General features: G+C 69.7%; 49 protein-coding genes, 1 tRNA gene and 4 pseudogenes (2 of these 54 cut by a window edge). 29 read left to right on the forward strand and 25 right to left on the reverse strand.

What is annotated here, in order from left to right; all coding sequences use genetic code 11:
* From ACFYO0_RS23745 to ACFYO0_RS23755, 3 genes are all read left to right on the forward strand, one after another.
* On the forward strand, positions 1–463 hold the 3' end of the coding sequence (locus ACFYO0_RS23745; RefSeq protein WP_388679269.1) for a dolichyl-phosphate-mannose--protein mannosyltransferase. The gene continues 1,277 nt to the left of window position 1, outside the view; 463 of the gene's 1,740 nt are visible here — the last part of the coding sequence; the start codon falls outside the window, past its left edge; it ends in the stop codon at positions 461–463.
* Between the two features lie 162 nt (positions 464–625).
* A complete protein-coding gene (locus tag ACFYO0_RS23750; RefSeq protein WP_388679272.1) occupies positions 626–2,245 on the forward strand; it encodes a penicillin-binding transpeptidase domain-containing protein in 1,620 nt (539 codons plus the stop codon).
* A 93-nt stretch (positions 2,246–2,338) separates the two neighbouring features.
* Complete coding sequence (locus ACFYO0_RS23755; RefSeq protein ID WP_388679274.1) at positions 2,339–4,033, forward strand: penicillin-binding transpeptidase domain-containing protein; 1,695 nt, start codon at positions 2,339–2,341, stop codon at positions 4,031–4,033.
* Positions 4,034–4,198: 165 nt separating this feature from the next.
* Here ACFYO0_RS23755 and ACFYO0_RS23760 read toward each other — a convergent pair whose 3' ends face one another.
* Positions 4,199–4,549, reverse strand: a complete 351-nt coding sequence (locus ACFYO0_RS23760; RefSeq protein ID WP_388679277.1) for an SsgA family sporulation/cell division regulator — start codon at positions 4,547–4,549, stop codon at positions 4,199–4,201.
* Between the two features lie 193 nt (positions 4,550–4,742).
* Between ACFYO0_RS23760 and ACFYO0_RS23765 the strand changes: the two genes are divergently transcribed.
* From ACFYO0_RS23765 to ACFYO0_RS23790, 6 genes are all read left to right on the forward strand, one after another.
* Positions 4,743–5,792 carry an energy-coupling factor ABC transporter permease gene (locus tag ACFYO0_RS23765; protein WP_388679280.1) on the forward strand — a complete coding sequence of 350 codons (1,050 nt, stop codon included), beginning with the start codon at positions 4,743–4,745 and terminating at the stop codon, positions 5,790–5,792.
* A gap of 1 nt (position 5,793) precedes the next feature.
* Entirely contained in the window at positions 5,794–6,555 is a 762-nt protein-coding gene (cbiQ, locus tag ACFYO0_RS23770) for a cobalt ECF transporter T component CbiQ (protein WP_388679282.1), read from the forward strand.
* Positions 6,543–7,301 (forward strand): energy-coupling factor ABC transporter ATP-binding protein, encoded by a 759-nt coding sequence (locus ACFYO0_RS23775; RefSeq protein WP_388679285.1) that lies wholly within the window; start codon positions 6,543–6,545, stop codon positions 7,299–7,301. Before cbiQ ends, ACFYO0_RS23775 begins: the two co-directional genes overlap by 13 nt.
* Positions 7,298–7,753, forward strand: a complete 456-nt coding sequence (locus ACFYO0_RS23780; protein ID WP_388679287.1) for a MarR family winged helix-turn-helix transcriptional regulator — start codon at positions 7,298–7,300, stop codon at positions 7,751–7,753. The genes ACFYO0_RS23775 and ACFYO0_RS23780 overlap by 4 nt, the downstream gene beginning before the upstream one ends.
* A gap of 106 nt (positions 7,754–7,859) precedes the next feature.
* Positions 7,860–8,309, forward strand: a complete 450-nt coding sequence (locus ACFYO0_RS23785) for an organic hydroperoxide resistance protein (RefSeq protein ID WP_388679289.1) — start codon at positions 7,860–7,862, stop codon at positions 8,307–8,309.
* A gap of 64 nt (positions 8,310–8,373) precedes the next feature.
* Positions 8,374–9,540: a serine hydrolase domain-containing protein gene (locus tag ACFYO0_RS23790; protein WP_388679291.1), complete on the forward strand. Its 1,167-nt coding sequence runs from the start codon at positions 8,374–8,376 to the stop codon at positions 9,538–9,540.
* 15 nt (positions 9,541–9,555) lie between these two features.
* Here the strand turns inward: ACFYO0_RS23790 and ACFYO0_RS23795 are convergent.
* Positions 9,556–9,671, reverse strand: a pseudogene (locus tag ACFYO0_RS23795) (EamA family transporter); the annotation flags it as partial.
* A 298-nt stretch (positions 9,672–9,969) separates the two neighbouring features.
* Between ACFYO0_RS23795 and ACFYO0_RS23800 the strand changes: the two are divergent.
* The 4 genes from ACFYO0_RS23800 (at position 9,970) to ACFYO0_RS23815 (ending at position 13,094) form a co-directional block, all read left to right on the forward strand.
* On the forward strand, positions 9,970–10,605 hold the full coding sequence (locus ACFYO0_RS23800; protein WP_388679294.1) for a TMEM175 family protein: 636 nt from the start codon (positions 9,970–9,972) through the stop codon (positions 10,603–10,605).
* Positions 10,606–10,795: 190 nt separating this feature from the next.
* A complete protein-coding gene (locus ACFYO0_RS23805) occupies positions 10,796–11,401 on the forward strand; it encodes a dihydrofolate reductase family protein (RefSeq protein ID WP_388679297.1) in 606 nt (201 codons plus the stop codon).
* Between the two features lie 119 nt (positions 11,402–11,520).
* The gene (locus ACFYO0_RS23810; protein ID WP_388679300.1) at positions 11,521–12,282 is read left to right on the forward strand and encodes a maleylpyruvate isomerase family mycothiol-dependent enzyme; all 762 of its coding nucleotides are present in this window, start codon (positions 11,521–11,523) and stop codon (positions 12,280–12,282) included.
* A 323-nt stretch (positions 12,283–12,605) separates the two neighbouring features.
* Positions 12,606–13,094 carry a nucleoside deaminase gene (locus ACFYO0_RS23815; RefSeq protein WP_388679303.1) on the forward strand — a complete coding sequence of 163 codons (489 nt, stop codon included), beginning with the start codon at positions 12,606–12,608 and terminating at the stop codon, positions 13,092–13,094.
* A 104-nt stretch (positions 13,095–13,198) separates the two neighbouring features.
* Here ACFYO0_RS23815 and ACFYO0_RS23820 read toward each other — a convergent pair.
* The 4 genes and pseudogenes from ACFYO0_RS23820 to ACFYO0_RS23835 form a co-directional block, all read right to left on the reverse strand.
* Positions 13,199–13,381 (reverse strand): annotated as a pseudogene (locus ACFYO0_RS23820) (EamA family transporter); the annotation flags it as partial.
* Positions 13,378–13,914 (reverse strand): YbaK/EbsC family protein, encoded by a 537-nt coding sequence (locus ACFYO0_RS23825; protein ID WP_388679305.1) that lies wholly within the window; start codon positions 13,912–13,914, stop codon positions 13,378–13,380. The gene ACFYO0_RS23825 and the pseudogene ACFYO0_RS23820, both read right to left, overlap by 4 nt.
* Before the next feature lie 442 nt (positions 13,915–14,356).
* The gene (locus ACFYO0_RS23830; RefSeq protein ID WP_388679308.1) at positions 14,357–16,576 is read right to left on the reverse strand and encodes an MMPL family transporter; all 2,220 of its coding nucleotides are present in this window, start codon (positions 16,574–16,576) and stop codon (positions 14,357–14,359) included.
* 112 nt (positions 16,577–16,688) lie between these two features.
* Positions 16,689–17,279 carry a TetR/AcrR family transcriptional regulator gene (locus ACFYO0_RS23835; RefSeq protein ID WP_388679310.1) on the reverse strand — a complete coding sequence of 197 codons (591 nt, stop codon included), beginning with the start codon at positions 17,277–17,279 and terminating at the stop codon, positions 16,689–16,691.
* A 221-nt stretch (positions 17,280–17,500) separates the two neighbouring features.
* Here ACFYO0_RS23835 and ACFYO0_RS23840 point away from each other — a divergent pair, with 221 nt between their 5' ends.
* Complete coding sequence (locus ACFYO0_RS23840; protein ID WP_388679313.1) at positions 17,501–20,845, forward strand: S41 family peptidase; 3,345 nt, start codon at positions 17,501–17,503, stop codon at positions 20,843–20,845.
* A gap of 76 nt (positions 20,846–20,921) precedes the next feature.
* Here ACFYO0_RS23840 and ACFYO0_RS23845 read toward each other — a convergent pair whose 3' ends face one another.
* The 4 genes from ACFYO0_RS23845 to ACFYO0_RS23860 all read right to left on the reverse strand — a co-directional run bounded on the left by ACFYO0_RS23845 (position 20,922) and on the right by ACFYO0_RS23860 (position 24,652).
* A complete protein-coding gene (locus tag ACFYO0_RS23845) occupies positions 20,922–21,194 on the reverse strand; it encodes a hypothetical protein (protein ID WP_388679316.1) in 273 nt (90 codons plus the stop codon).
* A gap of 79 nt (positions 21,195–21,273) precedes the next feature.
* Positions 21,274–22,167 carry an SDR family oxidoreductase gene (locus ACFYO0_RS23850; protein ID WP_388679319.1) on the reverse strand — a complete coding sequence of 298 codons (894 nt, stop codon included), beginning with the start codon at positions 22,165–22,167 and terminating at the stop codon, positions 21,274–21,276.
* Positions 22,164–23,096 carry an alpha/beta fold hydrolase gene (locus ACFYO0_RS23855; protein WP_388679322.1) on the reverse strand — a complete coding sequence of 311 codons (933 nt, stop codon included), beginning with the start codon at positions 23,094–23,096 and terminating at the stop codon, positions 22,164–22,166. Before ACFYO0_RS23855 ends, ACFYO0_RS23850 begins: the two co-directional genes overlap by 4 nt.
* Positions 23,093–24,652, reverse strand: coding sequence for a flavin-containing monooxygenase (locus tag ACFYO0_RS23860; protein ID WP_388679324.1), 1,560 nt, complete (start codon positions 24,650–24,652; stop codon positions 23,093–23,095). Before ACFYO0_RS23860 ends, ACFYO0_RS23855 begins: the two co-directional genes overlap by 4 nt.
* 196 nt (positions 24,653–24,848) lie before the next feature.
* Here ACFYO0_RS23860 and ACFYO0_RS23865 point away from each other — a divergent pair, with 196 nt between their 5' ends.
* Entirely contained in the window at positions 24,849–25,529 is a 681-nt protein-coding gene (locus ACFYO0_RS23865; protein ID WP_388679496.1) for a MerR family transcriptional regulator, read from the forward strand.
* On the opposite strand, the gene ACFYO0_RS23870 is transcribed toward ACFYO0_RS23865, so the two are convergent.
* Both ACFYO0_RS23870 and ACFYO0_RS23875 read right to left on the reverse strand, forming a co-directional pair.
* The gene (locus tag ACFYO0_RS23870; RefSeq protein WP_388679326.1) at positions 25,526–26,329 is read right to left on the reverse strand and encodes an exodeoxyribonuclease III; all 804 of its coding nucleotides are present in this window, start codon (positions 26,327–26,329) and stop codon (positions 25,526–25,528) included. The genes ACFYO0_RS23865 and ACFYO0_RS23870 overlap by 4 nt on opposite strands.
* A 117-nt stretch (positions 26,330–26,446) precedes the next feature.
* A complete protein-coding gene (locus ACFYO0_RS23875) occupies positions 26,447–26,977 on the reverse strand; it encodes a hypothetical protein (protein WP_388679498.1) in 531 nt (176 codons plus the stop codon).
* Between the two features lie 451 nt (positions 26,978–27,428).
* Here ACFYO0_RS23875 and ACFYO0_RS23880 point away from each other — a divergent pair, with 451 nt between their 5' ends.
* A complete protein-coding gene (locus ACFYO0_RS23880) occupies positions 27,429–28,499 on the forward strand; it encodes a class I SAM-dependent methyltransferase (protein WP_388679328.1) in 1,071 nt (356 codons plus the stop codon).
* A 78-nt stretch (positions 28,500–28,577) separates the two neighbouring features.
* Positions 28,578–29,054 (forward strand): GNAT family N-acetyltransferase, encoded by a 477-nt coding sequence (locus ACFYO0_RS23885; RefSeq protein WP_388679330.1) that lies wholly within the window; start codon positions 28,578–28,580, stop codon positions 29,052–29,054.
* Between the two features lie 30 nt (positions 29,055–29,084).
* Here the strand turns inward: ACFYO0_RS23885 and ACFYO0_RS23890 are convergent.
* Positions 29,085–29,745, reverse strand: a pseudogene (locus ACFYO0_RS23890) (response regulator).
* Positions 29,718–30,981 (reverse strand): annotated as a pseudogene (locus ACFYO0_RS23895) (sensor histidine kinase). Before ACFYO0_RS23895 ends, ACFYO0_RS23890 begins: the two co-directional pseudogenes overlap by 28 nt.
* A gap of 214 nt (positions 30,982–31,195) precedes the next feature.
* Here ACFYO0_RS23895 and ACFYO0_RS23900 point away from each other — a divergent pair.
* Positions 31,196–33,655: an FtsX-like permease family protein gene (locus ACFYO0_RS23900; protein WP_388679333.1), complete on the forward strand. Its 2,460-nt coding sequence runs from the start codon at positions 31,196–31,198 to the stop codon at positions 33,653–33,655.
* A 631-nt stretch (positions 33,656–34,286) separates the two neighbouring features.
* On the opposite strand, the gene ACFYO0_RS23905 is transcribed toward ACFYO0_RS23900, so the two are convergent.
* Together ACFYO0_RS23905 and ACFYO0_RS23910 are read right to left on the reverse strand one after the other, a co-directional pair.
* The gene (locus tag ACFYO0_RS23905) at positions 34,287–34,508 is read right to left on the reverse strand and encodes a hypothetical protein (protein WP_388679335.1); all 222 of its coding nucleotides are present in this window, start codon (positions 34,506–34,508) and stop codon (positions 34,287–34,289) included.
* Positions 34,509–34,849: 341 nt separating this feature from the next.
* On the reverse strand, positions 34,850–35,752 hold the full coding sequence (locus ACFYO0_RS23910) for a TIGR03619 family F420-dependent LLM class oxidoreductase (RefSeq protein WP_388679338.1): 903 nt from the start codon (positions 35,750–35,752) through the stop codon (positions 34,850–34,852).
* 379 nt (positions 35,753–36,131) lie between these two features.
* Here ACFYO0_RS23910 and ACFYO0_RS23915 point away from each other — a divergent pair, with 379 nt between their 5' ends.
* Positions 36,132–36,545 (forward strand): cupin domain-containing protein, encoded by a 414-nt coding sequence (locus tag ACFYO0_RS23915; RefSeq protein ID WP_388679341.1) that lies wholly within the window; start codon positions 36,132–36,134, stop codon positions 36,543–36,545.
* 188 nt (positions 36,546–36,733) lie between these two features.
* On the opposite strand, the gene ACFYO0_RS23920 is transcribed toward ACFYO0_RS23915, so the two are convergent.
* Positions 36,734–37,387, reverse strand: coding sequence for a TetR/AcrR family transcriptional regulator (locus ACFYO0_RS23920; RefSeq protein ID WP_388679344.1), 654 nt, complete (start codon positions 37,385–37,387; stop codon positions 36,734–36,736).
* A gap of 154 nt (positions 37,388–37,541) precedes the next feature.
* Between ACFYO0_RS23920 and abc-f the strand changes: the two genes are divergently transcribed.
* The 4 genes from abc-f to ACFYO0_RS23940 all read left to right on the forward strand — a co-directional run bounded on the left by abc-f (position 37,542) and on the right by ACFYO0_RS23940 (position 41,876).
* On the forward strand, positions 37,542–39,161 hold the full coding sequence (gene abc-f, locus ACFYO0_RS23925; RefSeq protein ID WP_388679347.1) for a ribosomal protection-like ABC-F family protein: 1,620 nt from the start codon (positions 37,542–37,544) through the stop codon (positions 39,159–39,161).
* Between the two features lie 49 nt (positions 39,162–39,210).
* Positions 39,211–39,864 carry a CatB-related O-acetyltransferase gene (locus ACFYO0_RS23930; protein WP_388679350.1) on the forward strand — a complete coding sequence of 218 codons (654 nt, stop codon included), beginning with the start codon at positions 39,211–39,213 and terminating at the stop codon, positions 39,862–39,864.
* 61 nt (positions 39,865–39,925) lie between these two features.
* Complete coding sequence (locus ACFYO0_RS23935; RefSeq protein WP_388679353.1) at positions 39,926–41,122, forward strand: macrolide family glycosyltransferase; 1,197 nt, start codon at positions 39,926–39,928, stop codon at positions 41,120–41,122.
* Between the two features lie 265 nt (positions 41,123–41,387).
* On the forward strand, positions 41,388–41,876 hold the full coding sequence (locus ACFYO0_RS23940) for a hypothetical protein (RefSeq protein WP_388679356.1): 489 nt from the start codon (positions 41,388–41,390) through the stop codon (positions 41,874–41,876).
* Between the two features lie 161 nt (positions 41,877–42,037).
* On the opposite strand, the gene ACFYO0_RS23945 is transcribed toward ACFYO0_RS23940, so the two are convergent.
* The 7 genes from ACFYO0_RS23945 to galU form a co-directional block, all read right to left on the reverse strand.
* Positions 42,038–42,111: transfer RNA gene (locus ACFYO0_RS23945), tRNA-Ala, on the reverse strand.
* 97 nt (positions 42,112–42,208) lie between these two features.
* The gene (gene glpR / locus ACFYO0_RS23950) at positions 42,209–43,579 is read right to left on the reverse strand and encodes a gephyrin-like molybdotransferase receptor GlpR (RefSeq protein WP_388679359.1); all 1,371 of its coding nucleotides are present in this window, start codon (positions 43,577–43,579) and stop codon (positions 42,209–42,211) included.
* A 197-nt stretch (positions 43,580–43,776) separates the two neighbouring features.
* The gene (locus ACFYO0_RS23955) at positions 43,777–44,406 is read right to left on the reverse strand and encodes a GNAT family N-acetyltransferase (RefSeq protein WP_388679362.1); all 630 of its coding nucleotides are present in this window, start codon (positions 44,404–44,406) and stop codon (positions 43,777–43,779) included.
* 26 nt (positions 44,407–44,432) lie between these two features.
* Complete coding sequence (locus ACFYO0_RS23960; protein ID WP_386354113.1) at positions 44,433–44,936, reverse strand: molybdenum cofactor biosynthesis protein B; 504 nt, start codon at positions 44,934–44,936, stop codon at positions 44,433–44,435.
* Positions 44,933–45,412, reverse strand: a complete 480-nt coding sequence (gene moaC, locus ACFYO0_RS23965) for a cyclic pyranopterin monophosphate synthase MoaC (RefSeq protein WP_386354115.1) — start codon at positions 45,410–45,412, stop codon at positions 44,933–44,935. The genes ACFYO0_RS23960 and moaC overlap by 4 nt, the downstream gene beginning before the upstream one ends.
* Before the next feature lie 54 nt (positions 45,413–45,466).
* A complete protein-coding gene (glp, locus tag ACFYO0_RS23970; protein ID WP_388679367.1) occupies positions 45,467–46,789 on the reverse strand; it encodes a gephyrin-like molybdotransferase Glp in 1,323 nt (440 codons plus the stop codon).
* 5 nt (positions 46,790–46,794) lie between these two features.
* Complete coding sequence (galU, locus tag ACFYO0_RS23975) at positions 46,795–47,697, reverse strand: UTP--glucose-1-phosphate uridylyltransferase GalU (protein ID WP_388679370.1); 903 nt, start codon at positions 47,695–47,697, stop codon at positions 46,795–46,797.
* Between the two features lie 154 nt (positions 47,698–47,851).
* Between galU and ACFYO0_RS23980 the strand changes: the two genes are divergently transcribed.
* The gene (locus ACFYO0_RS23980) at positions 47,852–48,415 is read left to right on the forward strand and encodes a 5-formyltetrahydrofolate cyclo-ligase (RefSeq protein WP_388679372.1); all 564 of its coding nucleotides are present in this window, start codon (positions 47,852–47,854) and stop codon (positions 48,413–48,415) included.
* Positions 48,416–48,514: 99 nt separating this feature from the next.
* Here the strand turns inward: ACFYO0_RS23980 and ACFYO0_RS23985 are convergent, their stop codons facing one another.
* Entirely contained in the window at positions 48,515–51,265 is a 2,751-nt protein-coding gene (locus ACFYO0_RS23985) for a penicillin acylase family protein (protein WP_388679375.1), read from the reverse strand.
* Positions 51,266–51,476: 211 nt separating this feature from the next.
* On the opposite strand from ACFYO0_RS23985, the gene ACFYO0_RS23990 reads away from it, so the two are divergent.
* The 5 genes from ACFYO0_RS23990 to ACFYO0_RS24010 all read left to right on the forward strand — a co-directional run.
* Positions 51,477–52,982: a potassium/proton antiporter gene (locus ACFYO0_RS23990; protein ID WP_388679499.1), complete on the forward strand. Its 1,506-nt coding sequence runs from the start codon at positions 51,477–51,479 to the stop codon at positions 52,980–52,982.
* Between the two features lie 225 nt (positions 52,983–53,207).
* Positions 53,208–54,497: an MFS transporter gene (locus ACFYO0_RS23995; RefSeq protein WP_388679378.1), complete on the forward strand. Its 1,290-nt coding sequence runs from the start codon at positions 53,208–53,210 to the stop codon at positions 54,495–54,497.
* Between the two features lie 68 nt (positions 54,498–54,565).
* Positions 54,566–54,886: an FmdB family zinc ribbon protein gene (locus ACFYO0_RS24000; RefSeq protein WP_388679380.1), complete on the forward strand. Its 321-nt coding sequence runs from the start codon at positions 54,566–54,568 to the stop codon at positions 54,884–54,886.
* A 75-nt stretch (positions 54,887–54,961) separates the two neighbouring features.
* Entirely contained in the window at positions 54,962–55,804 is an 843-nt protein-coding gene (locus ACFYO0_RS24005) for an S-methyl-5'-thioadenosine phosphorylase (protein WP_388679382.1), read from the forward strand.
* 252 nt (positions 55,805–56,056) lie between these two features.
* On the forward strand, positions 56,057–56,344 hold the 5' portion of the coding sequence (locus tag ACFYO0_RS24010) for a hypothetical protein (protein ID WP_388679385.1). The gene runs 276 nt beyond the window's last position; the window shows 288 of its 564 coding nt (coding positions 1–288); the start codon lies at positions 56,057–56,059; the stop codon falls past the right edge of the window.

Genomic DNA, 56,344 nt, shown 5'->3' on the forward strand with positions numbered 1-56,344 from the left:
GTCCCCGAAGCCCGGCAAGGACGGCTGCCCCGTCGACGCGGGCGAGAAGTGCGCCCGCGAGGTACTCGCCCTCGGCACGCCCCTGCTGTGGTGGGCCGCGGGCTTCGCGATCCTCTATGTGCTGTGGCGCTGGTTCTTCCGCCGCGACTGGCGCGCGGGCGCGATCGCCTGCGGTATCGCGGCCGGCTATCTGCCCTGGTTCATGTATCAGGAGCGCACGATCTTCTTCTTCTACGCGATCGTCTTCCTGCCCTTCCTCTGCCTGGCCCTGGCGATGATGATCGGCGCGATCCTGGGCCCGCCAGGTTCGACCGAACGCCGCCGCGTGGCGGGCGCGGCGACGGCGGGCGTCCTGGTCCTGCTGATCGCGTGGAACTTCATTTATTTCTGGCCGATCTACACCGGCCAGGCCATCCCGATAGACACCTGGCGTTCACGGATGTGGCTGGATACCTGGGTGTGAGGGCGGTCTGAGAGCGGGGTCGAGAACCGGCCAGCTGCCGGTCACCCCCGGCTTAACAATCCGGGAACTCCAGCCACACCGGTCCCACCTCCCGCATACAGTGCGATAGATGAGCATCTTTCTGGACGCGTTCAGAAAGGCCATGGGGAGGGGGATCGCGCGATGCGCAAGGGGGCAAAGGCCGCCATCGTGGGCGGTGTGTTCGCGGTGATGGTCGGGGGAGCCGGGTACGGCGCGTTCAACATCGTGTCGGCAATCACCGGAGGCAGCACGGCCGGGGGCGACACCGTGAAGACCGGACCGCCGTCGAGTGACGAGGTCAAGGAGACCAGCGGGGAGTTCTTCGCGGCCTGGGAGAAGGGCCAGGCGGCCAAGGCCGCCGGGCACACGAACAACGCGGGCGTGGCCCAGCCGCTGCTCGCCGGCTACCGCACCGAGGCGCGTCTGACCGGCGTCAAGATCACGCCGGGTACGCCGTCGGGCCAGACGGTGCCGTTCTCGGTCTCGGCCACGGTGTCGTACGAGGGGAAAAGCAAGCCCCTTTCGTACAAGAGCGAGCTGACCGTCGTACGCGGGGACACCACCGGACGGGCGCTGGTCGACTGGAAGCCGACCGTCCTGCACCCCGATCTGGACGAGGGCGACACCCTGGTCACGGGCGAGGCGGCCAGCCCGCCGATCGAGGCGGTGGACCGGAACGACACCGCGCTGTCCAAGGAGAAGTACCCCTCGCTCGGGCCGATCCTGGACCAGCTGCGGGAGAAGTACGGCGACACCGCGGGCGGCACCCCGGGCGTCGAGCTGGCGGTCAGGAGCGCGGACGAGAACGCGGGCGACAAGACGCTGCTCACGCTCGCGGAGGGCAAGCCGGGCAAGCTGCGCACCACGCTCAGCGCGGGCGTGCAGGCCGCTGCGGAGAAGGCGGTCAAGGAGTATTCGGAGTCGTCGGTGGTCGCGGTGAAGCCGAGCACCGGCGAGGTGCTGGCCGTCGCCAACCACCGGACCGACGAGTTCAACGCGGCGTTCCTGGGCAAGCTGGCGCCGGGCTCCACCATGAAGATCCTCTCCGCGGCGACGCTGATCGACAACGGCGTCACGAACGCGACCGGACCCGCGCCCTGCCCGGCGGAAGCGACCTGGCAGAGCCGGACGTTCAAGAACATCGAGGGCATGACCCCCAACGAGAACGCGACCCTCTCGGAGAGCTTCGCGCGCTCCTGCAACACGGCGTTCGTGAAGTACGCGGACGAGGTGAAGGCCGACTCGCTCACGAAGGAGGCCCAGGAGCGCTTCGGTCTCGGCCGGGACGACTGGAAGACCGGCATCGCGTCCTTCGACGGCTCCGTCCCGGCCTCCGGCGGCCCCGACACGGCGGCCAACATGCTCGGCCAGGGCCAGGTCCAGATGAACCCGCTCAACATTGCCTCAGTCACCGCGACCGCGATGACGGGCACGTTCCGGCAGCCGGTGATCGTGCCGCAGAGCCTCGACGACCGTGAACTGGCCACCGCGAAGGGCCTGGACGCGGGTACGGTCGCGCAGCTTCGCGAGATGATGAACCGCACCGCGGTCAGCGGCACCGCGGCCAAGGCGATGAAGGACCTCGGCGGCCGCATCGGTGCGAAGACCGGTTCGGCGGAGGTCGACGGGCAGGAAACGTCCAACAGCTGGTTCACCGGCTACCGCGACGACATCGCGGCGGCGGCCATGACCCAGGAGGGCGGCCGGGGCGGCGACGCGGCGGGCCCGATTGTCGCAGCCGTGCTACGAGCGTCCGGCTGAGGTCCCGTCTGTCACACCGGGACCCTAGGCTGTTGGCTTCGTTCCCTAAGTGGAACGTGGGAACACCGAGGCAACAGCGGAGGAACGGGAGCCGTGGGGAACAGGGGACGCGCCAACGAGCGCGGCAGGACGAAGCCCGCCGTCATCGGCGGGATGATCGCCGTGGTCGTCGGTGGGGCGGGGTTCGGCGTCTACACCGTGTACGGCGGTGGGGCGGCGGCCGACGACAGCGCGTCGACGGCCGCCGAACGCAAGCCGGCCGTGAAGACCGGCCCGCTGTCGGCGACCGAGGTCAAGTCGGCGGCCACAACGTTCCTCACGGCCTGGCAGAGCGGTGACGTCACGAAGGCCGCCGCCACCACGAACGACACGGCGGCGGCCCGCACGCTGCTCACCGGGTACGGCAAAGAGGCGCGCATCGAGGACGTGACGCTCACGCCCGGCACCAGATCCGGCGCGAAGATGCCGTTCTCCGTGAAGGGCACCGTCTCCTACAACGGCCGGACCAAGGCCCTCTCGTACGACTCCCAGCTCACCGTCGTCCGCCGGGCCGAGGACGGAAAGCCGCTGGTCGACTGGCAGTCCTCCGTCGTCCACCCGGATCTGGAGGACGGCGACCGACTGGTCACCGGGGAGGCCGGGACACCGCCGGTCAAGGCGCTCGACCGGGACGGCGGGGAGCTGACCGCGGCCAAGTACCCCTCCCTGGGGACGGTCCTTGACGGCCTGCGCGAGAAGTACGGCAAGAAGGCCGGCGGCAAGGCGGGCATCGAGCTGCGGGTGATCCGCAAGGGCTCCTCCGGCGATTCCGCCAAGGCGACCGAGAACGACGAGGGAACCCCCGACAAGACGCTGCTGGAACTGAGCAAGGGGACGCCCGGCACGGTCCGTACGACCCTCAACCCGAGCCTCCAGGCGACCGCCGAGGAGCAGGTGGCCAAGAAGCCCAAGGCGTCGTTGGTCATGACGAAGGCGTCGACGGGCGAGATCCTGGCCGTCGCGAACTCCGGCCGCGGTTTCAACACCGCCTTCCAGGGCTCCCTGGCACCCGGTTCCACGATGAAGATCATCTCGGCGTCGCTGCTCATCGACAAGGGGCTGGCGTCGATCGACAAGCAGCACCCGTGCCCCAAGTTCTCCACGTACGGCGGCTGGAAGTTCCAGAACGACGACAAGTTCGAGATCAAGGGCGGCACGTTCAAGGCGAGTTTCGCGCGTTCCTGCAACACGGCCTTCATCAGCCAGGCAAAGGAGCTGAGCGACGACGATCTGACGAAGCAGGCCCAGGAGGTCTTCGGGCTCGGCAAGAACGACTGGTCGATCGGGGTGTCCAGCTTCGACGGCGCGGTGCCGGTGCAGTCCGACGCCCAGATGGCGGCCTCGCTGATCGGCCAGGGCGGGGTCCGGATGAACCCGCTGAACATGGCGTCGGTCGTCGCGACGGCGAAGACGGGCACCTTCCGCCAGCCCTACCTGGTGTCTCCGGACGTCGACGACCGTACGTTGGCGAAGGCGCCCCGTTCGCTGTCCTCCTCCACGCGGGCCCAGTTGCAGGAGCTGCTGCAGTACACGGCGGCGGCGGGAACGGCGGCCGAGGCGATGGCCGGCCTCGGCCCGGACTCCGGCGCGAAGACCGGCTCCGCGGAGGTCGACGGCCAGAAGAAGCCCAACGGCTGGTTCACGGCATGGAAGGGCGACCTGGCCGCGGCGGGGGTCGTGCAGCAGGGCGGGCATGGTGGCGAAGCCGCTGGGCCGCTCGTGGCGGCGATGTTGAAGGCGGGGAGCTAGGCGCTCAGGCGCTCCGCTGGAAAGCACAGTTCGACGCTGCGGGTCCGTCGTGGCTGGTCGCGCCCACGCGGCGGAGCCGCATATCGACACAGTCCCGCGCCCCTGAAGGAAGGCCAGCGGTCTCCTTCAGGGGCGCGGTTTCGCACCGGCCTTCGGCCGGTCCGCTCAGCTCCTGCGAGCCACCGGCGCCCCCGCCATGTACGTACGCCGCAAGAAGCGGATCAAGGCCTTCACATCGAACTGCACCACCGCCACCCCCTCCGGCGAGTGGAACTCCACCACGGTCTGGACGCGGCCGCACGGCCATATGCGTATGTCACCGGACGCGGTCGGAGTGCGCAGCCCCCGTTCGAGGAGGTCGCGGGCGACAACCCATTCGTGCTGTCCGGGAAGGGTGACGTGCACCTCGGGCGGCTCGGCCTCGGGGTCGTAGCGGAGGGCTACCGGGACGGCGGGCGTTTCCTGCGCCGAGTCCGTGACGATGTGGGCGCGCGCGTACTGCTCGACGGCGGACATCGGTCGCTCCTTCGCTGGGGGTCCAGAGGCCCCTGTGAGAACCCTTTGTGTGGATTTCTATCCAATGTCGCATACTTTCCGAATTGCGCTCCTGAGCTATTGATGGACATCTCGCTCTTGCAAGCTGTTCGCAACAAGGCACTATCATCAAACGGTTAGCCAGCCGGCCGGACCCCGGAAGCGGAGCCCATCCATGCACGTGCCCGACGGATTCATCAACGCCCCCGTCTCCCTGGCCACCGGAGTCGTCGCCGCCGGAGCCGTGGCCGTCAGCCTGCGCGGCGCCCGGCGCGAACTCGACGAGCGGACCGCCCCGCTCGCGGGCCTGGTCGCCGCGTTCATCTTCGCCGTGCAGATGCTGAACTTCCCGGTCGCCGCAGGCACCAGCGGCCACCTCCTCGGCGGCGCGCTGGCCGCGATACTCGTGGGCCCCTACACCGGGGTCCTCTGCGTCTCGGTCGTCCTCCTCATGCAGGGCATCCTCTTCGCGGACGGCGGCCTCACCGCGCTCGGCGTGAACATCACGATCATGGCGGTGGTCACGACGGTCGTGGGGTACGCCGTGTTCCGCGGCCTCGTAAGACTCCTGCCCAGGAAGCGCCGCTCCATTACCGTCTCCGCGTTCATCGCCGCCGTCCTCTCCGTGCCGGCCTCCGCCGCGGCCTTCACGCTCGTCTACGCGATCGGCGGCACCACGGACGTACCCATCGGGCAGGTCCTGACCGCGATGGTCGGCGTCCACGTCCTCATCGGCATCGGCGAGGCCACGATCACCGCGCTCACGGTCGGCGCCGTCATCGCCGTACGACCGGACCTCGTGTACGGCGCCCGCGGACTGACCGCCCCGCTGAAGCTCCGCGTGAACGGCGAACTGGTCGACGCCCCGGCCGCCAAGCCCGCCCCGGTCGCCGCCCGGTCTCCCCGCAAGGTCTGGCTCGCCGGCCTCGCCGCCTCCCTCGTCCTCGCCGGCTTCGTCAGCTTCTACGCCTCCGCCAGCCCCGACGGCCTGGAGAAGGTCGCAGCCGACAAGGGCATCGACGCCAAGACCGAGGACCACGCCGCCGCCGACTCCCCGCTGGCCGACTACGGCATCGAGGGCATCACCGACTCCCGTGTCTCCGGCGGCCTCGCGGGCGTGATCGGCGTGGGCGTCACGGTGGTCGCGGGCACGGGCGTCTTCTGGGCCGTACGCAAGCGCCGTACGTCCGAGACCTCGCCCTCGTCAGTTCCCGAGAACGTCTGACATGGGCGCAGGCCACGCGCACAAGCTCTACCGGCACGGGCACTCACCCGTGCACGCCCTGCCGCCGCACACCAAGCTCGCGGCCGTCTTCGCCTTCGTGCTCGTCGTCGTGTCGACGCCGCGCGAGGCGATGTGGGCCTTCGCGCTGTACGCCGTGCTGCTCGCGACCGTCGCCCACGCGGCCCGCGTACCGGCCGGCTTCCTGCTGAAGCGGCTCCTGATCGAGGTGCCGTTCGTGACCTTCGCGGTACTGATGCCCTTCGTGGCGCAGGGCGAGCGCGTGGACGTCCTCGGGATGTCCCTGAGCGTGAACGGCTTGTGGGGCGCGTGGAACGTACTGGCCAAGGGCACCCTCGGCGTCGCCGCCTCCGTACTGCTCGCCTCGACCACCGAACTGCGCGAACTCCTCCTGGGATTGCAGCGGTTGAAGCTGCCCCCGCTTCTCGTCCAGATCGCCTCCTTCATGATCCGGTACGGCGACGTCATCGCGGACGAGATGCGGCGCATGCGCATCGCCCGCGAGTCGCGCGGCTTCGAGGCCCGGGGCGTACGGTCCTGGGGCGTCCTCGCCAAGTCGGCGGGCGCGCTGTTCATCCGGTCGTACGAGCGCGGGGAGCGAGTGCATCTCGCCATGGTGAGCCGGGGTTACGCCGGTTCCATGCCGGTCATCGACGAAGTGACCGCGTCCCGGGCGCAGTGGTCGTACGCCCTTGCCCTGCCCTTCGCCGCCCTCATCGTCTGCGTGTTGGGATGGACTCTGTGACTGCCTCTTTGGAAGTGGCCGGACTGGCCTTCGCGTACCCCGACGGCCACCAGGCGCTGTTCGGCGTCGACTTCACCATCGCGCGCCGTGAACGCGTGGCGCTGCTCGGGCCGAACGGCGCCGGGAAGACCACGCTCGTGCTGCACCTCAACGGCATCCTGACCGGCGGCACCGGCACCGTGACGGTCGCCGGGCTGCCCGTCGGCAAGGAGCACATGGCCGAGATCCGGCGGAAGGTCGGCATCGTCTTCCAGGACCCGGACGACCAGCTGTTCATGCCGACCGTGCGCGAGGACGTGGCCTTCGGACCCGCGGCGGCCGGGCTGAAGGGCCCGGAGCTGGAGGCGCGGGTCCGTACGGCGCTGGAGCGGGTCGGCATGGAGGCCTTCGCGGACCGCCCCCCGCACCACCTATCCTTCGGCCAACGGCGCCGGGTGGCGGTCGCGACCGTTCTCGCGATGGAGCCGGAGATCCTCGTACTCGACGAGCCGTCGTCCAACCTCGACCCCGCCTCGCGGCGCGAACTCGCCGACATCCTGCGCTCGTTGGACGTCACCGTCCTCATGGTCACCCACGACCTGCCGTACGCCCTCGAGCTGTGCCCCCGCTCCCTGATCCTCAGCGATGGCGCGATCGCCGCGGACGGGAAGACGGGCGAACTGCTCTCGGACGAGGAGCTGATGCGGCAGCATCGCCTGGAGCTGCCCTTCGGCTTCGATCCGCGCTCCGTAACAATGGGCGCGTGACGAACGACGAGGGCTCGCTCTCCCTGGACGACCAGTTGTGCTTCGCGCTGTACTCCGCCCACCGCGCGGTGACGGCCGCGTACCGCCCGCTGCTCGACGAACTCGGCCTCACCTACCCCCAGTACCTCGTCCTGCTGGTCCTGTGGGAGCGCGGCGAGACGCCGGTCAAGGAGCTGGCGGCCGCCCTGCGGCTCGACTACGGCACCGTGTCCCCGCTCCTGAAGCGGCTGGAGGCGGCGGGCCTGGTCCGGCGTGAGCGGTCGGCGCGGGACGAGCGGTCGGTGCTCGTCGCGGCCACGGGACGCGGGGAGGGGCTGAAGGAGCGCGCGCAGTGCGTACCGGGCGCACTGCTCAGGGCGACGGGGCTCGGCGGGCCGGAGGTCGCGCGGTTGCGCGAGGAGTTGCGGCGGCTGGCGGAGAAGGCGGAGGCCGCGGCGGACCGTACCGGCTGATCTCGCGTTACCCACGGTTTCTACCCCCTGGTAACAAGGGGCCGGCTACCGCCAAGTACCTTGTGCACGATGTATTTGTGCGCAGGCGTTCCGGGGGAGGCCAACCATGACCGAAGGCACCGCTGTTGTCGACACCCGTCCAACAAAGATCATGTACGTCGCCGAGGCCACCGCGCACGGCGGTCGTGAGGGCTACGTCACCAGCCAGGACGGCCAGATCGAGCTGAAAGTCGCGATGCCGCCCGCGCTCGGCGGCGACGGCAACGGCACGAATCCGGAGCAGCTGTTCGCGGCCGGGTTCAGCGCCTGCTTCCACAACGCGCTGGTCCTCGTCGGCCGCCGGGCCGGCTTCGACCTCACCGGCTCCACGGTCGCCGCCAAGGTCGGCATCGGGCCGAACAAGCAGCGGGGCTACGGACTCGCGGTCGCCCTCAGCGTCTCGCTGCCCGTCCTCGACCCGGACATCGCGTCGAAGCTGGTGGACGCGGCGCACGAGGTCTGCCCGTACTCGAACGCGACGCGGGGCAATATCGAGGTCACGATCCTGCTGGGCTAGGAATCGCGGGTGATGGGCGGTTGTTGCCCCCCACTGTCGGCTGTTTCTGGACGGGAGTACGGGCGTGGACGTGAACGGCACGGTGGCGGAGGGGTTCGAGCCGGTCGGGGATGCGTTCGTACGCAACTTCACGGCGCTCGGGGAGCGGGGCGCGGCGGTGGTCGTGTACCGGGACGGGCGCAAGGTCGTCGACCTGTGGGGCGGGCTGCGGGACGTGGCGGATTCCTCCGTCTGCTGGGAGCGCGGGACCGCTCAGATCGTGCGCTCGGCGACGAAGGGGGTCGCCGCGGCCGTACTCCTTCTCCTGCATCAGCGCGGGCAGTTGGACCTGGACGCGCCGGTGGCGGAGTACTGGCCCGAGTTCAAGGCCGCGGGCAAGGAGCGGGTGCTGGTGCGGCAGGTGCTGTCGCACCAGGCCGGAGTGCCGGTGCTGGACCAGCCGTTGACTCCGGCTCAGGCGCTGGATCCGCTGCGGGGCGCCGAGGCCGTGGCGCGGCAGGCCCCGGTGTGGGAGCCGGGCACCGACCACGGCTATCACGCGCTGACGTACGGCTGGCTGACCGGTGAACTGGTGCGGCGGGTGACGGGCCGGGGAATCGGGGAGTGGACCGCCGCCGAGATCGCCGCCCCGCTGGGCCTGGACCTCTGGATCGGTCTGCCGGACGGAGAGGCGGGCCGCGTGGGCCGGGTCGGCCGGCTCGAGACACCTGCGAACGCCGGAGGCATGCGTACGCGCCCCAAGCGCACGGTCTCCGAGGCATACGAGGACCCCGCCTCCCTCACCCGGCGGGCCTTCGCCGCGATCACCCCGTTCCCCGACCAGAACGACCCGGCGTACCGCGCGGCGGCGCTCCCCGCGACGAACGGCATCGCGACGGCGGACGGCCTGGCCCGCTTCTACGCCGCGCTGATCGGCGAGGTGGACGGCGTACCAAGCCTGTTCACGTCGCAGACGCTGGCAGCGGCCCGCACGGAGGAATCCACGGGCCCCGACCGAATCCTGGTGATCAACACCCGCTTCGGCCTCGGCTACATGCTCCACGGCTCGGCCTCACCCTTCCTGTCCCCCGGCTCCTTCGGCCACCCGGGCCGAGGCGGCGCCCTCGGCTTCGCCGACCCCGAGTCGGGCATCGCGCTCGGCTATGTGACGAACGGCTTCCGCAAGACGGTTACGGCGGATCCGCGGGCGCAGGCGCTGGTGCGGGCGGTGAGGGCCTCGCAGTCGTCGTAGCCGACCCGGCCAGGCTCACCCTGCGTGCAGCATCAGCCCGATACCCACGACGAGGAGGCCGCCGCCGCAACCCTCGGCGCCCCGAACCGCTCCTTGAAGAACACCGCGCCGATGGCCGCATCGACGGTGATCGGCCCCATCTACCACGCGGTGCTGAAGATCCCGAAGCGGGCACCAGGCCGAGCGGTGTGTCAGCCGCGGGTGGACCCGATCCCACGCCTGGGCTTCGGCCTTGCCGTAGTTGCCAACAAGTCACTTCAGGAGAGCCGCGCCGAATGCCACTCCAGTCCCGAGCTGGATTCCGGAGACCTGGACATTGGGTGCCGACTCTCCACGCCGTCGACCAGCTACGAAGTCCGGCGGGCGGCTCAATACGCTCAAGGGATCAATCGGAGCATTCAAGGATATTTGACCCTAGGGTGGGGGGCTATGACCGGCCACCAGCGAGTGCGGGACGACGAAGGGAGCGCCGTCCGACTCCTCGCGCTGTCGGATGGCGTGTTCGCCATCGCGATGACGCTGCTCGCGCTGGACATCACGCTGCCCTCCGGGCTGGACCCCGCCCGTTTCGAGCAAGCCCTGGGGGATGTGATGCCCAACGTGTGGGCGTATGCCCTCAGCTTTGTGGTCATCGCAGCGTTCTGGCGGGGGCACCACCAGATCTTCCGGTACGCGCGGGCGGTGGACGGGACGGTCACCAAGCTCGGGCTGCTGAGCCTGGGGCTGATCGCCATGATGCCCTTTCCCACCACTTTGCTTGCCGAGTACGGGGACCTGTCGCGGTCGGTCGCCGTGTACTCCGGCGCCGTCGCGGCCATGGGGGCCACACAACTCGCGCTGATGGTCGCCATGTGGAAGCGCCCTTGGCTGGGTAGTGCGGCATTGCCCGATCCTGTCGCGCGCAACGATGTGGCCGATCTGGCGTCGACGGTGCTGGTCTTCGCCGTCGCCGTGCCGCTCGCCTTCATCTCTCCGACGGGCGCGAAGCTGTGGTGGGCGGTGCTGATCCCCGTCAAGTTCGTGACGGGCAGGCGGGGCAAGCGCCTGCGCGCGGCCGCTGCATGAGTAGAGCTTGACTGAGCTCTCCCAGTGCATAGCGCAATCATGTAGGGCTCCCGGCCCTCCGAAGCAGTGCCGCTCCGCCGACCTGATCGGCTGCAGCGTCATGGGTTTTCTCGTTACTCCACAGCGCGGCCGATGAGTTTGTGGCTCCCGGCCGGTCCAAGCTCGTGACACCCAAGGAAAGGACACTGCCATGTCGGAGCTTCTCGTCGACTTCATCACCTCCCTCGACGGCCACGCATCGGGAGAGGGATGGCCCGGGTTCTGGGGCCTCGAGGGCCCGGAGTACCTCGCATGGCTCGGCGAGCAACCCGAGGCCACCTACCTGATGGGAGCGAACACCTACCGCCTGATGTCGGGCTTCGCCTCAGGCGAGGTCCCGAAGGGCCAAGACGAGTTCAGGCCCGAAGAAGAGGCGTCCGTCGACGAGCTCACGCAAGCGTCCAAGGTGGTGTTCTCCTCCTCACTCGAGGAGCCACTGACGTGGGCCAACTCCACGCTCGTCCGCGACGACGCCGTCGAGGCGGTCCGCGCCATGAAGTCGAGTGGCTCGGGGCTCCTCAGCACGATCGGCAGCCTCAGCCTGTGCCGGTCCCTGCTACGAGCCGGACTCGTCGACCGCTTCCGGGTCGTGATGTTCCCGGTGATCACCGGGGCCACGGGCCAAGAACGCATCTACGACGGCTATCCGGACGTTGCCCTCGAGATGATCGAGCACCGCACCTTCGACGGCCGCATCCAGCTGGTCGAGTACAAGCCCCGCGTGCTCGAGCACCCGCCGCTCGGCGTCCCTGCGTGACGTCGCCCCGTCCGCCGGTCTGGACGGCCGCCAGGCCGGCGCCGGCGGCTTCGGGTCACTGGGCCCTCACACGCGCTCTTCACTCCCCACATTCCCCACACGCGCCAGGACGCTACGAAGTGGAGGAAAGAGCCTCCCTGGCCGATTTCAGAGATCCTCATCAGCTGCACCAGTTCTGTTCGGATAGCTTGATCGGCATGGATCAGGGGCGGGTGGTTGAAGCGTTTCGTCTCGAGGCCGGGCAACTCGCGCGGGCGATGGCCGGTGTCTCGGCGGACGAGTGGCGTCTGCCGACGCGGTGTACACCGTGGACGGTGAGCGACTTGCTGGCTCATGTCCGGGTGGTGATTGCCTGGCTGCCGGGCATGCTGGCCGCACCGGCGCCAACCCATGCCGAGGTCTCGGCAGTTGAGTACTACCGGCCCGACGACCGTTTCGCTCCGGACACCAACGCGGCTCGGATCGCTCTGGCCCAAGACCATGCGGCCGAACAGCTCAGCAGTGCCGCGCTCGCCGACGACTTCGACACCACTTGGCAACAGGTGGACCGACTGTGCCGGGCCGAGCCCGAAGGGCGTGTGGTTCGCACCCGGCACGGCGATCCGATGTTCCTGTCGGAGTTCCTGCTGACGCGCGTGGTCGAGGTCGCCGTGCATGGCCTTGACCTGGCGGACGCCCTGGGGCGCGAGCCCTGGCTGACTTCCGAGGCCGCAGATCTGGTGCAAGACCTTCTGCTCGGTCCGGATGGGGCAGCGGCACTGGAGGAGCTGGGATGGGGTCAGCTTCGCTTCCTGCGCAAGGCGACGGGGCGCGAGCCGATCACCAGGGAGGAAGCATCGGACGTCAGCCGCCTGGGCATCCGATGGCTCACGCTGGGTTGAGCGTATCCAATACAACGGGAGTAAAGTCGGCCAGGTCACCCAACTCACGAAGGACGTATTGAGGCACCAGTAGGCCGCCTTCACCTTGCAGCAGCTCCATCGTGCAGTACCGCCCCCGCCTCATCAACGGCATCGCCAAGACCCGCCTCGACCTCCAACCGCCGTACCCCCAGCCATTAGAGGTCTCTGGCGGCCTTCGGAGTCAGTCCGAGCCTAGTTCGCTCCCAGAGCGCCGGTGATGCCCACGCCGGTGCACCTTCCCGGTCGCCACAGACGGACATATGCTGCGCCCGAAGATCGTGATGTGAGGAGGACCGTACGCCATGGCGACGGACGCCCAACTGCCGTACCTGCGCCGCTGTGTGGAGCTGGCAGCCGAGGCGCTGGCGAAAGGGGACGAGCCGTTCGGTTCGGTGCTGGTAGGCGCGGACGGCTCGGTGCTCGCTGAGGGTCACAACGAGGTGGCCTCCGGAGACCACACCCGGCACCCTGAGTTCGAGCTGGCCCGCTGGTCCGCCGCACACCTGACGCCCGAGCAGCGGAAGGCCGCGACCGTCTACACCTCCGGCGAACACTGCCCGATGTGCGCGGCTGCGCACGCCTGGGTTGGTCTCGGCCGCATCGTGTACGTGGCCTCTTCCGAGCAGCTCGCCACATGGCTTGGCGAGTTGGGGGTTCCGGCACCTCCAGTGCGCCCGCTGTCAGTCAACGAGGTCGCTCCCGGCGTGGTCGTTGAGGGGCCGGTCCCGGAACTGGTGACGGAGGTCCGCGACCTGCACCGCAGATTCCACGGCGCGAGGCAGCGCGACTAGCTCTGGGAACCCCAGGACGAGCACCAAGGCCACCCATGACCTGTGGGCGCATGCCCGACGCGGCCAAGCCGCCCATATCGGCTGGTTGCGCGCTCAGATCGCCTCCATCGAGGCGCGGCCGGCCCGGCCGCTGGGCGCCAAGGCACCATGACGAGCCCGATCAGCGTCCCGCCGCCGGCGATCAGTGTGAACCCGACGAGCTTGTCGGTGATCTGGTGCGCGATCGCGTTCCAGCTCGCGTGGGTGACGGCGCCGAGCAGGACGGCTGACGCGACGAGTGGAGTCACTCCGACTGCTCACGTACGTCCACCAGTGCGGCGCCCGCGTGCGCGATGAGGGTCTTCGGGTCCATGGGGAAGACGGTGTACGGAGTGCCCGCGGCGGCCCACACGATGTCGTGGTCGAGCAGCGAACGGTCCGCCAGGACACGGGTCTTGGTGCGGTGCCCGAAGGGCGGTACGCCCCCGATCGCGTACCCCGTCGTCTCCCGCACGAGATCCGCCCTGGCTCGCGTGACCTTCTCGGCGCCGAGTTCCCTCCGGACCAGCTCCAGGTCCACGCGGGACGCCCCGTCCATGAGCACGAGGACCGGCACCCCGTCCGCCGCGAAGATCAACGACTTGCAGATCTGACTCAACTCGCACCCGACCGCCGCGGCGGCCTCGGCGGCGGTACGGGTCGCGTCCGGAAAGCGGCGGATCTGCTGTGGCAGGTCATCGAGTCCCAGCTCACGCAGGGCCTCGGCGAAACGGGGATGCGCGGCGTTCTGTTCTTCAGCGGCGGTCATGCACGGCACGCTAGCGGCGCACGTACGGGGCATGCGACCGAGTTCTCCGCTTGGGGTGCGCGCCGGGCACTTCCCGCGTCAGCAGCGCGAGGCCGGTCGCCCACAAGGATGACAACCGCCAACTCGGCGGGATTTTCGACTGGTTGACGGGCATATGCTCGCCGCAAACAACCGCACACATGCGACGGCCCCCGTCCAGGACTGCAACCCCGATCGAGGGCCTGACCACCAGGAAGCAGGAGCCTTCCCGATGGATGCGCAGAACCCTAACGCGCCCTTGTGCGCCCAGGCGCGTCCGTGCACCACGCCGTCCCGGCCCGTTCCAAGGCAGTAGCGCTGCAGAACGGGTATCAAGCGAGTGGTCGGCAGACGGACCACGGCTCACGACGCGCAAGCGACAGGGCGCCCCACCAACGCGTGGGGCGCCCTGTCCGTTCAGGCGAGGCTTCAGACCCGTAGCCTCAGCGCCGTAATCTCAGACCCGTACCAACTCCCGTTCCTCGTCCGGGTCCTTCGGACCGTCGGCGTCGTGGGCGCGGAGCCCCTCGCCCTCGACGTCGACGTTCGGGAGCGCGCGGTCCAGCCACTTCGGGAGCCACCAGGCCTTCTTGCCGAGCAGGGCGAGCACCGCCGGGACGACGGCCATGCGGACCACGAACGCGTCGAAGAAGACGGCGATCGCGAGGCCGAAGCCGATCATCTTGATCATCGACTCGCTGGAGCTGATGAAGCCGCCGAAGACGGCCATCATGATGACCGCGGCGGCGGCCACGACCCGGGCACTGTGCCGGAAGCCGGTCACGATGGCCTGGCTCGGCGACTCGCCGTGGACGTGCGCCTCCCGCATGCGGGTCACGAGGAACACCTCGTAGTCCATCGCGAGACCGAAGACCACGCCCACCATGAAGATCGGCATCATGGACATGATCGGACCGGTCTCCTCGACGCCGATCAGGCCGCCGAGCCAGCCCCACTGGAAGACCGCGACCACTGCACCGAGCGCGGCGAGCACGCTGAGCAGGAAGCCGAGGGCCGCCTTCAGCGGGACCAGGATGGAGCGGAAGACCACGATCAGGAGCAGGAAGGCGAGGCCGACCACCAGGGCCAGATACGGGACCAGCGCGTCGGTGAGCTTCTGCGAGAAGTCGATGTTCATCGCGGTGGTGCCGGTGACCAGGACCCTCGCGTCCGTGTCGGCCTCGACGTCGGTGCCCTGGTCACGGATGGCGTGCACCAGGTCCTCGGTCTGTACCGAGGACGGCTTGGAGTCCGGGATCACGGTGATCGTCGCTGTGTCGCCGGCTTTGTTGAACGCCGCCGGGGTCACCGTGGCGACGTCCTTGAGACCCTTGATCCCGTCGGTGACCGTGGTGGCCGCCGCCTTGGGGTCGTCGCTGTCCTTGGCGTCGACCACGATCATCAGGGGGCCGTTGAAGCCGGGGCCGAAGCCCTCGGACAGCAGGTCGTACGCCCGGCGCTGCGTGGTGGACGTCGGCTGCGAGCCGTCGTCGGGCAGGCCCAGCTCCAGCTGGGTGGCCGGGACGGCGATGGCACCCAGGCCGACCACGCCGAGCAGCAGCACGGCGACCGGACGGCGGATGACGAAGCTCGCCCAGCGGGTGCCCATTCCGGGCTTGGCCTGCGCCTCGGACTTCTCGACGCCACGCCGCTTGCGCTTCTCGCCCGTCGGCCGGACCTTCTTGCCCGCGTACCCGAGCAGCGCCGGGATCATGGTCAGCGCGATGAGGACGGCCACCACGACCGTGCCCGCAGCCGCGAGGCCCATCTTGGTCAGCATCGGGACGCCGACGACCGACAGGCCCGCCAGGGCGATCACGACCGTGAGACCCGCGAAGACCACCGCCGAGCCGGCGGTGCCGGTGGCCCGGCCTGCCGCCTCCTCGCGGTCACGGCCGTCGGCCAGCTCGCCCCGGTAGCGGGAGACGATGAACAGCGCGTAGTCGATACCGACCGCGAGGCCGATCATCAACGCGAGTGTGGAGGTGGTGTCGCCGAGGTCGAGCGCGTTGGCGAGGGCGGTGATGGTGGAGACGCCGATACCGACGCCGATGATCGCGGTCAGCAGCGGCAGTCCGGCCGCGACCAGCGAGCCCAGGGTGAGGACGAGGACGACGGCGGCGATGGCGAGACCGATGACCTCTCCGATCGCCCCCGGCTCGGCCGCGGCCTGCAGGGCGTCACCTCCGACGTCGACGGTCAGCCCGGTGGCCTGCGCCTCGTCCGCGGCCGCCTCGAGGGCGTCCCGGGTCGAGTCCTTCAGCTCCATGCCGGGGGCGTCGTACCTCACCGACGTGTAGGCGACCGTGCCGTCCTTGCTCACGGCGTTCGTCGTGAACGGGTCGGTGACGGAGACGACTTCGGAACCGTCGCCCAGTTCCTTGACGGTCTTCTCGACGGTCGCCTTGTTGTCGGCGTCCGTCATCTTCTGGCCCTCGGGCGCCTTGAAGACGATGCGCCCGGTCCCTCCGTCGGCGCTGGCGCCGGGGAAACGCTGCTCCAGCAGGTCGAAGGCCTTCTGCGCCTCGGTGCCGGGGATGGAGAAGGAGGTGGCGCCCGGCGCGGGCGCGGAGGCGGCGCCGACACCCGCGAGCGTCAGCAGCGCCACCCATATCAGGGCGACGAAGTGCCGTCGCCGGAAGGCGAGCCGGCCGAGTTTGTAGAGGAACGTGGCCACGAGGGAGTACTCCCGGTCAGGTCGTGGGGTGGTACAGGGCAGGGGAGATCAGCCCGACGACGTGAGCGGTCGCGTCAGGTGCAAATGGGTGACTCTGGAAGGTGGTTGAGGGTCAGACGCCGAGAGCGGGGAGGACCACGGCGTCGAAGTACGAAATGAGGTACGCCTGGGTCGGCGGCAGTTCGTCGATCATGTTCCGGGCGATGAAGGCGCCGAGCAACATGTGCAGCACGTAGTCCATCGCGGGGTTGTCCGCATGGATCTCACCCCGGTCGACGGCACGCTGCAACACCTTGCGAATCTCTGCCACCTCGGGCTCGATGAGCCATTCCCGGAACGCCTTGAGGAGTTCCGGGTTGCTGTGGACCGCCATGACCAGGCTCCGCATCAGCGCGGTGTCCTGCTCCATGGAGCAGTCGTCCTCACGCAGCGCCATGGCATGGAAGTCGCCCCGCAGGGACCCGGTGTCGATATCGGCCGGGTCGATCCGCTTGTGATGCCGGAGCGCCTTGACCACCAGCTCGGGCTTGCCGCCCCACTGGCGGTAGAGCGTCGCCTTGCTGGACCGGGTGCGGGCGGCCACGGCGTCCATGGTCAGGGCGTCGTAGCCGACTTCCCGGAGCAGGTCGAGCACGGCCCCGTACAGCTCGGCCTCACGCTCGGGCGTGATCCGACTGCGGCGCACCGTCGCGGCTTCAGTCATCGCACTCACCTCTCCTGCTCCAACGCTCGGAGCGCCAGGCTACAGACCCACGCATGCGCGCCTGCGGACCACACTGCCGAACGAAACGGTTTCGTACACCCATGAAGATACCTCGAGAGCCTGCGAAACGAAACCGTTTCGTACGTGTCCTGAATCACGCACCCGCCCGTCAACTTTCGCCACGAGTTGCCGGTCCCCCTCCCCCGTCAAAGCATGGGTAGGTGAGCGACAGGCAGGAAAACCCGACCGGACCGGACGCCCCCGGCTATCTGCGCTTCCCGCACCTCAGCGGCGACCGGCTCTGCTTCGTGGCCGAGGACGACCTCTGGGTGGCCCCCCTGGACCGCCCCGGCCGGGCCTGGCGGCTCACGGTCGACCGTACGAAGGTCGGGCACCCACGCTTCTCACCCGACGGCCGACACATCGCGTACACGACCTGGCGCAGCCTCGACCCGGAGATCCACCTCGCCCCGGTCGACGGCGGACCCGCCCGGCGGCTCACCTACTGGGGCAACCCCGACACCCGCGTCTGCGGCTGGACCCCCGACGGCGACATCCTCGCCGTCGCCTCGCACGGCGAGCCCTTCGCCCACTTCACCTGGGCCTACAAGCTCCCGGTGGGCGGCGCCCCCGGCGGCAAGCTCCCCTGGGGCCCGGTCTCGCACATCGCGGTCGCCGACGTCGCCGGCGAGCACAAGACGCTGCTGCTCACCGGCACGCCCCCGCACGAGCCCGCCTCCTGGAAGCGCTACCGGGGCGGCGCCACCGGACGCCTCTGGCTGCACGGGCAGCGCATCCTCGACGACCTCGACGGGCATCTGGACGCGCCCATGTTCGTCGGCGACCGTATCGCCTTCCTCTCCGACCACGAGGGCGTCGGCAACCTCTACTCCTGCCTGCACGACGGCTCCGACCTGCGCCGCCACACCGACCACGACGCCTTCTACGCCCGCCATGCATCCTGCGACGGCACCCGCGTCGTCTACCAGTGCGCGGGCGAGCTGTGGATCGTCGACGACCTGTCCGCCGGCTCTGGACCCCGCCGCCTCGATGTGAGCCTGGGCGGGCCGCGTGCCGGGCGCCGCCCGTACCAGGTGCCGGCCGGTCTGCACGTCGACGGGATCTCCGTGGACGAGACGGGCCGGGCCAGTGCCGTCGTCGTACGCGGCAGCCTGTACTGGCTCACGCACCGCGACGGCCCGGCGCGCACCATCACGGACACTCCGGGCGTACGCGTACGGCTGCCGGAGATGCTCGGCTCGAGCGGGAGGCTGGCGTATGCGACGGACGCGGAGGGCGAGGACGCCGTCGAGATCGCGCACCTGCCCGGCGCGACCGGCGCCCGCGCCCCGCGGCGGCTCGCCTCCGGCCGGCTGGGCCGCGTACTGGAACTCGTCTCGGATCCGCAGGGGGAACGGCTCGCGATCGCGTCCCACGACGGGCGACTGCTCCTCATCGACACGGCCGAGGAGCCCGAAGGCGGCGAGGTCACCGAGCTGATCCAGTCCGTCAACGGGCCCGTGCGCGACCTCGCCTTCTCCCCCGACGGCGCCTGGCTGACCTGGTCGCACCCGGGCATCGGACGGTCCCTGCGGCAGATCAAGATCGCGCGGATCGAGGGGCCGGGAACACACACGATCGTCGATGTGACGGGTGGCCGCTTCGAGGACGAGGGGCCGGTCTTCACGCGGGACGGCCGCTTCCTCGCGTTCCTGTCCTGGCGCGGCTTCGACCCGGTGTACGACGTGCACACCGGCGACCTGTCCTTCCCGCTGGGCTGCCGCCCGTATCTGGTCCCCCTGTCGTCCGCGACACCCTCCCCCTTCGCGCTGACCCCCGAGGGACGCCCGGCCGCGGGCGGCCTGGACGTGATCGCAGACGACACCGACGACACCGGCGACGGTGCCGCGGTCACCGTCGAGACCGAAGGCCTGGCGAACCGCGTCACGCCCTTCCCGGTGCCCGCCTCCAAGTACTCGGCGCTGTACCCGGTCGCGGGCGGCGGACTGGTCTGGCTGCGCTGGCCGATCTCCGGCGCGCTCGGCGAGACCTTCGTCAACCCGGACGACACCTCGGGGCGGCCCACGCTGGAGTACTTCAACATCAGCAAGGCGAAGAAGTCCGAACTCGTCGACCACCTCGACTGGTTCGCGGTCAGCGGCGACGGCTCGCGACTCGTCGTCGTCGACGAGGGCGATCTGCGGGCCGTCCCCTCCACCGAGTCCGGCGACCTCGAAACGACCGTGTGGATCGACTCGCGCCGCATCCTGCACCACGTCGACCCGGCCGCCGAGTGGCGGCAGTCGTACGAGGAGGCGGGCCGCCTGATCCGCGCGTACTTCTGGGAGCCGAAGATGTGCGGCATCGACTGGGACGCGGTCCTCGACCAGTACCGGCCGCTGGTCGAACGGGTCGCCTCCCCCGACGAGTTCGCGGATCTGCTGCGCGAGGTCCTGGGCGAGCTGGGCACATCCCATGCGTACGTCACTCCCGCGCGCCGTAACGAAGGACCGCCGCACTACCAGCGCGCACAAGGCCTGCTGGGCGCCAACTTCGTACGTAAGGACGGCAGTTGGACGGTCAGGCGGATTCTGCCCGGCGAGTCGTCCGACTCCAGGGCGCGTTCACCGCTGGCCGGTACGGGCATCCGCGAGGGCGCCGTGCTCACCCACGTCGACGGACGACCGGTCGATCCGGTCGCCGGGCCGTATCCGCTGCTCGCGGGGGCGGGCGGCACAACGGTGGAGCTGACCTTCTCCCAACCCGTCGCCCACCACCACCCTTCTGAGGAAGGCCCTTCGGGCCCCTCTGATTTGGACGGCGAGGGCCATGCGCGCCGGGTCGCGGTCGTGCCGTTGATCGACGAGCGGCCCCTGCGCTACCAGGACTGGGTGGCCAAACGCCGGGATGTCGTACGGGAGTTGAGCCACGGCAAGTGCGGGTATCTGCACATCCCGGACATGGGCGGCTCGGGCTGGGCCCAGTTCAACCGCGATCTGCGCATGGAGATGTCCCGGCCCGCCCTGATCGTCGACGTGCGCGGCAACGCCGGCGGCCACATCAGCGAGCTGGTCGTCGAGAAACTCACCCGCACGATCCTGGGCTGGGACGTTACGCGGGGCGCCCAGTCGGTGTCGTACGCCTCCAACGCCCCGCGCGGTCCCGTCGTCGCTCTCGCCGACGAAATGACGTCCTCGGACGGCGACATGATCACGGCTGCCTTCAGACTGCTCAAGCTCGGCCCGGTGGTGGGGCAGCGCACCTGGGGCGGCGTCGTCGGCATGACCGGCCGGCACCGTCTCGGCGACGGCACGGTCATCACGGTTCCCATGAACGCCGCCTGGTTCGACGCGTACGGCTGGTCCATCGAGAACCACGGCGTCAGCCCCGACCTGCCCGTACTCCGCACCCCGCTGGACTGGGCGGAGGGCCGCCACGCCCAGCTTGCCGACGCGGTCCACCTGGCCCTGAAACTACTGACCGACCACCCGGCGGCAACTCCCCCCGACCACCACCACGTTCCGGACCGCACCCGCCCGAATCTGCCTCCCAGGGGCACCGCGTGACCGCGTGAGGGGCGCCCTCCGTGGAGGGCGCCCCTCACTGCTGCTCACAGGTTACTGCTGCTCACAGGCTCAGCGATCAGATGTCGTAGTCCTGATCGAGCCGGTCCTGCTCCTCCTGCTGCGCCCGCCGCGTCGGATCCTGCTCCTGACGCCCACGCTGCTGCTCCTGCCGACGGCGCCGGGCATCCTCGTGCTGAGCCCGCTCACGCTCCTCCGGCGTCATCCGGCGAGCACGCTCCTCCGGCGTCATCCGGCCGCGCTCACTCTCGTCCCGGCCCTCGCTCATCTTCTTCTTCGCGTTCTGCTGAAGCTTCTCGGCCTTGTCCTGGAACTGGTCCTTCATGCCCATGAGATTCACTCCCGTGTGGGTGAGGGGATGGGGCCTCGACCAGATTCACACGGACTGACAAAGCGCGCATTTCGGTCAGTTACGGACGGTTACGCACCGTGCTGCGCGCCTCTTCATCGGCCGCCCCACCAGCACCGACAAGCCCCGTACGGACCTTCCCGAGCCGCGGCTCGAACCGTCTCATCTCCCGCCGCCCCACCGTCGCGACGACCCCCGGCAGATAGCCCCGTACACCTTGCACACCGCGCAGCCACCACTGCCCGTACACGTGACTCGACCGCCGCTCGATGCCGGCCACGATCCGGTCGACGGCGGGCCCCAGCGGATAGGTCTTGCCTGCCGGCCACGGCATCCGCTGCCTCAACTCCCGCATCACGTCGTCCTGATCGGCACCGCGCACCATGTCGGTGTCGGTCCACGACAGATAACCGACCCCGACGCGTACGCCCTTGTGGCCGACCTCGGTGCGCAGGCTGTGCGCGTACGCCTCCACGCCCGCCTTGGACGCGCAGTACGCCGTCATCATCGGTGCGGGCGTGAGCGCGGCGAGCGAGGCGATCTGCAGCAGATAGCCGCGGCTCGCGAGCAGGGCGGGCAGGAAGGCACGGGCCGTCACCGCCGAGCCGATGAGGTTGACCTCGATGACGCGGCGCCAGGCCTCGGGGTCGGAGCCGACGAAGGTCCCGCCGGTCGCGACACCCGCGTTGGCGACGACGATGTCGACCTTCCCGAACCGCTCCTCGACCTCGGCCGCGACCCGGACCATCGCCTCGTGGTCGGTGACGTCGGCGTACCAGTGGCCGCCCTCGGTGTGCAGCCGCCCGGCGACCCGCTTCAGCTCCTCCGGCTCCAGGCCCACCAGTGCGACCTTCGCGCCGCGCGCGGAGAGTTTGCGGGCGAGGAGTTCGCCGACGCCCCGCGCCGCTCCCGTGACGACGGCGACCTGTCCCTCCAGGCTTGTCCCGCTCCTCATGCGCCCTCCTTCAACTCGGCCCGCACATAGGTGGACGCGAGTTCCCGGATCCGCCCGCTGACCAGCTCGGGCGCCTCGATGGGGGTCATGTGCCCGATTCCGGGCAGCACGGTGAGGCCGGCACAGTCGGGCAGGGCGGCGGCCAGTTCGCGTGCGTGGACGACGGGCGTCATGCGGTCTGCCGCGCCCACGATCACAGCCGTCGGCATGGTCAACTCTCGTACGGCATCGTCGAGTTCGAGTGCGTCCAGTACGTGCGACCAGGCGTACCGCACCCGGCGCGGACACGCGTGCACGATGCGCGCACACGCCTCGACCATCTCCGGGGCCGAACCGGGGCCCATCGTCGCGTACTTGAGGATCCGCCGCGCGATCGGCGTGACCGGCCCCATCGGCGCCCGCGCCCCCAGGATGCGCCGGGTGAGCCAGGCCCGCAGCCGCCCGGCCCGCAGCGGCACCACCAGCGACTCGGCGACCAGCCGCGAACTGCCCGTACTGCACAGCAGCACGGCCGCCGCATGCTCCCTCAGACCCGCCCGCCCAGAGGCGGCGATCAACGTCATCCCGCCCATGGAGTGCCCCACCACCACAGCCTTCTCGCCCGGCTCGAGGGTGGCCGCGAGCACGGCCTCCAGGTCGTCGGCGAGCGCGTCCGTGGTGCAGGTGTCGTGCGCGGGACTCCGCCCGTGCCCGCGCTGGTCGTACGCGATGACCCGGTGGTCGGCGGCGAGATCCCGTATCTGCGCCGCCCAGTAGGCGGTCGAGCAGGTCCAGCCGTGCGCGAGCACCACGGCGGGCCCGGCGGTGTCTTCGAGGGGGCCGTGCACCTCCACGTGCAGCCGTGCGCCGTCGGCGGAGACCGCGGTCAACTCCCTTACGGGGGCGGGCGGGGAGTAGGGACCACTCTTGACATGCGTCAGTCGGCTCACGCGCCGGCCTCCACCTTCTGCTCGCCTTGGATGTCGTCGGTACGGGTCCAGGGTCCCCGGAGCACTTCGTACTCCCCGAGGTTGACGCGTCGTGTCGCGCTGCGGAACTCCGTCGTCGTACCGGGCCAGATGGTCGTGTTGCGGCCGTTCGCGTCGAGGTACCAGCTGGTGCAGCCGCCCGTGCTCCACACCGTGCGCTTCATGCGCTCCTGGACCCTGTCGTTCCAGGCGCTGACGGCGGTCGGGCGGGCGTCGAGGGCGACCCGTCCGCCGAGGACGTCCAACTGCCGCAGATAGTCGGCCATGTAGTTCAGCTGGGACTCGATCATGAGGATCATGGAGGAGTTCCCGAGGCCCGTGTTCGGGCCGATGATCGACATCCAGTTGGGGAAGCCGGCCGCACTCGCACCGCGCAGCGACTTCATGCCGGTCGCCCAGGCCTCGGCGAGGGTGCGGCCGTCCGCGCCCACGACGCGCTCGGCGATCGGCAGGTCGGTCACGTGGAAGCCCGTACCGAAGACGATCGCGTCGGCCTCGGTACGGCTGCCGTCGGCGGCGACGACGGTGCTGCCCTGGATCTCCGTGAGCCCGGAGGCGACGACGTCCACATTGGGCCTGGCGAGCGCCGGGTAGTAGTCGCTGGACAGCAGGATGCGTTTGCAGCCGATGCGGTAGCCGGGCGTCAACTTGGCCCGCAGCGCCGGGTCCTTGATGGCTCGGGCCATGTTCAGCCGTGCGAACTGCTCGACCAGGCCCAGCTCCCCCGGGTGCTTGGTGAACGCCTGGACCTGCAACTCCCTCAGGCCCCACAGGAGTCCGCGCCGGGCCTTCGCGGTGAAGGGCAACTGCCGGTGCAGCAGGCGCTCGACTCCGCTGATCGCCCGGTCGACGCGCGGCAGCACCCACGGCGGGGTCCGCTGGAACAGGGTGAGTCGGGAAACCCGGGGCTGGAGCTCGGGCACGATCTGGATGGCGGAGGCGCCCGTACCGACCACCGCGACCCGCTTGCCGCGCAGGTCGTAGTCGTGGTCCCAGCGGGCCGAGTGGAAGACCGCGCCGGGGAAGGTGTCGAGCCCGGGGATGTCCGGCATCCGGGGCTCGGAGAGCGGCCCGGTGGCGGAGACGACGACATCGGCGGTGAGGTTGCCGCTGCTGGTCTCGATCTCCCAGCGCAGCCGCTCGCCGTCCCAAGTCATCCTCTTCACCTCGGAATTGAAGCGGAGGTGGGGGCGGAGCCGGAAGACATCCGACACGTGCTCCAGGTACGCGCGGATGTGCTCCTGCCCCGAAAAGGTGCGCGGCCAGTCGGGGTTGGGAGCGAAGGAGAACGAGTACAGGTGGGACGGTACGTCGCAGGCGCAGCCGGGATAGCTGTTGTCCCGCCAGGTGCCGCCGACACTGCCGGCCCGTTCGAGTACGACGAAGTCGGTGATCCCTTCCCGCCGCAGCCGCACGGCGGCCCCCAGCCCACCGAAGCCGGACCCGACCACCGCCACGCGCACATGCCGCACACCTTCGGCCGCGTGCTCGTCGCGGTCGCGCTCCTGTCCGGTCATCCCGACCCCTCCCTAGTCCATTCCTGCCTCTGCCCAGCGCGACCATGCCAGTGAACACTGGCGCAATGGGGAGAGTAAGGGGAACGCCATACTCCTGGGTAGGGTCCGGGCCGAAGAAGTTACTGGCGGTACAACATAGGCTGCTTGCGTGGCTGAGGGATCAGGAAAGCGGGGGCAGGGGAAGTCCGGGCCCGGAATGCGCGAGCCCGGCAAGCGGGAGTACCGCGTGGAGGAGCTGGCCGAGGAGGCCGGCATCACGGTGCGCACCCTGCGCTTCTACCGCGAGCGCAAGCTGCTTCCGCCGCCCCGCCGCGAGGGCCGTATCGCCTGGTACGACGACGACCACCTGGCCCGCCTGCGCACGATCTCGGCACTCCTGGAACGCGGCCACACCCTCAGCGGCATCGCCGAACTGGCCGAGGCCTTCGACCACGGCCGGGACGTCGGTGAACTGCTCGGCCTGGGCGCCCCCACCGAGGAGGTCCCGGTCCGCCTCTCCCCCGAGGAACTGGCCGACGCCTTCGGCGACCAGGCCACCTCCGAGAACCTCGCCGCCGCCCTCGACCTCGGCTACCTCGCCACGGACGGCACCGACCTCGTCCACATCAGCCGCCGCCTGCTGGACGTCTCGGCGGCCCTGGTACGCGAGGGCATCCCCCTCGCGGACGTACTTCGGACCGGCCGCCGCGTACGCGAACACGCGGACGCCCTGGCCGAGTTGTTCACCGACCTCGCCCTCGCCCGTGGCGCCCAACCGGCCGATCTCGAGCGCTTGCGGCCGCTGGCGAAGAGCGTGGTGGAGGCGGAACTGTCGATGGCGTTGGACCGGCGGGTGCGGGAGGCCGGGACACGGCCTCGAAAACCCCCGAGGACCTAGAGGTTGTAGACGACGGTCACCGGCGCATGATCCGACCACCGCTCGCCATGCGTGGCCGCCCGCTCCACATACCCCTTCGCGGCCTTGGCCGCGAGCCTTGTCGTCGCGACGTGATAGTCGATGCGCCAGCCGGTGTCCCGATCAAAAGCCTGCCCACGGTAGGACCACCACGTGTACGGCCCTTCGACGTCCGGATGCAGGGCCCGTACGACATCGACGTACCCGCCCTCCGTTTCGTCGAAGACCGCCGTGAGCCACTCGCGCTCCTCCGGCAGGAATCCCGAGTTCTTCCTGTTGCCGCGCCAGTTCTTGAGGTCGGCCTCCTGATGGGCGATGTTCCAGTCGCCGCAGACGACGACCTCACGGCCGTCGGCGGCGGCTCGCTCCTTGAGCGCCTTCAGATAGGCCAGGAACTCCCCCATGAACCGGACCTTCTCGTCCTGCCGCTCGGTCCCGACCTCGCCGGAGGGCAGATAGAGGGAGGCGACCGTGACCCCGGGCAGGTCGACCTCGACATACCGCCCACTGCCGTCGAACTCGGCGGATCCGAAGCCGACTTGGATGCGGTCGGGCTCCCGCCGCGTATAGATGGAGACTCCCGCACGCCCCTTGGCGGCGGCGGGCGCGTGCACGACATGCCACCCGTCGGGCTGCCGGATTCCCTCGGGCAACTGCGGCGGCTCGGCCCGCACCTCCTGAAGACACAGCACGTCGGCGGAGGTGCCCGCGAGCCACTCCACAAAGCCCTTCTTGGCGGCAGCCCGAAGGCCGTTCACATTCACAGAGGTCACAGTCAGCACAGCACTCTCCTACGCAACAGGGAACGTAGGTTACTGGGCAAGCGCCATGTGCGACTTGGCGGCCTCCGTCCGCGCGGGTCGGCACCCCGAGGAGCAACTGCCGTCGGATCATCCGCCTCAGCGCGCGCCCGTCCAGCTGTGGGCGACGTCGACGACCAGCCGGTCGGGCAGTTGGATCACCCGGAACGGCAGCCGGGCCCGGACGCCGAGTCCGATCTGGGTCTCACCCTCGAAGCTGCCGGCGAAGCGCGTGTCCCGGAAGGTGCGGTAGCCGGCGACGTCGACGCCGGGCAGGGGCTCGGCCACCTCCGCCGCGTAGGCGACCCCGCCGGTCTCCGGGTCGTAGCTCGGCGCGGCGACCCGGACTTCGAGGATGGCACCGCCGCCGACCGGGATGTGGTCGCCCGAGCCGGCCTGGTGGAGGCGGTCGACGTACTGGACGTAGTAGCCGATCTCGTCGCCGCCGCCGCGGACGTCGAACACCATGCGGTCGAAGCACTCGTGCCGGCCGGTCCTGATGTCGGCCAGCGGCACGGCACCACTCGCCACCCCGCCCTTGACGCCACTGCCCCAGCCCGTCGGGCAGGCCGCCGCTACACGCGTGGCGACCACAGGCGTGGCGCCCGCACTGCCCGCCGCCGTCCCCATGGCCGTGCCCGCGATGACGAGTACGGCCACTGCCGCTCCGACACTTCCGATACGTCGCACAATGTCCCCCTAGTCGTGAAACGCTGTTATCGGATGAGACGGCCCGGTATGACGGAAGGTTGTAGGTCAGGAGCCGCAGAAGTGTCCCAGGTACGTAACAGCGGGCCGACTCCCGCCAGGAGAAACCCCGGGACGGACGGAATTCACTTGCCAGACGATCACCCGTACACGACGGTCGCAGGCGCGTGGTCCGACCTGCCACTCCGCATGTGTGGCCGCCCGCTCCACGTAACGCACACACAGGGACGATTTCCGGTACTCGCTTCGGGTGACACAATCCGGCCCGCGCGTCCCCGCAAGTCGTGGCAGCGACACAAGGGATCAGCCCGGTGCTTGGCTTTTCCAGGCCGATCGCACCCCGCGATCGTGTTCGACAGCCAGGAGGGACACCATGGCCGTGCAGCGCGAATTGGACGAAGCAAAGGTCGAAGCCTTCATGGAGAAGGCACTCGGGGACATCAGCGGAACGATGGCCATCGGCCTGTGCCACCTCGGCGACCGACTGGGCCTGTTCAAGGACCTCGCGGCCAATAGCCCCGCCGGAAGCGAGGAGCTCGCGGACCGGCTGGACCTGAATGAGCGTTACGTACGCGAGTGGTTGCGAGGCATGACCGCCGCAGGCTATCTGGAGGAACCAGCGCCCGGCCGCTTCGCCCTCCCCGCCGAGCACGCGCCCGCCCTGGCCGACGAATCCGGGCCCATGTTTCTCGGTGGCGTCTACCAGATGATGCCCGCCGCCCTGGCGCCGTACGAACGGTTGAGTGAGGCGTTCCGGAACGGTGGAGGCGTACGGCAGAGCGACTACCCGGACATCCTGTGGGACGGTATGAGCCGTTTCACGGGCAGCTGGTTCGAAAGCGTCATGGTCGACGACTGGCTGAGCACCTTTCCGCACGTCATCGAGAGGCTGGAGCGGGGCGTCGACGTCGCGGACGTGGGATGCGGCGCGGGCCGCGCACTGACCGTGCTCGCCAAGACGTTTCCCCGCTCGCGTTTTGTGGGGTTCGACAACTTCCCGGGCCAGGTGGAACGCGCCCGGGCGAACGCGGAGAAGGCCGGTGTCACCGACCGCGTGACCTTCGAGACGGTCGATGCCGCCAAGGGTCTTCCCGGACGCTACGACCTCGTCACCACCTTCGACGTGATCCACGACGCGGCGGACCCGAAGCGGCTCGTCGCCGCCATCAGAGCGGCGGTCAAGGACGACGGCGACTACCTGATGCTCGAGATCAACTGCCAGAACCGCCCCGAGGACAACGTCGGCCCCGTGGCATCGATGTTCTACGGCTTCAGCGTCTTCTACTGCATGACGACCTCCCTCGCGAACGGCGGAGCCGCCCTCGGAACGTGCGGTATGCCCGAGGAAGTCGTACGCGAGCTGTGCACCGAGGCCGGCTTCAGCGACGTCGCCCGGTCCTCTGCGGACGACCCTTTCAACGTCCTGTACGACATCAAGCCGTAGTCGACACCGAGATCTCAGCCGCGCGGCCATGGGAAAATGGATCGCCACCACGTAGCGCATAGAAGTACGATCCTCGGCATGAATATACGTCGCGCCTCCTTCGACCACCCCGACGCCGTCAAGCTGAACGACCGGGTCCAGGCCGAGTACGCCGTGCGCTACGACGACGAGGGTGACGTAACCCCCCTCGACCCGTCGATGTTCGAGCCGCCGCTCGGCCTGTACCTCATCGCGTACGACGCGCAGGACCAGCCGGTGGCCACGGGCGGCTGGCGTACCCAGGACGCGAACGACGAGGGCTACTCGGACGGCGACGCGGAGATCAAGCGCATGTACGTGATCGAGGAGGCGCGCGGCAACGGTCTCGCCCGTCGCATCCTCGCGGCCCTGGAGGACGACGCCCGCGCGGCGGGTCGTACGCGCATGGTCCTGGAGACGGGTACGAAGCAGCCGGAGGCGATCGCCCTCTACACGTCCAGTGGCTACGAGCTCTGCGCCAAGTTCGGCCACTACCGCTTCCACGACGCGAGCAGGTGCTTCGCGAAGCCGCTCTGAAGTCCCTGTGAAGCGGCCGGCTTGGGGACGTCAGGCGCGCAGGAATGCCAGTACGGCCAGAACCCTGCGGTGGGTCTCGTCGGCCGGGGGCAGGTCCAGCTTGGTGAGGATTCCGCTGATGTGCTTGCCGACGGCGGCCTCGGACACCACCAGCTCGCGGGCGATCGCGCCGTTCGACCGGCCCTCGGCGATCAGCGCCAGGACCTCGCGCTCGCGCGGGGTGAGCCGCTCCAGCGGATCGCGGCGGCGGCGCAGCAGTTGGCGTACGACCTCGGGGTCGACGACCGTGCCGCCGTCGGCAACCTTGAGCAGCGCGTCCACGAACTCCTCCACCTGCCCGACCCGGTCCTTGAGCAGATAGCCGACGCCCGTTCCGTCGCCGGAGTCGAGCAGGTCGGCGGCGTACCTCCGCTGGACGTACTGGCTGAGGACGAGGACGGGCAGCGTGGGTCGCGTCTCACGCAGCCGTACGGCCGCGTGCAGGCCCCTCGTCCTGGAAACCGGGAGGCATCCGGACATCCGTCACCACGATGTCCGGCCCGTGCTCGTCGACCGCGGCGAGCAGCGCCTCGGCATCGCCGACGGCCGCCACCACCTCGTGCCCGTAGCGGGTGAGCAGGCCGATGAGCCCGTCCCTCAGCAGCACGCTGTCCTCGGCCAGGACTACACGCAGGGCTCGGTCAGCTCGCAAGGGATCTCCACGCGCAACGAGGTCGGTCCGCCGGGCGGGCTGGACAGCGCAAGTCTGCCATCCAGTACGGACACCCGGTCCGCGAGTCCGGTCAGCCCGCTGCCGCTCCCGGCGTCCGCGCCGCCCCGCCCGTCGTCGCGTATCTCCAGGAACAGCCGCCCGTCGTGGTGACCACCGCCGACCTCGGCACGGTGCGCCCCGCTGTGCTTGTCGACGTTGGCGAGCGCCTCGCACACCACGAAGTACGCGGCCGCCTCGACCGCTTGGGGCAGACGCCCGGGCAGTTCCAGGCTCAGGTCCACGGGGATTACGCAGCGGTCGGCTGCGTCGGCCACGGCCGCCTGGAGTCCGTAGTCCGCGAGGACCTGCGGGTGGATGCCGTGGATGAGCTCGCGCAGCTCCGCCAGCGCCTTGCCCGCCTCGTCGTGCGCCTTGGCGAGCTGGTCGGCGAGGGAGCCCGGCGGGGCGTCGAGCCGGGCAAGGCCGAGGGTCATCGTCAGGGCCACCAGCCGCTGCTGCGCCCCGTCGTGCAGATCGCGCTCGATACGCCGCCGCTCCGCCTCGAAGGCGTCCACCAACCGCACGCGAGAACGCGCCAGTTCGACGACCCGCACTCCCAGATCGCCCTCGCGGGAGGCGATCAGCAGACGGGTCAGCGCGGCCCGCGCGCCCGCCGCGACCCCGAGAACGTATGCGCACAGGCCTATCAGGACGAGCCCGAGGACGGCGATGCCGAAGGCGGCCGGCCAGCTGGTGACCGTCCACTGCTTGAGCACCTTCGCCTCGTGGCCGCCGCCAACCGTCGCCATCAGCAGGGGAGTTGCCGTCATGGACACCGGGAGCAGCAGGGCGACCGTGAGCACCACGGCGTCCACCGGCCACAGCAGGCCCGCGAACAGGAGCGCGTACCCGAGCTCCCGCCAGGTCGTCCGCTCCCGCAACCGTGTCGTCAGCCAGGCCCACAGACCGGGCGCGGCCGGCAACCGGTGCTGGTCGGGCACCGGCTCCAGATCGACAAGACGCAGTCTGAGCCGCTCGACGCGGGCCACTGGCAGACCGGCCAGAGCTATGCAGACCAGCAGCGGCAGCCCCACCAGGATCACGGCGAGGACCCCCCCCGACCGCCGCCAGGATCACGATCGCCACCAGGGCGGCGGCCCCGGTGAGGGCGCCGGTGACCAGGTAGCCGATCGAGCGCCAAGGCCACACCGACAGGAGGTAGCCGGGCCTGGTCATGGCCTGCCACACGGTGCGGGGCTGCGCGGGGATCGCCGGATGCATGGGGATCACCGTAGAAGCCGCATCTGTGCCGGTGCCATCGGTCCAGGGGGCGGATCGGAGGTAGGCCTGGCCCTACCCCAGGTCTCGGTTCTGCCGCACTGCGCCTCTGTGCCCCCGCACGGTTTGGTGAAGCCATCCCGAAACCGGCTCACCAGATCGAGGCCATGCTGTGCTGAGAATCGCCCTGCGCACGCTGCGTACCCGCTGGATCTGCTTCGTCGGCAGCTTCGTCGCCCTCTCGCTGGGCGTCGCGCTGATCGCCGTGATGGGCCTGGCCCTGGCCTCCTCACTGGACGCGCCCGAACGCCGGCCCGAGCGGTTCGCCGCGGCGCCGGTCGTCGTGCAGGGCGCGGACACCCTGCACGTTCCCACCGCGAACGGCGACGAGACGCGGCAACTCGCGCACCCGCATGGCATACCGGCCGACGTCGTCGCGCGGCTGAAGGACCTAGGGACGGTCGTGGCGGACCGGTCGTTTCCCGTACGGGCCCGGGGCGGCCCCCGCGAACTGGTGGGCCATCCCTGGTCGACCGCGGCCTTCACCCCGTACGAGATGAAGTCCGGGCACGCGCCCCGGGCGCCCGACGAGGTCGTCGTCAGCGGCGACTGGACGAGGCCCGGCGAGCGCGTACGGACCGACCGCGGCACCGTACGCGTCGTCGGCACCGTCGCCGGGCGCGGCTTCGAGAACGCCGTGTTCTACACCGACGCGCGGGCCGCCGAGCTGTCGCCGCGCAGCGTCCAGCTCGTCGTGGACGCGGAAGCGGCGGCCGTACGCGACGTGGTGCGCGGCAGCGGCGCATTGGTGCTCACCGGTGACGCGCGCCGTGACGCCGATGCCGATCCCGACCGGGACAGCGAGGCGCTCACCGCGATGAACGCCCTGTTCGGCACGGCCGGCGGGGTCACCGGCTTTGTGTCGGTGTTCGTGGTGGCGTCCACCTTCGCGTTCGCGGTGGCCCAGCGGCGCCGGGAGTTCGGGCTGTTGCGCACGGTCGGGGCGACCTCCGGCCAGATCCGGCGCATGGTCTTCGCGGAAGCCCTCGTGATCGGTGTGCCGGCTTCGGCCGCCGGCTGCGTCCTCGGGGCGTACGGTGCGCCATGGCTCGCCGAGAGGGTGGTCGACGGCGGTCTCGCGCCGGGCTGGTTCACGATCGGCGATCACACCTGGCCGTACCACCTGGCCTTCTGGACGGGCCTGCTCGTCGCGCTGTGCGGGGTGGTGGCCGCTTCGTGGCGGGCCGGGAGGACCGCGCCGACCGAGGCGCTGCGCGAGGCGTCCGTCGATGCGAGGACGATGACGTGGGGCCGCGGGTTGTGCGGTGCGGCACTGCTGCTGACCGCCGCCGTGACGCTGGGGCTGGCCCTGTTCAGCGATCCGGGCGACCTGCTGCACCGCAAGACGTACATCAGCCGCACCATGCTGCTGATCACCGCGGTCGCCCTGCTCGCACCGGTCCTGGTGCGTCCGCTGACCCGTGTGATCGCCTGGCTTCCGGCCCAACTGCCGGGCGTGGTGAGCAGGTTGGTACGCGAGAACGCCGCCACGGACGTACGCCGCACCGCCGCCGTCGCGGCCCCCGTCCTCGTCACGGTCGCGCTGGCCGGCTCGCTGCTCGGCGCTCCCGCCACCCTGAACGAGGCGAAGGGCGCCGAGATCCGTGCGCAGACGGCGGCCGACTTCGTGATCACGGCCACGGACGGCTCGGAGCTCACCCCGGCGACGGTGGCGCGGCTGCGCGAGGTACCCGGAAGCGTGGTCTCCGCGACCTCGTCGAGCGCCGTGCACACGATGGAGGAGGACGTGGCCCTCATCAAGTCCGAGGCCCGCGCAGCCGATCCACGCACACTCGCCGCGACCACCCGCCTCCCGGTCACGGCCGGCGAAGTCCGCGACCTCGACGACGACTCGATCATCGTCAACGAGGAGTGGGAGAAGCACACGGTCGGCCAACGCGTGGACGTCTGGCTCGGCGACGGCACGAAGAAGTCCCTGCGGATCGCCGCCGTACTGTCCATCGGCACGGGCGACAACGGCGTGTACGTCACTCCGCGCAATGCTCCGGGCGCCACGGTCGACCGGGTTGACGTGACCCTCGCGAAGGGCGCCGCCAGATCCACCGTGGCAAAGGTCCTGCACGAGACGGTGCGCGGCACAGGCGCCGAGATTCTCACCAAGTCCCAGTGGGTCCAGTCGAGTCACCCAGAGACCAACCGCACGACCCGACTCGGCATCCTTCTGGTCCTCGGCATCGCCTTGCTGTACACGGCCGTCTCCCTGATCAACACCATGATCATGGCAACCTCCGACCGCCCCCGCACCCGCGACCTTGCCTCCCTACGCCTGGCCGGCGCCACCAAGGGCCAGGCCCTGCGCACGGTCGCAGCGGAAGCCCTGCTGGTGGTGATGGTGGGAGCCGTACTCGGCCTCGTGACCACGGCCCTGAACCTGCTCCCGATATGGACCGCCCTGAGCGTCCTGTCGGCCCCCACCCCGCTCCGGATCCCGTGGCCGGAACTCGCCACAACGGTGACGGCGTGCGCCTTCCTCGCCGTGCCCTCGGCACTCGTCGCGGCGGGGGTCGCCTTGCGGCGAGGGGTGCTGCGGTTGGCGGGCGTACAGGAGTGAGGTTCGGGTCGGCGACCGCGTGGTTCCTCCGGATCGCTTCAGGGGCGTTCAATCGGCCGCTGGCCGTCGGTGCCACACCCCCTCTGTCCGCAGGGATCGTCCCCGAGGCCGGCCGGGACCTGCTGAAGCAAGCCGGCGCGCGCACTGCGGACCGATGTCACCACAGTGGGCCTCGTCGATCCCTCAACCCGTGGTATCTACGTGATCACACCACGTCGCAATCCAAACGCACCCTGACCCGCTGGATCGGTGCGTTTGCCATCTCGAGATGGGCGCGTAAGGTGCAAACATGCACTAAAGGGAAGAAAGGGGTATTGAGTCATGACGAGGCGCGTAGGACGAGCCGTAGCGGCTGCGATGCTTGTTGCGGCCGGCATCTTCGGTGCGTCGACCCAGGCCTTCGCCACTCCGCAGCCTCCCACCAATGGTGGCAATGGCGCGGGGCAGAGCGGCCAGTGCACCGGACCCGCCGCCGAACGCCCGACTTCCTGCCAGAGCCCTGGTGGTGTAAGCGGACGGTAACCGGCGATGCTCGCAATGAGCACCCACACACGGCCTCGGGAAGAACCCGGGGCCTTCATTCACGTTTCCCCCGTTCATGACCCTGGCCACTGTCAGGTGATCCCGGGGGTCAGCTGTGCCTTCTGCGTTGTGAGGTCGGTGGAGTCCTAATGACCCAGTCAAGCTGCTGTAGCGGTGCGCCCGCGATCCGGCCACGGGCCTCGTTCTGCGACAGCGCGGCGGGCAGCTGCTCACCTGGGACGACCGTGCGGACGGCGGCCCGTTCGGCGAGCGAGGAGACGATGGCGAGCGACACCTCGGCGGCGATCAGTGCACACCGGCCGCCCGCCACTGATCCGGTTCATCCTCATCCGGCTCGGATCGGGTCCGGGCAGGAGAAGACCGGCTTGAGCACGCGGTCGGAGGCGTGGCCCTCGGCCTGGTTCGTGGGTTCTTCCCGCGCGCACCACCCGCACCCACCCAGCCCTACCGGCCCGGGACAGCCCGGGCGTTCGGTCCCCGGACCAGGCCCTAGGGTGGATCGGATCGTCGTGCAAAACTCCTACCGTGACGCAGCGGGCCACCTGCGCCGACGCACGGACGACCACGTCGGGCTGCCGACGTCTTCCTCCCCACCCCAGGACGGACGGTTTCCGGCCCGAGCCTCCTACGACCGCCGAGTCGGTACCGTTGTCAGCCCCTCTCGACCAGGGTGATCAGCTCGGCAGCGTGGGCGATGGATCCGTCGATGCTGTGGACGGTGTACAGCGAGTCGACCATGAAGTGGTCGATCCCGGTGCGCTCGTGGACCGCCTTGATGACGTCGGCGACCTGCTGCGTCGTGGTGCCCTCGTCGATGTTGACCCGCAGGACCGTGTCGATCGCGGAGGGGTCCCGGTCGGCCTCGTGGGCCAGTCGGTCGATGAGCGCCCGCTGGTTCAACAGTCCGTCGATGTCCACATAACTAGGCACTACGACCAGCGGCAGCCAGCCGTCACCGCGCTCGGCGACCCTCCGCAGAGCGCGCTCGGACAGAGCGCCGAGGTAGAACGGCGGGCGGGGGCGCCGGGCCGGCTTGAGGGGAGCGTGGTGCAGGGGCACCGAAATCAACTCACCGCTGTAGTGGGCCGGGTCGTTGGTCCAGATGGCGTCGAGAGCGTCGAGCAGCTCGTTCATCCGCGCGCCGCGCCGGGTGAAGTCCGTACCCGCGGCCTCGTACTCCTCCGGCGACCAGCCGATACCGAAACCGGGCAGCAGACGCCCCTCACTGATCAGGTCGATGCTGGTGAGCGCCCTGGCCATCTGCACCGGCGGATACAGCGGGGCGATGAGCACATGCGTGCCGAGCAGCACACGCTCGGTGGCGCTCGCCGCGATGCCCAGAAGTACGAACGGGTCCGCGGCCGCGTTGAGTTCGGCGGGAATGGTGTTGCCCTGCCCTCCGTACCCGACCTTCGGGTTGACGGGGGCCAGGTTGCGGTCGCTCACCCACAGACTCGCGGCCCCCGCGTTCTCCACCTCGCGGGCGAACTCCGCGGTCCGGGCTATGCCTAAAGCCTGCTCGTGGAACTGCGGGAGCGCAAAACCGATCTTCATGGCTGTCCTTGCTGATAGTTGCTGAATAGCTGAATAGCCGCGGCAACACCGGCAGTAATCGATGGCGACCACCGCACGCCGGTTGCCCCGGAAGCGAGACAGCGGTCGGGTGTTCGTCCACGGCCGCCATACGTGTTGAGGCTACACACGTTGAACCCCGCAACTACTTCGGTATCAGGCTCTCGGCGTGTCGGGAGACGAGGCCGATTGGCAATGCCGTCTCGTGGCCGGCCGGCGGGCGGCCCGCACTGGCACCGCGTTGAACCGGACCCCGCAAACCTCCGTTGTGGCATGCGAAATGTACCGCCGATCAGAAAGACGACCAGTGTCCCTGCCTCCTCTGCATGTACCGCCGGACGGCGGCTCTCCCGTTTTCCTCGTGGGAGACACCTACACCACTCTTCTCGGGGCCGCTGGCACCGGTGGTGAACTCTCCTTGGCGGAAGCCGTGGTACCCGCCGAGGCCGGGCCGCCGCCGCACACCCACCACGGCGAGTCCGAGACGTTCGTCCTCCTGGAGGGGGCACTCCATGTGACCGCCGGCGACGAGGAGTTCGAGGTCGGGCCGGGCGGAGTGGTCTACGTCCCCAAGGGAGTGCGCCACTCCTTCCGCAACATCAGCGCCGATCAACCCGCCCGGATGTACTTCTTGTACGTTCCCGGCGGCATGGACGGCATGTTCCAGGAGATAGGGCGCCCCGGTGTCAGGGGCCGGGTCGGGCCGCCGCTCGACCCGGCCGACGTGGTGGCCATGGAAGCGGTCGCCGAGAAGTACGGCTACACCCTCGGCTGAGCCCGCGACAGGGGCGAGGACCCGGTTACGGGCGGGTGGGCCCACCTCAGGAGCACGGCGATCAACGAGCGAAGGGCGCCTGGGCCGCGGAGCGGGAAGAGCACAACTCGCGCAAGAGCAGACAGGCTCCGGCCGTCATCGACCTTGAGGACCCCCGCAGTCCTAGGGCCCACCCCGCAGGTCGGCCGTCAGGATTCTTCGCCCTGCGCAGGGCGGGTGAACGCTCCGGCGGCGGCGGCCAGGGTTGCTGTGGTGGCGGCGTGACCGGGCAACTGCGGATCAGGAGCGGTCCGCAGGAGTACTAGCTGGTGGTAGAGCGGTGCGGTGGCGGCGATCAGCAGACGCCGCGCGTCCGCGTCCGGCGGGAGTTCACCGCGATCGATGGCGCGCTCGACGAGGGCCTCACAGCGCGCGTACCGGTCCTCCCACAGCTGATGCTGGGCGTGGGCGGCTTGCGCGGAGCGGAACGAGGCGGCAATCAGGGCTTCGGGGACCGACGGTTGTGCGACCAAGGACTCCTGGATCTCGTCATTGAGGGCTGTCAGATCGCCGCGCAGCGAGCCGGTGTTCGGGGGCTGCCAGTCGTCCTCGCCGGCGGCGTCAAGGACGTCGGCGAGCAAGCCACCGACGTCCTGCCAGCGCCGGTAGACCGTGGCGCGGTGCACGCCGGCGCGGGCCGCCACGCCCTCCATCGTGAGCCCCTCGTAACCGTGTTCACCGAGTTCGGCGCGCACCGCGTCGAGAACTTGGGCGCGGATGCGGGCAGTGCGGCCGCCCGGTCGGCGGTCGGGCGGTGCGGTGGGGCGGGCACGTTCCGGCGGGTTGTCCGGTGGGTCTGTCATCAGGAATCCGGTTGCTCGGCGGGACTAGATCATGACAGCATCTTAAAGTAACAACTGTCGCACTAGTGGAGTTGCCGATGCTCTTCCGAAGCGTTCTTCCGGCCTTGCGGTCCCAGGCGACCGTTCCGTCCCTGACAGCTTCGGAGTTGCTCGTATGTCCACACAGATCACCGCGCTCGCAGTCAGCAAGTCCTTCGACGGCAGGCCCGTTCTCGACTCGGTGACCTGCTCGCTCGCGAAGGGTGAGTGCACCGGGATCGTCGGCGAGAACGGGTCCGGCAAGACCACCGTGCTGCGGCTGCTCGCCAAGCGGGAGCGCCCCGACCAGGGGGAGATCATCCTGCAGGCCGACGGCGGCGTCGGCTACCTCGCCCAGGACGGGGGCCTGCCAGCGGATGTGACGGCCCAGCAGGTCATCGACAAGGCACTGGGCGATCTTCGTGCGATCGAAGCACGGATGCGCCGCCTGGAGGCAGCGATGGCCGACGGTGACGAGTCGGCGCTCGACGCGTACGGCGAGGCCGTCTCGGCCTTCGAGCTGCGCGGCGGCTACGACGCCGATGCCCGGCTGGAACGCGCTCTGCACGGCCTCGGCCTGAGGCAGGTGGGCCGTGCCTCGACCATGGGCAGTCTCTCCGGCGGCGAACAGGTCCGGCTGCGTCTGGCGGCGGTGCTGGCAGCTGCTCCGGAGGTGCTGCTGCTGGACGAGCCGACCAACCATCTGGACGAGGCCGCCCTGGCATGGCTGGAGGAGCACCTGCATAGCCGGCGGGGCACCACAGTGGTTGTTTCCCACGATCGGGGCTTCCTCGAACACGTCGCTACAAGCCTGCTGGAGGTGGACGGGGACCGACGCAGCGTCGTCCGGTACGGCAACGGCTACGCCGGCTACCTCGCGGAGAAGGCGGCGGCGCGGCGGCGCTGGGCCCAGCACTACGACCGGTGGCGTGCCGAGGTCGACCGAGTGCGCGACTCGGCTTCGGGTACCGCCCGCCGGGTGGCCCCCGGCCGGGCCATGAAGGACGGCAACAAACTGGCCTACAACCAGGCCGGTGCCCGTGTGCAGCAGTCCCTGGCCAGCCGCGTCCGCAACGCCGAGGAACGGCTGCGCCGCCTGCAGGCCGACCCGGTCCCGGCCCCGCCGGAGCCTCTGAACTTCTCGCCTGTGCTGCGCGCCGGACAGCTGCACGGCGCCGTGCTCGACGCCGTCGGGGTGGCCGTCTCCGGCAGACTCGACCCGATCGATCTGACAGTCCGGGCGGGCGAGCATCTGCTGGTCACGGGCGAGAACGGCGCGGGCAAGAGCACCCTGCTGCGCGTCCTGGCCGGCGATCTGGCCCCCGTCCGCGGGCACGTCAACAGGCGCGGCCGGATCGGGTACCTCCCGCAGGACCCGGACCCCGGTTCGGCGGATGAGACCCTCCTGGCCGCCTACGCCCGTGGGCGGGCGGGGGAAGCCGACGACCACGCCGAACGGCTTCTGGCCCTCGGGCTGTTCGACCGGTCCCGGCTGGCGGTGCCAGTCAGGCGGCTCTCCACCGGCCAGCGGCAGCGGCTCGCCCTGGCGCGGTTGGTCAGCCGGCCTGCGGACATCCTGCTGCTCGACGAGCCCACCAACCACCTGTCTCCAGCCCTTGCCGAGGAGCTGGAGACCGCCTTGGCCGGTTTCGCCGGCACCGTCGTCCTCGTCAGCCACGACCGGTTGCTGCGGCGGCGCTGGAGAGGAACCCACCTGGCTCTGCGCGCCGCCCGAGGGCCCGTGATCAGAGGCTGAGGGTTCCTGTCCGACTCCAACGCCCGTTCCAGAGAGGAATCGACTCACGATGCCGGCTGCTCCCGCCGACCCCACCGTCCTGCACCCGATGCCCGAACAGCAGCGGGTGGTGCTGCTCAAGCCGCTGGTGAAGTCCCCGCTGATCGAAGTCGGCGAGTACTCCTACTACGACGACCCAAGTGATCCGACTGCGTTCGAGGCGCGCAACGTCCTCTACCACTACGGCCCCGAGAGACTCGTCATCGGTAAATTCTGCGCGCTGGGCACCGGAACACGGTTCATCATGAACGGCGCCAACCACCGTATGGACGGCCCCTCGACCTTCCCCTTCCCCACCATGGGCGGCTCCTGGGCCGACCACTTCGACCTGCTCACCAACCTGCCCAGCCGGGGCGACACCATCGTCGGCAACGACGTCTGGTTCGGCCACAGCGCGACGGTCATGCCCGGCGTTCGGATCGGCCACGGCGCGATCATCGCCTCCGGCGCCGTGGTCACAGGCGACGTACCCGACTACGGCATTGTCGGCGGCAACCCTGCCCGGCTCATCCGCACCCGCTACGACGCCGAGGACGTCGCCCGCCTCCTCGCCGTCGCCTGGTGGGACTGGCCCGCGGATCACATCACCGAGCACGTCCGGACGATCATGTCGGGATCGGTCGCCGAGCTGGCCGCAGCCGCCCCGCGCACTCGTCATCCGTGACACCGACGGATGCACCTCGATCCGTCCATGCCCACCCCGCACCCGAAACGAGTGATCGCCCATGTCCCGTCGCCGTGCCCACATCGCGATGGTCGGCATCCCCGCTGTCAGCCACGTCCTGCCGAGCCTAGAGATCATTCGCGAGCTGGTGGCCCGCGGCCACCGGGTCACCTACGCAAACGACCCAGCCGTGGCCGACCGGATCGCGGACACCGGCACCGAATTGGTGCCCTGCACCTCCATGCTGCCGGTTGCCGACAACAACTGGCCCGACGACCCCATCGCCGCGGCGAACCTTTTCCTCGACGACGCCATCCAGGCACTCCCTCAGCTGCGCGCCGCCTACGACCACGACCCGGCTGACCTGTACCTGTACGACATCGGCGCCTACGCCGCGCGCGCCCTCGCCGAATCGCAGGGCCGGCCCCTCATGCAGCTGTCCCCGACGTTCGTGGCCTGGGACGGTTATGAAGAGGAGATCGCGGCGCACCTGCGGAAGTTGCCGGGTGCCGACGTATACCGGGCGAGGTTCGCACACTGGCTCGCCGACTGCGGGGCGACTACCACGGACGTGGACGCCTTCTCCGGTCCTCCCGCACGGGCCCTGGCCCTGATCTCTCGGGCGATGCAGCCGTACGCCGACAAGGTCGACACCGACTCGGTGACCTTCGTCGGGCCCTGCTTCGACGCACGTGCGGACGCGGACAGCTGGACACAGTCAGCGGACGCGGAGAACGTACTGTTGATCTCCCTGGGCTCGGCGTACACGCGCCAACCGGAGTTCTACCGCCAGTGCATCGCGGCGTACGGAAACCTGCCCGGCTGGCACATCGTGCTCCAGATCGGCAAGTACACCAACCCGCACGAAATCGGCGACATCCCACCCAACGTCGAGGTGCATTCCTGGGTCCCGCAGAGGGCGATCCTGGAGCAGGCAGACGCCTTCGTCACCCACGCCGGAATGGGCGGCTGCGGCGAAGGACTCCTTGCGGGCGTCCCGATGATCGCCGTGCCGCAGGGCGCCGAGCAGTTCGTGAACGCGGACCGGCTCGTGGAGCTGGGCGTTGCCCGCCGCATCGACACCCCGGACGCCACTGCTGAAACCCTGAGAGCGGCCCTGAACGAACTGGTCACCGACACGGAAGTCGCCCGCCGATCGGCACAGTTGCGCGCCGACGCCCGGGCCGAGGGCGGCACCCCGCGCGCCGCCGACCTCATTGAGAACATGCTGGCCATCGCTGACGGACCGGCGGGCTGAATGGTGCTGTAGCTGCAAGCAACAGGTCTGATGACCGCCGCCGGCACGGCCGCAGAGCGATAGACGTCGACTATGCGACGGTGGTCGGCGAACGGACGCCCTGCCTTCCCTGTGTTGCGGGGAAGGCAGGGCGCCAGGCGTGCCCACTAAGCTCGCGCGGCGGCCTTCTGCGGTTCATGCCTCCGACCATGCAGATGCACTCCTTTCCGCGATGATCGGCTTCAACCCCTTCACCGGCTGCTTGACCAGCCGATGGTCTTGGTCCGTGACCCTGAACTCGGAGATCTCCAGCCGGATTCGCGACTACCGCCCGCGGCTGCCGCACCAGCGGTGGACGCCGGTCGCCGACCAGGTGCGAGCCACGGTGGCGGCGGCCGTACCGGCCACCTGCTACGAGGCACGGCGGCTTCTGTACGTGGTGGGGCGACTGGCCGTGTGGGCCGACAGCGGCGGACTGCCACGCGATCCCGGTGTCTGGCTGCGCACGGAGACAATCGACGCGTTCGTGCTGTCCGGCTGCCCGGGTCTGGACGGCTCGACCGTGCAGACCTGCCGGACCTGGCTGCGTCGCACCCGGGAAGCACTCGTCTGGGTCGAGCGGGGCGAGGCCCCGCCCGTGCGGATCGCTTCTCCACGAAAGCCGCAACCTCCCTACGAACAGGGCGAGTTGGCCCGGCTCCGGGACTGGGCAGGGCATCCCCCGGGACGGGCCCGTCTGGACGGGCACCGGGGCTGGCCGCCATGCCTTCTGTAACCTGCGGCAGCACACCAACCCAGCCCTCACCAAGGACCGCTGCCATCCATCACCCCGAACAGGCTCGAACAAGCCCCAGAAACGACAAAGATCCCGACCGATCATGATGATCAGCGGGATCTCGTCAACCGCTCCCGAGCGAACTCAAGAACAGTCGTGCGTGGACCTGAGGGGATTCGAACCCCTGGCCCCCTCGATGCGAACGAGGTGCGCTACCGGACTGCGCCACAGGCCCTTGCAACGAGGGAAACTCTAGCATCCGCGTCCGGGTGCTTGGAAATCCGTTCCTGGCTGGTCAAGGGTGGGGCTTCTGGGGCATTGCCACTCGCTCGTCACTCGTTGGCGGCGCGCGGACGGTCGCCGTCCTCGTACTGGTCGAAGAGCGGAGTGCGGCCCCGTTCGCGGGCCCGGCGGGCCGAGGCGGCGCGGCGGGCGTCCGCGGCGCCGTCCGAGTCCGCGTCGGGCTCGGACGGCTCGTCCTCCGGCGTCGGAGCCGTCCCTGCCGCGGGGCGCTCGGCCGCGCTTGAGCGTGCCGAACTCCACGCGTCGGGTGCGCCCAGGTCGACACCGGCCGTGGCGCGCGGGGCGACAGGGGCCGTCACGTAGGTCGGCAGTGGTACCGGGACGGGGTCCCAGCTGTCGCCGCCGGCCGGACCGCGTCGGCGTTCGCGCTGCTGGTCGACCCACTCCGCGTGGTCGGTCTGCTCCACGAGGGCTCGGCGGTCGGCGGCCAGTGCGGACAGGCCGGAGTCACTGGTCGGCTCCGGTCCGTCCTCCGGGTCGTCCGCGGCGGACGGCTCGGCGGACGGTCGCCGCCTCGGCTGCCGTTCCCGCAGCCGCTGCGCCGCGGCCTCGGCGCGCCTTCGGTCCATCGTGTACGTGAACCTCCGCCGCTCCTGGGAGCGCAGATACGCGATGTAGACGCTCAGCATTATCGCCGGCACCCCCGGCGCCCACAGGAACGCGAGCCCCCCGACAGCCGCCACAATCGCGCCGAGTGTGAAGGCGAAGAAGAGGACCGTGGTCGTACGCCGCCGGCGCGCGAGCACCTTCGAGCGCCGGGCGCGCGCGGCGGCCTCCGCCGCGGCAGCACGGCGCGAACGAGCCGAGGAGGAGGACGCGGGCGAGGAGGAGGACGAGGACGAGGACTGTGCCGGTGACGACGACGGCTTGGTGCTCGACTTCCCTCCCGGCTTGGCCCCCTGCTGAGGCACCGGCCTGCCACCGACCGAACGGCCAGTCTGCGACGCCGACTTGGCACCGGGCTTAGGCGCACCCGCCGATCCCGGCCTGGACGCCGAGTCAGCCGCCCGCTTCCCGGAAACGGCAGCCGAAGCCGAAGGCCCACCCTCCGGCGCGGGCCGCCCCTCACCGCGTGCGCCCCGGGCACCGTCCCGTACGTCCGCGACCTTGCCCCGCGCCTCGCGCCGGGTCTGAGGCATGGCGAAGGCCCGGGCGTCCACCGATCCGGTAAGGCCGTCCGGTTCGGCGGCGTGCTCCCCCTCATCGGTGGAGCGCGCCCGCAGGTCCTTGGCGTATCGGCGCTCCATCCCCGCCCGTCCGGACAGCAACCGGATGGCAGTGCTGAAGCGTTCCGTCGGACGGGCCTCATTCAGCTCGTCCTGCCTACGGAGCCACATGGGCACCAAGTAGGCGGCCCAGGCCCCGACAATGACTGCGTAGATGAGGCCGCTGCTGCTCACGCCTCACACGGTAGAGGGGTTTGCGTGAGGCCATCTGCCAATTCCGCCGGTGTGTCGCACGATCTGGCTGATATTTCGAGCTTTTTTTGCGACCGATGCGATCAGCAGGCCACCGAGAGCGGGAAATTAATGCCTGAGGACGGTCGATCGCCGATCATTTTCGAACATGCATTTCATTTGGTCGGTGTTAGGCGGTGTTAGGCGGTGTTCCGTGGGGTGTCCCGCGGCGAGTTTTCGGACGTGTTTCGCGAACGAGTCCGCCGCCAGCGGCTGAGCAGGCCCTCAGGGATCTCTTCCGCCGTGAGCGCGAAGACGAGGTGGTCGCGCCAGGCCCCGTCGATGTGAAGATAACGTGGACGAAGTCCTTCCTCGCGGAATCCGAGTTTCTCCACGACCCGGCGGCTGGGGCCGTTCTCGGGGCGAATACAGACTTCGATGCGGTGCAGCCCGATGGTGCGGAAGCAGTGGTCGACCGCGAGAGCGACGGCTGTCGGCATCACTCCGCGTCCGGCGACCGCCTCGTCCACCCAGTACCCGACATGGCCCGAGCACATCGAGCCCCAGGTGATTCCGGCGACGGTCAACTGCCCGACAAGCCGCCCCTGGTACTCGATGACGAACGGCAGCATCCGGCCCGCGTTGGCCTCGGCGCGCAGGTGCCGGACCATCTGGCGGTAGGTCGGCCGGTGCGCTATCGGCCCGGTGGGTGTGGGCGGCGGGATGGTGGCTTCCCAGGGGCGCAGCCAGTCCCGGTTGCGCCGGTTGACGTCGCGCCAGGCCCGGTGGTCGCGCATCTTTATGGGCCGGAGGACGACATCACCGTCCACCAGCTCGACCGGCCAGGATGGGCTGTTCAGCTCGCACCCCCGCTGCCGCTGGGTCTGGGGTGATCGCCACCGCGGAGCTGGTCCACGGCGTGGATCAATAGGGGCCGCAGAACGGCGAGTCCGTCCCTGACCCCGCCGGTGGAGCCCGGCAGGTTCACGATCAGTGTCCGCCCGGCAACTCCGGCCAGTCCCCGGGACAGCGCCGACGTCGGCACCTTCTCCCTTCCGAACGCTCTGATGGCCTCCGCAATGCCCGGCACCTCGTGGTCGAGGACGCTCCGGGTCGCTTCGGGGGTGCGGTCGGTGGGCGAGATGCCGGTGCCTCCGGTGGTCACGATGACGTCGTACCCGGCCTCGACGCCCTCGCGCAGGGCGGCCTCCACGGGGTCCCCGTCGGGCACTGTCCGCGGCCCGTCCACCTTGAAGCCGTACGAGACGAGCCCCTCGGCGATCAATGGGCCGCCCTTGTCCTCGTAGACCCCGGCGGCGGCGCGGTTGGATGCCGTGACGACAAGGGCGCGATACGTCACGTCCGGCTCCAGTCGCCCGACTTGCCGCCCGTCTTCTCCTCAACGCGTACGTCCGTGATGACCGCCCCCTTGTCGACCGCCTTGACCATGTCGATCACGGTGAGAGCCGCCACGCTGACCGCGGTGAGGGCTTCCATCTCCACACCCGTACGGTCGGTGGTCTTCACGGTGGCCAGGATCTCGACGGCGTCGTCCGCGACCGACAGATCAATCTTGACACCCGCCACCGACAACGGGTGGCACAGCGGAATCAGGTCCGGTGTGCGCTTGGCGCCCATGATGCCCGCGATGCGTGCGGTGGCCAGTGCGTCACCCTTGGGGAGGCCCTCGCCGCGCAGCAGCTCGATCACCCGGGGCGAGACCAGGACCCGGCCGCTGGCGCGAGCGGTGCGCGCGGTCACGTCCTTCCCGGACACGTCGACCATGCGGGCGGCGCCCGCCTCGTCGATGTGGGTCAGTCGGTCGTTGGTACTCATGGCGCTCCCGGTCGGGCCTGTTGTGCGCGACACGGTACCGCCATCCCGGCCCGGTCAGCCGAGGAGTACCACCTCGACCTCGGTGCCGGGCTCCACGGATTCCACGGTCTCGGGGACCACGATCAGGGCGTCGGCCCGGGCGAGGGCCGCGATCAGGTGCGAGCCGGCGCCGCCGACGGGGGTCACTTCTCCGTTCGCGTACCGCCCGCGCAGGAACTGACGGCGTCCGGCGGGCGAGGTCAGCGCCTTGTCCGTCTGCAGGACTGCCCTGGTCGTGGGCCGGTGGATGTCGTCGACCCCCATCAGGGTGCGGATCGCGGGGCGTACGAACAGCTCGAAGGAGACGTACGAGGACACGGGGTTGCCCGGCAGCGCGAGCAGCGGGGTGTGGTCGGGGCCGATGGAGCCGAAGCCCTGGGGCTTGCCGGGCTGCATGGCGAGCTTGCGGAATTCGATGCCGCTGCCGGGCTCGTCCTCGTCGCCGACGGACTCCAGTGCCTCCTTGACGACGTCGTACGCCCCCACGCTGACGCCGCCCGTGGTGACCAGGAGGTCGGCGCGGATGAGCTGGTCCTCGATGGTGGCCCGGAGGGTCTCGGCGTCGTCGGCGACCGCGCCCACGCGGTAGGCGATGGCTCCGGCGTCGCGGGCGGCGGCGGTCAGCGCGAAGCTGTTGGAGTCGTAGATCTGGCCGCTGCCCAACTCCTCGTCGGGCTGGACGAGTTCACTGCCGGTGGACAGGACGACCACGCGCGGGCGCGGGCGCACTCGTACCGTCCCCCGGCCGATCGCGGCGAGCAGCGCGATCTGGGGCGGGCCGAGGACGGTGCCCGCTTCCAGGGCGCGGTCCCCGGCCTTGACGTCGCTGCCCTTCGCGCGCACGTGCGCGCGTGCCGGAGCCGGGCGGTGCACCTGGACCTGGCCGGACGCACCCTCGGGGGCCGTGCTGTGGGCGCGCATCCGGGAAACGGGGCCCTCGCCGAGGCCACCGTCGGTCCACTCCACGGGGACGACGGTCTCGGCGCCCGGCGGCAGCGGGGCGCCGGTCATGATGCGGGCGGCCTCGCCGGGGCCCACCTGGAGCGGCCCGGCAGGACCCGCCGCGACGTCCCCGACGACCCTGAGGGCGGCCGGGAACTCCTCGCTCGCGCCCGCTACATCGGCGACCCTGACCGCGTACCCGTCCATCGAGCTGTTGTCGAACGGCGGCAGGGAGACCGGCACCGTGACGTCCTCGACCAGGACACAGCCCTGGGCGTCGAGGAGTTGCAGCTCGATGGGTTCGAGGGGGCGGACGGTCGTGAGGATGTCCTCCAGGTGCTCGGTCACCGACCAGAGGTGGTCCTGGCCGGTGACGTGGGCCGCGGTGCTGCTCAAAGTTGCTACATCTCCTCGGTGACGTAACTGCGAAGCCAGGTCCGGAAGTCCGGGCCCAGGTCTTCACGTTCGCACGCGAGTCGGACAATGGCACGCAGGTAGTCGCCTCGGTCGCCGGTGTCATAGCGGCGGCCCTTGAAGACGACGCCGTGCACGGGTCCGCCGACCTTCTCGTCGGCGGCGAGCTGCTGGAGGGCGTCGGTGAGCTGGATCTCGCCGCCGCGGCCCGGCTCGGTCTTGCGGAGTATGTCGAAGATGTGCGGGTCGAGGACGTAGCGCCCGATGATCGCGTAGTTCGACGGGGCGTCCGTCGCGGACGGCTTCTCGACCAGGTCGTGGACCTTGACCACGTCGCTGTCCGCGGTGGTGTCGACGGCCGCGCATCCGTAGAGGTGGATCTGCTCGGGCGCGACCTCCATGAGGGCGATGACGCTGCCGCCGTACTGCTCCTGGACCTCGACCATGCGCGCCAGCAGGGGGTCGCGCGGGTCGATCAGGTCGTCGCCGAGGAGGACGGCGAAGGGCTCGTGGCCGACGTGCGGGGCGGCGCACAGGACGGCGTGACCGAGGCCCTTGGGGTCACCCTGGCGCACGTAGTGCATGGTCGCGAGGTCGCTGGACTCCTGCACCTTGGCGAGCCGGTTGGCGTCGCCCTTCTTCTGAAGGGCCGATTCCAGCTCGTAGTTGCGGTCGAAATGGTCCTCAAGGGGACGCTTGTTGCGGCCTGTGATCATGAGGACATCGTCGAGGCCCGCGGAGGCGGCTTCCTCGACCACGTACTGGATCGCCGGCTTGTCGACGACCGGCAGCATCTCCTTGGGAGTGGCCTTGGTGGCCGGCAGGAACCGGGTACCGAGACCTGCTGCGGGGATGACAGCCTTGCTGATCCTGGGGTGTGCCTGAGTCATGCCCGTCACCTTATCCGGTGCCAATGTTCGGAATATGTGGCTCCGGTTAATTCGCTCTCATATGAGTGCATCAGCGAGAGTACGGGAGCTAGTTGTGAGTCGGCCGAGACCGGATGCGGAGCCTGGCAAGCGAATGTTGCGGCAGGAGTTCCTCATGGTGAGAAGCCGGTTGACGGCTGATGACGGACGGGAATCGGAAGCCGCACTCGCCGTTCGCGCCCTGGAGCTGCCCGAACTGGCGCAGGCGCGCACCGTGGCGGCGTATGTCTCCGTGGGGAGCGAGCCGGGTACGCGCGCGCTCCTCGACGCGCTCCACGCGCGCGGGGTACGCGTTCTGTTGCCGGCCCTGATGGCGGACAACGACCTGGACTGGGGCGCGTACGACGGTCAGGACTCGCTCGTCCGCGTACAACACCGGGGAAAAATGGCCCTCCTGGAGCCCGCGGGCGAGCGCCTCGGACCGGATGCCGTGCTCTCGGCCGATGCCGTCCTGCTGCCGGGGCTCGCCGTGGACGCGCGCGGGATGCGGCTCGGTCGTGGTGGAGGGTCGTACGACCGGGTGCTCGCGCGCCTGGAGAGGGCGGGGGCCGATCCGGCGCTGGTGGTGCTGCTGTACGACTCCGAAGTGGTCGATCGTGTCCCCGAGGAACCGCATGACCGGCCAGTGCACGCGGTGGTCACCCCTTCGGGAGTGCGTCGCTTCCGTCGGCGCCCGTAGAGACTGATCTGCCCGGAGAGGCAGATCTGCGAAATGGCCCTCCACGCGCGTGGAGGGCCGTTTTCACGGGGAGGCCTGCCGAAAGGCCGTCCGTCCGGCTCAGGGCTTCAGCAGCAGCGTGTCCTCGGTGCTCTCGTCGACCGCCCGCTTCGTGGAGACCCAGTCCAGCAGCTCGCCCTTGGCCCACTTGTCGGTCTGGTCGATGTAGTGGGCGTTGTAGGCGTGCCCGGAAGCGCCGGTGAGATTGATCCACTTCGACTTGTCGAAGTCGTCGAGGTTCACCACCATCCGCATCGACGGCACCCAGACCACGGTGTAGCCGCCCGCGGCGTTCCAGCCGGTGGCGCTGACCGCGGCCTCGCCGCCGCTCATGTTGTACGGGCCGCGGTTGAGCATGAACTGCAGGAAGCCTGGTCCGTCGGTGCCCATGGTCTGGTTCTTCAGGTACAGCCGGTGCAGGCGGCCCCAGTTCCAGGTGTCCATGTCCTTGCCGAGCTTGGCGGTCAGCTCCCAGCGGGCGTCCTCCAGGGCCCGCCCGAAGAGCTCGTCGCGGTTCGTGGCCGGATCGTCGGTGCGGTTGCCGGGCGCCTGCCACCAGTCGCTGTCCTCGTCGTCGAGGATGGTCCTGACCACCTCGAACCAGCGGTCGCCGCCGTCCGGCTGCGCGCTGTCCGCGTCACGCTGGCCGCACTCCCGCACCCGCCGGTCCTCGTCGGCCGGACCAGTGGTGTCGACCGGCTCGACGTACAGGCACTGGCCCTCGACCCGCAGTTCCTTGGGCAGCTTGTTGCCGAACGCGAGCTTCAGGATGTTGCGCCAGACCGCGTTGAAGTAGGCGGCAGCCGCCGAATCGGCTTCCTGGGTGTAGTTCCAGCCCTCAAGGAGCTTCTGCCCGTCCCGTACGTCCTTGTCGGGGACGTCGATCTTGAGCAGCAGGGGCACCAGAAGCTTGGCGATCTCACTGCTGTTGTCGAGCTGCATCTGGCGCATGTCGTCGGTCGAGACCTTGCCGCCGCCCTTGAGCTTCGACTCGATGAGATCGGTTATCCGCTGGCTGCGTGTGCCGTAGCCCCAGTCCGTGGTCAGCGTGTAGGGGTACTGCTCCTTGTCGACGACGGCCTGGTTGGCGGTGACTATGTAGCCGCGGTCCGGGTTGTACTCGTAGGGCAGCTCGGACTGCTTGATGTAGCCGGTCCACTCGTACTTGGAGTCCCAGCCGGGCGACGGGAGCGAGCCGTCGCCCTCGCCGCGCTTGGGGATCCTGCCGGGCAGCTGGTAGCCGATGTTGTTCTCCGTGTCGGCGTAGATCAGGTTCTGCGAGGGCACGTCGAACAGGGCGGCGGCCTTGCGGAAGCCGGTCCAGTCGGTGGCCTTGTTCATCGCGAAGACCGCGTCCATCGAGGTGCCGGGGTCCAGGGCGGTCCAGCGCAGGGCAATGCCGTAGCCGTCGCCGCGGTCGGGTGCCTCCTGGTCGACGGTGGCCTTCTTGCCGACCTTCACGAGCTCGTCGTCGCGGTCGGACAGCAGCGGCCCGTTGTTGGTCTCCCGGACAACGATGGTCTTGCTGGCGCCACCCGCGACGTCGATCTTCTCCTCGCGGGTGGTGAAGGACCTCACCTTGCCGTCGTACTCGTAGCCGTCCCCGGTGAGCTTCTCCAGGTACAGGTCGGCGACGTCGGCACCTGAGTTGGTCATCCCCCAGGCGATGTTCTGGTTGTGGCCGATCACCACGCCCGGCAGCCCCGCGAAGGTGTACCCGGAGACGTCGTACTGGCACTTGTCGGAGACGCTCCTGCAGTGCAGGCCCATCTGGTACCAGACCGACGGCAGCGACGGCGACAGATGCGGATCGTTGGCCAGGAGCGGCTTGCCGCTGATGGTGTGGGCGCCGCCGATGACCCAGGAGTTCGAGCCGATGCCGTTGCCGTTCACACCGACGGCCGTGGGGACGTCGTCCAGTTCGTCGTAGAGGCCCGACAGCTGGCTCTGGAGACCGTCCTCCGGGGCCGTGGCGCCGCCGGCGAGCCCGGCGGAGCCCCCCTCGGACGCGTCCGTGCTGCCCCGCTGCTCGTACTCCTCGGTGGTCCGGTTGTACTCACCCTCCTGCACGATCGTCTTGTTCCGGTCGTACGGGTACCGCGGGTACAGGTCGGCGATCTGCTGCGGGCCGAGACGGCTGGTCATCAGGGAGCGGTCGATCTCGTCCTGCATGTTGGCGCGCAGGTCCCAGGCCATCGCCTTGAGCCAGGACACCGAGTCGACCGGAGTCCACTCCGCGGGCTTGTAGTCGTTGGAGAAACCGAGCGCCGCGTACTCCAGCGAGATGTCCTCACCGTCCTTGCCCCGGAGATAGGCGTTGACTCCCTTGGCGTACGCCTGGAGGTACTTCTTCGTCTCCGCCGACAGCTTGGTCTCGTACTCCTCCTCCGCGACCCGCTTCCAGCCGAGGGTGCGCAGGAACTCGTCGTTGTCGACCTGGCCCTTGCCGAACATCTCGGAGAGCCTGCCGGACGTCATGTGGCGGCGTACGTCCATCTCGTAGAACCGGTCCTGCGCCTGGACATAGCCCTGCGCCATGAACAGGTCCTCGTCGGTGGCGGCGTAGATCTGCGGGATCCCGTTGCCATCACGTTTGACGTCCACGGGTCCTGACAGACCGTCCAGTTCGATCGATCCCTTGGTCTGCGGGAAGGAGGCGCGCACGGTGCTGATGGACCAGAACGCCCCGTACCCGACGCCCCCGATGATGGCCAGCACCAGGACGATCAAGATCAGACGGGCTCTGCGCCCCTTCTTCCTGCCGGACTTGCCGCGCGTCTGACCGGAAGAAGAGGTGGTGTTGGGGGGCATCGCTGTCCTTGCTGTCCTCACGCGAGCGGCAGGCGGGGCCGTGCTTTTGACTGAACGCTGGAGCAACCATAGGTCAGGGCTCGACGCGCCTTGACGCGGAGTCGGGAACAGGCAGCTTCAGGCGATCGGGGCCACATTCGCGATCGTCAAGAAAGCGTCAAGAGTTAGGTAAGCTAACGAAGCACTTGCACCACCGAGAGGGGAGCACCCCCTGACTGTCCACCACCTCAACCAGCTCCTGCTCATCTGCTCGCTCGTTCTGCTCGTCGCGGTGGCAGCGGTTCGCATCTCCTCGCGCAGCGGGCTCCCCAGCCTGCTCGTCTACCTGGGCATCGGCGTCGCCATGGGGCAGGACGGCGTCGGCGGCATCCAGTTCGACAACGCCGAACTGACCCAGGTGTTCGGGTACGCGGCCCTGGTCGTGATCCTGGCCGAGGGCGGTCTGGGCACGAAGTGGCGGGAGATCAAGCCGGCGCTTCCGGCCGCCTCGTCACTGGCACTGGTGGGGGTCGCGGTGAGCGTCGGCGTCACGGCCACGGCGGCTCACTACCTGATCGATCTGGAGTGGCGGCAGGCGCTCATCGTCGGTGCGGTGGTCTCCTCGACGGACGCGGCGGCGGTCTTCTCGGTGCTGCGCAGAGTGCCCCTCCCCGCGCGCCTGACGGGCATGCTGGAGGCCGAGTCCGGCTTCAACGACGCTCCGGTGGTCATCCTCGTCGTCGCCTTCTCCACGACCGGTCCGGTCGAGCACTGGTACGCGCTGCTGGGCACGATAGTCCTGGAGCTGGCCATCGGCGCGGCCATCGGGCTCGCGGTGGGATTCCTCGGCGCGTACGGGTTGCGCCATGTGGCGCTGCCCGCCTCCGGCCTCTACCCGATCGCCGTCATGGCCATCGCGGTCATGGCGTACGCGGGCGGGGCGCTCGCCCACGGCAGCGGCTTCCTCGCCGTGTATCTGGCGTCGATGGTGCTCGGCAACCAGAAGCTGCCGCACTGGCCCGCCACCCGCGGCTTCGCCGACGGGCTCGGCTGGATCGCCCAGATCGGCATGTTCGTCCTGCTCGGCCTGCTGGTCACACCGCACGAGCTGACGGACGACTTCCTGCCCGCGCTCGCCATCGGGCTGGTGCTGACCATGGTGGCGCGCCCCCTGAGCGTCGTGACCGCGCTGCTGCCTTTCCGGCTGCCGTGGCAGGAACAGGTCCTGATGTCGTGGGCGGGCCTGCGCGGCGCCGTGCCCATCATCCTGGCCACGATCCCGATGGTGAGCGGCATCGAGGAGAGCCGCCGCATCTTCAACATCGTCTTCATACTGGTCGTCGTCTACACCCTCGTACAGGGCCCGACTCTCCCCTGGCTGGCCCGGAAGCTGAACCTGGGCAAGTCCGCCGCAGAGGCAGCCGACCTGGGCATCGAATCGGCGCCCCTGGAGCGACTGCGCGGACATCTGCTGTCCGTCGCGATCCCGGAGGGGTCGAAAATGCACGGCGTCGAGATCAACGAACTACGGCTGCCCCCGGGCGCCGCGGTCACGCTGGTCGTACGGGACGGAGAATCGTTCGTCCCGCTGCCCACGACGATCCTGCAACGTGGCGACGAACTCCTCGTGGTGGCCACGGACCCCGTCCGGGACGCGGCAGAGCGCCGGCTGCGGGCGGTCGGGCAGGGCGGCAAGCTGGCGGGATGGCTAGGGACGGGCGGTAATGGCACTTCGTAGGTGAAAGCGGCCGGGATTCTCGCTTTCCCAGGGGCACGATTATTGATGCCTGTACGATGAAGGCGCACTCAGATCGAACCACCTCTGCCTGACGCAGAGCTGGCGCGACCGTATGGCGGCCGCTGCCCTCACAGGGGCCCGGTATCTACCGCAGTTCCGCGCAAGAGGACAGCTCTCGGCGCCTCCCGCACGGGCGCGCCACCAGGTGGCAGAAAGGCTTGGGCCGTGGCATCCACGGTCACCTCCGAGTCCCCCAGGACATCGGGCTCCTCCCGCCCCGGATACGGGCAACTGCTGCGTACGCGTGGCGCCTGGACGTTCCTGCTCCCCGGCTTCGCCGCGCGGCAGCCGTTCGCGATGCTGACGCTGTCCCTCGTACTGCTCGTGCAGCACACCACCGGCTCGTACGGGGCTGCCGGTGCCGTCGCCGCCGTGACCGGTGTCTCCATGGCGCTGTTCGCGCCCCTCACCGGACGTCTCGCCGACCGTCACGGCCAGCGCGCCGTCCTGGTGCCCGGCGTCCTCGTCCACACCCTGGCGGGTCTCTCCCTTACGGCGCTCGCGCTCACGGACGCTCCCCTGTGGACGCTGTTCGCGGCGGCCGTACCGACCGGCGCCTCCGTGCCACAGACAGGGCCCATGGTGCGGGCACGTTGGGGCGTCAAGCTCCAGGGCTCGCCCCTGATGACGACCGCGGCCGCCTTCGAGTCCGTCACCGACGAGCTGACCTTCGTACTCGGCCCCCTACTGGCGACCGCGCTGTGCACCACCGTGGACCCGGCGGCCGGCCTGCTCACGGAGGCCGCCTTGACCCTGGTAGGCGGCCTGCTGTTCGCGGCCCAGAAGAGCACGCAGCCCGCTGTACGTCTCGAGGGGCACGCGCGCGTGGAGCACGCTTCCGCTGTGTCGATCCCCGGCGTGCGTGTCTTGATCGTGGCCTTCCTGGGCATCGGTTCCGTCTTCGGTGGTCTGCAGGTCGCACTCGCCGCGTTCACCGAGTCGATCGGCGAGCCGGAGCTGAACGGCGTCCTGTACGGCACGTTCGCCGCGGGCAACATGCTCTCCGGGATCGTCTGCGGCGCCATCGCCTGGAAGACGGCCCCGCGCCGCCGTCTGGTCATCGGGTACACGGCGCTGGCCCTGACCGCCTCCGGTCTGTGGGCCGCGGACTCCGTGGTCGCCCTCGCCGGAGTCGGCCTCCTGGTCGGCATGTGCGTCGCGCCCGCCCTGATCACCGGCTACACGCTGGTCGACGGCCTGGTGTCGGCAGGCGCCCGCACGGAGGCCTTCACCTGGCTGACCGGCGCCGTGGCGCTCGGACAGGCGGCGGCCGTCACCGTCGCCGGACAGCTGGAGGACCGCCTCTGGGACGGCGCCGGCTTCCTCGTCCCGATGGGCGGGACGCTGCTGGCTCTGGCGACGCTCGCGGCCCTGCGCTCGCGGCTCGTGACCAGGCCGGTCGGCCGGACCGTCGCACGTGGCGTCGGTCACCGCGTACCGCTGGCAGTGGACTGAACGCGAGGAATAGGTCACTATTGATGGTCGTTAGCACTCATCGAGTGAGAGTGCCAGGAGGAAGACAAGTGCCGACCTACCAGTACCAGTGCACCGCGTGCGGCGAGGGCCTCGAGGTGGTGCAGAAGTTCACCGAGGACGCCCTGACCGAATGCCCCAGCTGTGATGGCCGCCTGAAGAAGGTGTTCTCCGCGGTCGGCATCGTCTTCAAGGGCTCCGGCTTCTATCGCAACGACAGCCGCGGCTCATCGTCGAGCAGCTCGACGGCCAAGTCGTCCTCCACGTCGAACGCCGCCTCCACGACCTCGTCGTCCACCACGGCCTCGTCCTCCTCGGACTCGTCGTCGTCCGGCACCGGCACCTCCTCGAGCAGCAGCTCGGCCGCGTAAGTCTTTGCTTACGAGACCCTGTCGTCGTAGGACGGCGGGGTCCACGGCGTTTTCGGGCCCGGTTAGGGTGCGGTCATGGCGAACACGGAGAACGCCGAGATCGGCGTCATTGGCGGCTCGGGCTTCTACTCCTTCCTCGACGACGTGACCGAGATACAGGTGGCCACGCCCTACGGGGCGCCCAGCGACTCCCTTTTCCTGGGCGAGATCGCCGGGCGGCGGGTTGCCTTCCTCCCCCGCCACGGCCGCGCCCACCATCTGCCGCCGCACCGCATCAACTATCGCGCCAACCTGTGGGCGCTGCGCTCCGTCGGGGCGCGCCAGGTTCTCGGGCCCTGCGCGGTCGGCGGGCTGCGTCCGGAGTACGGCCCGGGAACGCTGCTCGTACCGGACCAGCTGGTGGACCGTACGAAGTCCCGGGAGCAGACGTACTTCGACGGGATGCCGTTGCCCGGCGGCCAGGTGCCGAACGTGGTTCATGTGTCCCTGGCCGACCCTTACTGCCCCGTCGGGCGCAAGGCCGCGCTGGAGGCGGCCCGCGGCCGGGACTGGGAGCCGGTGGACGGCGGGACGCTCGTTGTGGTCGAGGGGCCCAGGTTCTCCACCCGCGCCGAATCGTTGTGGCACCAGACGCAGGGCTGGTCGGTGGTGGGCATGACCGGGCACCCCGAGGCGGCGCTCGCCCGTGAACTCGAGCTCTGCTACGCGTCGTTGAACCTGGTCACCGACCTCGACGCGGGCGCCGAGACCGGCGAAGGCGTCTCGCACGAGGAGGTGCTGCAGGTGTTCGCGGCGAATGTGGAACGGCTGCGGGGTGTGCTGTTCGACGCGGTGGCCGGACTGCCTGAGAACGGCGCACGGGATTGTCTGTGCGCGAAGGCGCTGGGCGGGATGGATCCGGGGTTCGAGCTGCCGTAGGGCAGCCCGGGGCCTCTCGGTGCGGTTCGGTGGACGGCTCGGAGGGCTCTGGCTCGGGGCTCTGTGGACGGCTCGGCGGCTCTGTGGACGGCTCGGCGGCTCTGTGGACAGCTCGGGTTGGGGGCGGAACTCCCCCTTCGGGTGAGCGAGTTGTCCACAACCGGTCGGTAGTCCACGTGCCGCAGCGGGATTCGGCGCGAAGCCGCAGTCTGGCATCGCAAGCCGAAATCCCGACCGCTGGTGGTGGTTCTCGTGTCGCTACTCCCTTCCTTTCCGCGCCCGTTGGGCACGGATGCGCCCGGCACCTGCGAGGTGCCGCACTTCACTCCCGTGCGGGTGCGCGGCGGGCGGTACCAACTGCGACGGCTCGTACGGCACAGAAGGCGAGCGGTGGCCGCGGGACTCGCCGTGACCGCTGCCGCGCTGGTAGCGGCGGGGCCACGGGACGCCGGCCGGGCGCGGGCACCTTCTGCCAGTGCTCCGCCTGTCGCGGCGGAGTCGAGGGTGGCGGGCGCTCCCGCGCGGGAGCGGCAAGCCGTC

The organism is Streptomyces sp. NPDC006365, from assembly GCF_042870755.1.
Lineage (GTDB): Bacteria > Actinomycetota > Actinomycetes > Streptomycetales > Streptomycetaceae > Streptomyces > Streptomyces xiangluensis.

What these genes read in the sequence shown, in the direction of transcription:
- ACFYO0_RS23750 (WP_388679272.1), top strand. Translation starts at nt 626, where the DNA reads ATGCGCAAGGGGGCAAAGGCCGCCATCGTGGGCGGTGTGTTCGCGGTG.
- ACFYO0_RS23760 (WP_388679277.1), bottom strand. Translation starts at nt 4,549, where the DNA reads ATGTCCGCCGTCGAGCAGTACGCGCGCGCCCACATCGTCACGGACTCG.
- ACFYO0_RS23765 (WP_388679280.1), top strand. Translation starts at nt 4,743, where the DNA reads ATGCACGTGCCCGACGGATTCATCAACGCCCCCGTCTCCCTGGCCACC.
- cbiQ (WP_388679282.1), top strand. Translation starts at nt 5,794, where the DNA reads ATGGGCGCAGGCCACGCGCACAAGCTCTACCGGCACGGGCACTCACCC.
- ACFYO0_RS23775 (WP_388679285.1), top strand. Translation starts at nt 6,543, where the DNA reads ATGGACTCTGTGACTGCCTCTTTGGAAGTGGCCGGACTGGCCTTCGCG.
- ACFYO0_RS23785 (WP_388679289.1), top strand. Translation starts at nt 7,860, where the DNA reads ATGACCGAAGGCACCGCTGTTGTCGACACCCGTCCAACAAAGATCATG.
- ACFYO0_RS23800 (WP_388679294.1), top strand. Translation starts at nt 9,970, where the DNA reads ATGACCGGCCACCAGCGAGTGCGGGACGACGAAGGGAGCGCCGTCCGA.
- ACFYO0_RS23805 (WP_388679297.1), top strand. Translation starts at nt 10,796, where the DNA reads ATGTCGGAGCTTCTCGTCGACTTCATCACCTCCCTCGACGGCCACGCA.
- ACFYO0_RS23815 (WP_388679303.1), top strand. Translation starts at nt 12,606, where the DNA reads ATGGCGACGGACGCCCAACTGCCGTACCTGCGCCGCTGTGTGGAGCTG.
- ACFYO0_RS23825 (WP_388679305.1), bottom strand. Translation starts at nt 13,914, where the DNA reads ATGCCCCGTACGTGCGCCGCTAGCGTGCCGTGCATGACCGCCGCTGAA.
- ACFYO0_RS23835 (WP_388679310.1), bottom strand. Translation starts at nt 17,279, where the DNA reads ATGACTGAAGCCGCGACGGTGCGCCGCAGTCGGATCACGCCCGAGCGT.
- ACFYO0_RS23845 (WP_388679316.1), bottom strand. Translation starts at nt 21,194, where the DNA reads ATGGGCATGAAGGACCAGTTCCAGGACAAGGCCGAGAAGCTTCAGCAG.
- ACFYO0_RS23850 (WP_388679319.1), bottom strand. Translation starts at nt 22,167, where the DNA reads ATGAGGAGCGGGACAAGCCTGGAGGGACAGGTCGCCGTCGTCACGGGA.
- ACFYO0_RS23860 (WP_388679324.1), bottom strand. Translation starts at nt 24,652, where the DNA reads ATGACCGGACAGGAGCGCGACCGCGACGAGCACGCGGCCGAAGGTGTG.
- ACFYO0_RS23865 (WP_388679496.1), top strand. Translation starts at nt 24,849, where the DNA reads ATGCGCGAGCCCGGCAAGCGGGAGTACCGCGTGGAGGAGCTGGCCGAG.
- ACFYO0_RS23875 (WP_388679498.1), bottom strand. Translation starts at nt 26,977, where the DNA reads ATGGGGACGGCGGCGGGCAGTGCGGGCGCCACGCCTGTGGTCGCCACG.
- ACFYO0_RS23880 (WP_388679328.1), top strand. Translation starts at nt 27,429, where the DNA reads ATGGCCGTGCAGCGCGAATTGGACGAAGCAAAGGTCGAAGCCTTCATG.
- ACFYO0_RS23885 (WP_388679330.1), top strand. Translation starts at nt 28,578, where the DNA reads ATGAATATACGTCGCGCCTCCTTCGACCACCCCGACGCCGTCAAGCTG.
- ACFYO0_RS23910 (WP_388679338.1), bottom strand. Translation starts at nt 35,752, where the DNA reads ATGAAGATCGGTTTTGCGCTCCCGCAGTTCCACGAGCAGGCTTTAGGC.
- ACFYO0_RS23920 (WP_388679344.1), bottom strand. Translation starts at nt 37,387, where the DNA reads ATGACAGACCCACCGGACAACCCGCCGGAACGTGCCCGCCCCACCGCA.
- abc-f (WP_388679347.1), top strand. Translation starts at nt 37,542, where the DNA reads ATGTCCACACAGATCACCGCGCTCGCAGTCAGCAAGTCCTTCGACGGC.
- ACFYO0_RS23930 (WP_388679350.1), top strand. Translation starts at nt 39,211, where the DNA reads ATGCCGGCTGCTCCCGCCGACCCCACCGTCCTGCACCCGATGCCCGAA.
- ACFYO0_RS23935 (WP_388679353.1), top strand. Translation starts at nt 39,926, where the DNA reads ATGTCCCGTCGCCGTGCCCACATCGCGATGGTCGGCATCCCCGCTGTC.
- moaC (WP_386354115.1), bottom strand. Translation starts at nt 45,412, where the DNA reads ATGAGTACCAACGACCGACTGACCCACATCGACGAGGCGGGCGCCGCC.
- galU (WP_388679370.1), bottom strand. Translation starts at nt 47,697, where the DNA reads ATGACTCAGGCACACCCCAGGATCAGCAAGGCTGTCATCCCCGCAGCA.
- ACFYO0_RS23980 (WP_388679372.1), top strand. Translation starts at nt 47,852, where the DNA reads ATGGTGAGAAGCCGGTTGACGGCTGATGACGGACGGGAATCGGAAGCC.
- ACFYO0_RS23985 (WP_388679375.1), bottom strand. Translation starts at nt 51,265, where the DNA reads ATGCCCCCCAACACCACCTCTTCTTCCGGTCAGACGCGCGGCAAGTCC.
- ACFYO0_RS24005 (WP_388679382.1), top strand. Translation starts at nt 54,962, where the DNA reads ATGGCGAACACGGAGAACGCCGAGATCGGCGTCATTGGCGGCTCGGGC.